The organism is Massilia sp. UBA6681 (assembly GCF_002454935.1).
Taxonomy (GTDB): Bacteria; Pseudomonadota; Gammaproteobacteria; order Burkholderiales; family Burkholderiaceae_D; genus Telluria; species Telluria varians.
The window spans coordinates 1-44,644 of the sequence record NZ_DKJX01000066.1 but is presented as its reverse complement, the minus strand read 5'-3'; the positions used below and the strand labels follow the sequence as shown (position 1 = coordinate 44,644).

Below are 44,644 nucleotides of genomic sequence, written 5' to 3'. Positions count from 1 at the left end.
CTGATTTGCGCAACAAAGCCATTTCGAGGCAGAAGCGGCGACTTCGAATACCGTTAGCGCGTGATCAATGAGGCGGCGCAGGCCTGCAGCAGCCTTACCAAACAAACAGTCGAGCACATCGTTTCTTATCGTTCGAACGGCCTTGTATTCGTTATTAAATCCATGCAGGACTCCGACCATGAGCCGCTCGCCGGTTCCAGCGACAGGCTCCCAATAGAGTGCCCGCCATGGCCAAGTGCGTATATCGGGCTTCGGAAGCACGTTAGACTCTATCATGGTTAGTTAGGAGATCTAATGGACGGGGAAACCTGGCAACTAAACGATTCCCGATGGCGTTCAACCTGGTTGCTATCAATGGAACAACACCAGTAGTCGGCACCGTAACTGAAGATAGTGCTGTCTCGGCCGAAGCCGGGGCACTTCTGTCCAATAGTAGGGCCTGTGCGATCGCGCTACGCTGAAGGCGCTCATCTTGTCCAATGAATAATGCCATATCGCACAGTTTGTTAGCGTCCTGAAGATGAGAGCCCTGACCTAGTGCGAGAGCATGATCTATCCAGGCCTCAGTATTTCCATCCCAAAGGATGTTACCAAGATTCCTATCGCGATTATCAATGGCTTCATCGCACGCCGCTGCGAGTGGTGTCGTCGGCAGGCTGCATGCCAGGGCAGCACAGACTTGTAACGCAGCTTCCCGTGCCGGCCCTTTGGGCAGACTATCCAAGTTGAGCGATTGTTTGAGGTTGGGGTAGCCAACATCGGCACTTGCAAAAGCCATTGCGCCAGCTTCATCGATCAAAAATGGCAGAGGGACCGGTAGATTCCATTTGCTCAGTAGCAAGGCAGAGAACGCCTCGGCCATAATTTGGCCGACCGGTCCTCTCTTCAATATAGCAGAGCGCTTCGTACCATCTTGCAGCCGAATTACGCAACGTAGTGCGCCCGAGATCCCATCCCCGGCAGGTGTTTCACTTCCGTTCACAATGGTCGCGATATGAATTTCCATTCTCACCACTCTAGCTAGGATGGACTATGTACGCCGCAGAAAAACTACTTATTGCCTGCCGTTGCTATGTAGACAATGACATAGTGTACGAGCGCTAACAGGGCTATGTCTAGGGAAAGAATACCTGGAAGGCGAAAGCTGGGGCGCAGCGACCTGAAATGGGCCGGGCACAAGGACTTTGTGAACGAGGAAAAAATAACGCCCACTTGCATGAGTGGGNNCCAACTGAGCTACCAGGCCAAGGGCTCGCATTCTAGCACAAGGCTGGGCGCTGCGGTAGTGCCTGATTGAAATCAGGCCGGAACCCTCATTCGCCCTGTTTGGTCGGCACCAGCCGGTTCATGTCCAGCCCCTGGGTGCGCAACCGGCCCAGCAGGGCGTCGTAGGCGGCCGGGTCGACCTTCGGCGTGCGCGACAGAATCCACAGGTATTCGCGTTTCGGTTCGCTGACCGCGGCCAGCTGGTAGTCCGGGTCGAGGTCGATCACCCAGTAGTCGCCCCATACCATCGGCAGCCAGGACACGATGGCGGGCGCGAAGCGCACTTCCAGCTTCGGCGAGGTGGCTTCGCCTACCTGGCGCGCCACGGCCTTGGCGTCGTCGGTGCTGCCGTCGGCGCGCCGGCAGCGGTTGAGCACGTCCACGCGGCCGTCTTCGCGCAGGCTGTAGGTGGCGGTGGTGAAGCCGACGCACTTCTTCTGGAAGTCGTTCGGAAACTTCGCGATCTCGTACCAGGTGCCCATGTAGCGCTTGACGTCGAGCGCGGGAATCGTGGCCAGCGGTTTGGCGCCATCGGCCGCCTGGCCCGCGGCCTGTGCAGCGGGCGCGGACAAGATCAGCAGGGACAGCATCGGAGCAAGCAGGGAGGTTTTCATCAGCGTTCCCGTGAATGGTCGAGCTCCGATGGTAGCCGAAGGAGGCGCAGCCCCGCCGTACGCCAACGCACGGAACCGGCTAGGCGCGCGCGGCGGCGCGCTCGGCGTGGCGGCGTTCGAGTTCCAGCCGCGCGGCCTTGCGCCCCTTGGCTTCCTCGAAGCGGCGGTGTTCGTCGTCGTTGGCGGGCTGCAAGGGCGGCACCGCCACCGGCTTGCGGTCGTCGCCCACCGCCACCATCGTGAAGAAGCAGCTGTTCACGTGGCGCACCACCTTCGAACGGATGTCCTCGGCGATCACCTTGATCCCGATCTCCATCGAGCTGCGGCCGGCATAGTTCACCGAGGCCAGGAAGGTCACCAGCTCGCCGACGTGGATCGGCTGGCGGAAGGTGACCTGGTCCACGCTCATCGTGACCACGTAGCGGCCGGCATAGCGGCTGGCGCAGGCGTAGGCCACCTGATCGAGCAGCTTGAGGATGGTGCCGCCGTGGACGTTACCGGAGAAATTGGCCGTATCAGGGGTCATCAGGACCGTCATCGACAGCTGGTGGGAAGGCAGGTTCATGCAGGACTCGACAGAAGGTAGGATGGCGCTATGGTGCGCCAGAATCGCCGGGCCGGCAATGCCGGCCGGCGGGGTTCAGAACTCTTCCCACTCCTCTTCGGCGGCCTTGCGCTCCGCACCCGGGGGCGGGGCAGGGCGGGCGGCAGGCTTGGCCCGCGCGGCCGGAAGCGCGGATGCGGCGGGTCTGGCGGGAGGAGTGGCCGCCCTGCCGATGCGCGGCGCCTCGTCCTTGCGCGGCGCGGCCTTGGCGGCCAGCTTGAAGACCGCGACCAGCTGCGCCAGGCGCGCGGCTTCTTCCTTCATCGATTCGGTCGCGGCCGCCGATTCCTCCACCAGCGTGGCGTTCTGCTGGGTGACGCTGTCCATGTCGGACACCGCGCGGTGCACCTGCTGGATGCCGCTCGCCTGTTCCTTGCTCGAGTCGACGATCTCGCCCATGATCGCGGTCACCCGGCCGATGCTGTCGACGATGCCGTTCATGGTGGCGCCGGCGCGGCCGGCCAGGTCCGCGCCCTGGGACACGCGCAGCGTCGAGTCGTCGATCAGTTCCTTGATCTCCTTCGCGGCCGCTGCCGAGCGCTGGGCCAGGTTGCGCACCTCGCCGGCCACCACCGCAAAGCCGCGTCCCTGTTCACCGGCGCGCGCCGCTTCCACCGCGGCGTTCAGGGCCAGGATATTGGTCTGGAAGGCGATGCCGTCGATGACGCCGATGATGTCGACGATGCGCGCCGACGAGGCGTTGATCGCACCCATGGTTTCCACCAGCTGGCCCACCATGGCGCCGCCCTGCTGCGCCACCGTCGAGGCGGCCACAGCGAGGCCGTTCGCTTCCTCGGCGCTGGCGGCGCTGTGCTGGACCGCGTGCGCCAGCTCGTTCATCGAAGAGGCGGTCTGCTCCAGCGCAGCCGCCTGGCTCTCGGTACGGCGCGACAGCTCCTGCGCCTCGCTTGCCATTGCCTCGCTCGATGCGCCGATGGTCGAGGTGCCGTCGCGCACCTGGCCGACGATCTGGGCCAGGCTGTCGCGCATGCGCAGCAAGGCATACAGCAGGCTGGACTGGTCGCCCGGCCGCAGCGCGACCCGCACGTCCAGCTTGCCGGCGGCGATCTCGCCCGCCACGCGCGCGGCCTCGGCCGGCTCGCCGCCCAGGCGCCGGAACAGCGCGCGCGCGAACAGCATGGATGCCGCGATGCTGCCGGCCAGCGTCAACAGGCACAGGGTCACCAGCATGGTGGTGCTGGCGGCGGCGCCCTCCAGCGCGTCCTGCGCCATGGTGTCGATGGCCTTGTGCTGCAGCGCCTGCAGCGCCGTCACCCGGTCCAGGTAGAGCTGGGTAGCCGGCAAGAATTCGCGTTCGTACTGGGCCATCGCCTCGCCAGTCTGGCCGTCGGCTTTCAGTTTCATCACCCGGTCGCGGGTCTCGATGTAGCGCCCGCGCGCCTCGGCGATGGCCTCGAACAGCGCCTTTTCCTCCGGCGTGTCGAGCAGTTCGCCGACCTTGTCCTGCAGGACGCTGGTGCGCTGGCTCGACTCGAGGCTTTCGGCCGCGAAAGCCTTGGCCAGTTCCGGATCGCTCGAACGGGCGACCGCGGCGGTGCGCTTGGCCGACACCGAGGTGTTGAGCAGCCATTGCGAAGCCAGTCGCTCCTTGACCAGCGGACGCCGGGTGAGCGCTTCGGTTTCCTCGGACATGAGCTGCAGGCGCCAGATGGCGACCGCGGTGGCAAGGGTCGAGATGATGATGACGAACGCAAACACGATGCGTAACTGGGCGCGGACACTGGACATGGCGTTGGACACTGCGTCTCCCGGTGGCTGGTGGGCTCCATGCCGGTGCGGCCTGTCCCGGTATGGGGCGGCCGGCGGCACGTCGATGAAGCGCGCCCCGGTGTCAGGACGCAATCCATTAACTTAAAGCAAAATATGGACCAGAAGTAATGAAGCGGATCAAAGTTTGCGTGACCAATGTTTCATAACAATTTCCGCATATCGAAGGCTGATTTAAATCGTTCTCCAAAGCCGGCAAAGCGGGTAGGCTCGGCATATGAACAGCGAATTCCCGACCCCATCCGGCTCCGTGCAGTGGCACCTGGGCCCCATCATCGACGCGCTGCGCACTTCGCGCGAATCCACCCACAACATCCGCCACCAGGGACGCGTGCGCGAGCTGCCCTCGCGCGAAGTCCTCACCCAGGTGGTGGGCGGCGTCTCGGCGGCGCTGTTTCCGACCCATTACGGGCGGCCCGACCTGAACGACGAGAGCATCGATTATTTCGTCGGCGATACGCTCAACGTCACGCTCGACCGGCTGGTGGGACAGGTGCGGCGCGCGCTGCGCTTTTCTCCGCAGTTCGAGGAGGCCGACGAGGCCACCCTGGCGGAGCACGCGCAGGCGATCACGCGCGAGTTCGCCGCCAGCCTGCCAGGCATCCGCGCGCTGCTGGTGTCGGACGTGCAGGCCGCGCTGGCCGGCGACCCGGCCGCCAGCTCGGTGGCCGAGATCATGCTGTGCTATCCCGGCACCATCGCCATCCTCTACCACCGGCTGGCGCACTGCCTGCACCGACTCGGCGTGCCCTTCCTGGCGCGCCTGATCGCCGACATCGGCCATTCGCTGACCGGCATCGACATCCACCCCGCGGCGCACATCGGCGGCAGCTTCTTCATCGACCACGGCACCGGCGTCGTCATCGGCGAGACCGCCATCATCGGCGAGCGGGTGCGCCTGTACCAGGCCGTGACCCTGGGCGCCAAGCGCTTCCCGGTGGACGCCAGCGGCGCACTGGTCAAGGGCGCACCGCGCCATCCGATCGTCGAGGACGACGTGGTCATCTACGCCGGGGCCACGGTACTGGGACGCATCACGGTGGGCGCCGGCTCGACCATCGGCGGCAATGTCTGGCTGACCCAGAGCGTCCCGCCGGGCAGCAACGTGTCGCAGGCGCAGTCACGTAATACCTGAGGCAGGCAGCCGGTGAGGGCGTCGCGCCTTTGCTATCATGGCGCGATGTCCATCCTGCTCGTACCCGGCTACATGGCCGACGAAACGCTCTGGGACGATGTGGCCGGGCCGCTCGAGAAGTTCGGGCCGCTCATGCACGCGGACCTGCGCCATGATTCCTCCATCGAAGCGATGGCCGCCCGCGCGCTCGCCAATGCCCCTTGCAGCTTCATCCTGGTCGGCTTCTCGATGGGCGGCTATGTCGCCCGCGAGATCGCGCGCCTGGCGCCCGACCGGGTGCGCGCACTGGTCCTGGTCGCCACCTCCACGCGTCCCGATACGCCTTCGCTGCGGCAGAGCCGCGGCACGGTCGGCAAGGCCGCGCCCTCGGTGGCCTTCTCGGGCCTGAGCAAGACCGCGATCGCCACTTCGCTGCACCCGAAACAGGCCGCCAATGAAGCCTTGATCGAACGGGTGCGCGCGATGGGCGTGCGCCTCGGCGGCGAGGTGTTCCGGCGCCAGTCGGCGATCGTGCGTACCAGCGACCGCGAGCGCCTGATCGACATCCGCTGCCCGACCCTGGTCATTGCGGCGGGACAGGACCGCTTGCGTTCGCGCGAGGAAGCCGAGGAGATGCATGCCGGGATCCCCGGCGCCGAGTTCGCCCTCATCGAGGACAGCGGCCACATGGTGCCGATCGAGGCGCCGCAGGCGCTGCTGGCGATCGTCGAGCCCTGGCTTCAGAAGGTGACGACTCAGGCCTGAGCCGTCGCGGAGGCGGACCAGGCGCGCAGGCCGCGGATCGCCTCTTCCTTGAGCTTGGCTTCGATCTCGATGTAGGGTGCGGCCAGGTAGGACGAGGGCATTACCTCGATCAGGTCGGCATGCTGGCGGTCGTTGAAGCCTTCGCGGCCGTTCGAGATGTGCACCAGCTGGTGCGCGGGATCGGCCCAGGTTTCCCGCGCCTTGAGCAGCATGGCGCCCACACTGGGGTCTTCGTAGCTGTCCAGCTTGTCGTGCACCACGTGGTGGTGGGCGTCGAACACCATCGGCACGCCGGCGCGCATGCAGATCTCATATATTTCCTGCGCCCCATACGCGTATTCGTCGTTCTCCAGTCCCAGGCGGCAGCGGATCGCATCCGGCAGCAGGGTGATGCGCTCGACCAGCGCGTCGGCACGATTGCCCTTGCCGCCGTGGATCTCGAGCAGGGCCCAGGGCGAGCGCGGCTGCGCCAGGAGGTCCATGATGTCGGCGTGCATCTGCAGGATCTTGACGCTGTTCGCCACCACGCCTTCCGAATCCGAATTCAGCACCACGAACTGGTCCGGATGCATCACCAGGCGGATGCCGCGCTCCAGCGCACGCCGGCCCGAGCGGCCCAGGGTGGGGGCGAAGGGCGCCAGCACCTCGCGCCCGATGTCTTCGTCGGCGAAGGGAAAAATCGAGGAGGGCAGGCGGTACAGGCGGATGCCTTCGGCCTCGCAGTAGCGCAGTGCCTTGTCCAGGGTCTGGATGTTGTCGCGGTACAGGTCTTCGAGCAGCTTGCGCTGAGCGTCCAGGCTGTGCTCGAGCAGGCGCTTGCGTGTGACCGTGCGGTAGCGGACGTCTTTCGAAGCCGTGATGCAGACGAGGCCGAGGTTCGGTTGCATGGTGTCCCGTGGTGTGGTGATGGCGCGCCCTAGTCTATCCAAATCAGCTTCCCCGGCGCGTTCGCTCAGGGTTTTCGGACCATGTTTCCGGGACAGCTCAGGGACAGGGGGGCGCTGTGGAAGCCCGCCAGGTTCAGCGCGGCTTGCCGAACACCTGGGTCCAGTAGACGATGCCACTGCGTTTTTCCGCTGCGACACCATAGGCCGCGCCCATCTCGGTAAAGCCCGGGTTCATGATGTTGGCGCAGTGTCCCGGACTGTCGAGCCAGCCGGCCACGGCTTCGTCGGGCGTGCTCTGGCCGAAGGCGATGTTCTCGCCCACCCGCTGCCAGGCATAGCCGGCCCGCGTCGCGCGGTCGGCCGGCATGCTGCCGTCCCTGGCCTTGTGGCCAAAGTAGCGCCGCGCCGCCATGTCGCGGCTATGGGACAGCGCGGCTTCGCCCAGCTGTGGGTTCCAGGTCACGGGCGGCGCTGCGGCAAACTGCCGGTTGCCGCAGCTGCGCGCGCTGGCCCGGGCCGCATTCACGCCGGCCAGGATGGCCTTGCCGGCCTCGTGCCAGTCCGGAAAGGACTCGGACGGCAGCGGCGGCGCCGGACGGGCCAGGATCACGGTCCATTCCTTACCCTCGCGGTAACTGCCGACGGCCGAGAAGCGGGTGTCGAGCAGGGTGCGGCAATATTTTTCCTGCAGCACCGTCATTGCTTCCGCCGGGGTTTCCGGACCGTTGACGCTGACCGATACGGCGCGCTCGGCGGCAAAGCCGGCCTGCTCGAGCACCAGCTCGATGAAGGTGCCGGGACCGATGCGCACCCGCGCGAGTGCTGGGTGCGCCACCAGCGCCGCGGCCGGCGCAGCCACGCGCCCCGCGCAGTTGCCCGGCGCGCTGCGGTAGGCATTCACCAGGGTGGTGAGCTGCTCGGCGCCATAGCTTGGTGCGGGCAATGCCCTTGCCATGCCGGGCCAGGCAGCCAGCCCGAGCAGCAGGGGCAGCGTGGCGCGTCCCGCAAGGCAGGCAGGCCGGCGCGAAAGAAATGGCAGAGTCAGGATGTTCGTTGGCAAGATCAACCCCAGCCGCGCACGCGGCCATGTATGGATAGGCAATTGACAGGAAACTAAGCCGGCCCCAAAGCAAAAACGCCGACCACAGGTCAGCGTTTTCGAAGCCGGAAAGACGGGGTGACGCTTCTGTCCGATGCACCCACTATAGCAGCGCCATCGGCGCCTGCAAAGCGCTGTAACAAGCCGCAACAAGCAGGCGCCGCTACAGGCGCGTCAACGGCGGGCCGCCCGGCTCGCCCAGCCAGGTGGTCTCGAAGCGCTTGCGCGCTGCCGCCAGCGCAGGCTTGTCGCCCCGTTTCTGGTAGACCTCGATCAGGCCGCGCAAGGCCCAGCCATTGCTCGGCGTGCGCGCCAGCGAATCGCGGAACACCTGTTCGGCGGCCTCCAGCTGGCCAGTGCGCAGCAGTACCGCGCCCAGCGACTGGCGCACCGGGTAATACCAGTAGGGCGGCTCCATGTAGGGCAGGCTGTCCTGCACCGCGATCGCCTCGCGATAGGCGCTGATGGCGTCAGGCGCATTGCCGCGCGCATCGGCCAGCCGTCCGCGTGCGACCGCGCGCGCCGTCTGCACGATCTCGCGCGCCGGGATGTTCCATTCCGCGATCGGCTTGAAGTCCGCGGTGCGCTCGAGGCGTTCGAGCGCCGCGATTTCGCGGGCGCCTTCGGCCTGCATGCCCTTGCGCGCGAAGCCGACCGCGCGGGCGTAGTGCCACATCGCCTTGACCAGCACGAAGTCGGGGCCGGGGTCGGGCAGCGCCACCAGCGTGTCCGGCGAGCTGAACTGCACATGCGAGAAATAGGGCGCGGACTTCACCGGCTGCAGGCTGGGAAAGCCCTTGAGCAGCTCGAAGCTGATCGATTTGTCGAGCTTGCCTGCCGCCTCGAGCGCCGTGCGGCCGTCGCCGCCCATCAGGGCCGACACCATCACGAAATGGATGTTGTGCGGATAGTAGGCGCCGCGGTACACCGGGTCGCTCGGCGAGCGCCGGAAGTATTGCTCGTCGACGGCAATCGCCTCGCGGTTCGACTCCAGCGCCTCGCGGTACATGCCGAGCCGGTAATAGATGTGCGAAGGCATGTGGACGACGTGTCCGGCCCCCGGGATCTGCCGGGCCAGCACCTTGGCGGCCGGCAGCGCCCGTTCCGGCCGGCTCGAGGCTTCGACCGCGTGGATGTAGTAGTGGGCGGCGCCCGGGTGGCTCGGATTGCGCTCCAGCACGCGCTCGAGGGCGGCCACCAGGTCGGCGCTACGGTTCTTGGGCTGGGTGCCGCCGGCCTGCCAGTAATCCCAGGGCGACAGGTCCATCAGCGCTTCGGCATACAGCACCTGGATGGTGTCGTCGTTCGGGAAGGCGCGCGCGGCCTCGCCCATGGCATCGGCATAGTCCTTGTCGAGCGGCGCGCGGTCGGCAGGCGGCTGGGCCTGGTAGCGGCGCGAGACGGCGCGGATCAGGGCCTGTTCCGGCGGCGTGGTCTTGCCTGCCAGCGACACCGCGCGCGCGGCCGCGGCGGCGGCAGGCCCGGCGGCTTCCGGGAACATGGGCGCGTTGATGTTCGGGCCCAATACCAGCGCCTCGCCCCAGTAGCACATGGCGCAGCCGGGATCGTGCTGCTGTGCCGCACGGAAGGCGCGTGCTGCCTCGGCATGGTTGAAGGCGAAGCTCAGGCGCATGCCCTGGTCGAAAAAGGCCTGGGCGCGCTGGCTGCCGGTGGTGACCGGCACGTGCAGGCTGCCGAGGTTGGCATACAGGGGCGGGGCGGCCTCGCTTGTCGCCTTGCCCTGGGTCGGCACTGTCTGGCCCGGCTTGAACGGCGTCGTCTCCGCCTGGGCGAGCACGAGGCGCTCGAGCAGCGGCGGACGGCCGGCACGCGCCGGGGTGCAGACGGCGCCGGGCGCGAACAGGGGATCGAAGGCCTGCTTTTCAGTGCCGCGCTCGTCCGGAGCGGGGCCGGCCGTGGCCAGGGACAGGGCTGCCAGGGCTGCAAGCGCGGCTGCCCCGCTTGCGCCCATGATGGTGAGGATGCGTGCGGGTCTCATCGTTTCCCCCGGTATGGCGACACTGGCGTTTTGTTTTGACGCAGCGCCTTGGCATCAAGTTCTGGAGGTCCGACGACCCCTGTGCCTTGTTTGCGCGGGATCAAAGTTCATACGCGCGTCATACAGGATTGTTAAGCTATTTCTTAATGGAAATTCTTCAGGCGCTTGTTGCACTTAGGGCTGAAGTGTTTGCCTTTTGGAGCCGACGGGAACACAATTAGATTCCTGTAATAAACACAATACGGGACCAGCCCGGCAGGCACCGCAAGGGGCAAACGCAGCGCATCCAGCAAGGAAGTCGAGGCACCATGACGCAAGCCATGTCGTTATACAGGAACCACGTCCTGCTCTTATCGCAGAGTTTCTTCATCAAGGACAACCGGGCCGAGCTGCTCCTGCACGCCCATAAATACGACTTCGACATCCTGTTCTTCGACGACGTGTCGCGCTTCGTCGAGGCGGTGGCCGGGGACGGCGGCGACAACCTGTACGTGATCGACCTCGATGCCCTGCACAACATGCAGGCCGACATGCCGGAAGGGCGCCGCACCCTGATGCTGGGCGAACTGCTGCAGCGCCTGCCCGCCGACCATCGTTATGTCTACCTGCAGAGCGCACGCCAGGGCAGCCGTTTCCTGCTGCAGCAGCGCCTGGTCGACAGCAACTGCCTGGCCTATGCCGAAAAGCCGATCCCCAACGACGTGTTCGTCGACAAGCTGTTCAACCTGTTCGTGCAGAAGAAGCGCGGCGACCCCGTGCGCATGGTCGTGCTGGGCGAGGTGCCGGGGCTGGACGAGGCACGGCTAGCGCAGCGCAGCGTCGAGGTGATCCGCCATCCGGACGCCTACACCCTGCACCTGCGGGTCAAGGAGCTGCAGCCCGACCTGGTGCTGGTGACCGATGGCGAATACCAGCGCACCGAAGCCATCGTGCGGGTGTTGCAAAGGAATATCGAAGCCGACCCAGTGCGCGAGATCGCCCTGCTGCAGTGCCGTCCGGATCCGGCGCTGGCCCGGCGCGCGCTGGCCGACGGCTTCGACGCCGTGCTGGCGAACGGCGAGCCCGGCTTGCTGGAAGCCCAGCTAGTGAACCGCAGCAACAAAATCCGCATCAACAAGGACCTGATCGGGAAGGACCGCGCCACCGGCCTGCTCAACAAGGTCGGCCTGCAGAAGAAGGCGCAGGCGCTGGTGCGGCGCGCCGCCCAGGAGGGCTGCGAACTGGCTTTCGGCGTCATCGACATCGACAAGTTCAAGACCATCAACGATACCTGGGGACACCACTTCGGCGACATCGTGATCAAGCGCCTGTCCCTGCTTCTCGCGCCGCAGCTGGGCGAATGGGACCTGCTCAGCCGCTTCGGCGGCGAGGAATTCGTCGTGGTGTTCTGGGATTGCAACCGGGAGGAGGGCAGGCGCCGCCTGGACGCCATGCGCCAGGCCTTCTGTGCCATCCCCTTCGAAGTCGGCCCCGGCGACCTGCGCCATTTTTCCTTCAGCGGCGGGGTGGCGGCCTATCCGGAGTGCCGCAGCGAGAACGAACTGTTCCTGCGCGCGGATGCCATGCTCTACGTGGCGAAGCAGGGCGGGCGCAACCGGATCTGTGCGGAGGAAGCCGGCCTGCAGTGCGCCTGAAGCGCGGCCAATGAAAAAACGCCAGCCGCAGCTGGCGTCGACACGCGCTGCAGGCCGGGCTTACTCGGCGGCCTTGGCCTGGTGGGCCTGCAACTGTTCGCGCAGCTGCTGCGGACCCGAGTGCGTGTAGTCCTTGTTGAACTCGGCCTTGACCAGCTTCTGGACCTGCGGATCGAGCTTGGTCCGTAGCACGCCCAGGAAGTCCGGCGAGGCGGAGATGAGCAGCTGCTGGTAGCGGCCCTCGTTCTGCGCTTTCAGCAGGTAGGTCGCGACGTCCTTTGCGAACAGGTCGGCCGCGTGCTGGTCGGGCGTCTGAGCCGGCTGATACAGCTTGTTCGGCGCCCCGGCCTTGGCATTGTGGGCCATACCCGCGCCTTCGTTTCCGCCGATGTTGTGGCGGCTGCCGGAAGCCGCGGTCGGGTCGAGCCGGTCGGTTTCGGTATCCACCGTGCGCAGCTGCGCTGCGGAGTTGACCATGTCTTCGATTTCCTGCAACGGTTGCGCCGGATCGGACTCGGCGAAGAACCTCGCGCGGCCATTGTTGGCCGAAAGAATCCAGGTTGTTGGCATGCTACCCCCTGTCAGTAGTGAATCGTTAGTATCGTTCTCAGGCGGCCAGAAGTGGCGCCCGGAAACAAGGTATGGCGCGGCAATCGGCATGCGACTCCCGTGCATGTCGATCAGGCTATGAACCCAGTATATCGCCGCTTCCGGAACCCCGGCGCACCGACGCGGCCCTGCTGTGCGCACGCATGCGCATCGGGAAAAACAGGGCTGGATTTCCGATGGCGCTGGCTTAAGCTGAAGGAACCCGGCGCCGAATCTTCCTGTCTCCCTCCCTGTCCAAGCATGCACCCGCTGCCGGGTATTTCTCAGGAGACTGCCATGACCCAACCCAGTACTTCCACCCCCTCGCCACGCCAGCCGCCCGATGCCACCATTCCCGACTATGCCGCCATCAAGCAGCGCCAGCAGGCCACGTGGGCGAGCGGCGACTTCGCCATCATCGGCGTCACGCTGCAGATCGTCGGCGAGTCGCTCGCCGAAGCCGCCGACGTCCGTGCCGGCGAGCGCGTGATCGACATCGCGGCCGGCAACGGCAATGCCACGCTCGCCGCCGCCCGCCGATTCGCGCGCGTGACCTCGACCGACTACGTGCCGGCCCTGCTCGACAAGGGCCGCGCACGCGCGGCGGCCGAAGGCCTGACGGTCGAGTTCCGCGAAGCCGATGCCGAGGCCTTGCCCTTCTACGACGGCAGCTTCGACGTCGCGCTGTCGACCTTCGGGGTGATGTTCACCCCCGACCATCCGCGCTGCGCCGGCGAAATGATGCGGGTGGTACGCGGCGGCGGGCGCATCGGCATCGCCAGCTGGACGCCGGAGGGCTTCATCGGCCAGCTGTTCAAGACGGTCGGGCGCCATGTGCCGCCGCCGGCCGGCCTGGTGTCGCCCGCCATGTGGGGCAAGGAAGACTACCTGCGCCAGCTGTTCGGCAAGGAGGCGGCCAGCATCCGCGCCCAGCCGAAAATGTTCAACTTCCGCTACGCGTCGGGAGCGCACATGATCCAGGTGTTCCGCGACTACTACGGACCGGTGCACAAGGCTTTCGCCGCGCTCGACCCGGCTGGCCAGCAGGCCTTGGAGCAGGACATGCTGGCCTTGCTCGACCGTCACAACACGGCAGGCGACAACTCGCTGGTGGTGCCGGCCGAGTACCTCGAAGCCGTCATCATCAAGCGCACGCCCGAGGTCCTTCACTAAGAACCTATCCCAGTAGGGAATGAGTCGCTTTCGGCGCGCCTGGCAAGCGGGGGCGACGTTGCTCGTCGTTGCATGGCTAGCCATGCGGCCTCCTCGCGCCTTGCCCGCGCTTGCCATGCATCGCCGCCAGCTTCCTCCTCCCTACTGGGATAGGTTCTAAGCTTGCGTTCCGCCGCCGCCGTGCGCACGCATGGCGGTTGGTGGCGGGCCGGCGCGGCAGTACAATCGAAGGCATCCAATCGAGAAAGGGTGCCATGCGTTCTGCCGCCGCCGTCTTGTCCTCCCTCCTGCTCGCCGCCCTGCCGGCCAGCGCCCAGACCGAAGTGCGGATCGGCACCGCTTCGCCGCTGTCGGGTCCCGGCGCCCACCAGGGCAAGGACATCGAGAACGGCGCCCGCATGGCGATCGACGAGCTGAACGCCAAGGGCATCGCGATCGGCGGCAAAAGGATCAAGTGGGTGCTGCAGGCGGAGGACGACGCCAGCGACCCCAAGACCGGCACGGCGGTGGCCCAGAAGCTGGTCGACGCGCGCGTGGCGGCCGTCGTCGGGCACCTGAACTCGGGGCCGACGGTGCCGGCCTCGAAGATCTATGCCAGCGCCGGCATCCCGCAGATCTCGCCGGCCGCCACCACGCCGGTGTACACGAACCAGGGCTACAAGACCGCCTTCCGGGTGGTGGCCAACGACAACCTGATCGGGCGCACGCTGGCGCGCCATGCGCTCGGCGCGCTCAAGGCCAGACGGATCGCTGTGATCGACGACCGCACCGCCTTCGGCCAGGGCCTGGCGGACCAGTTCGCGCGCGAAGTGCGCAGCAGCGGCGGCGCCGCCATCGTCAGCCGCCAGTTCACCCACGACAAGGCGACCGACTTCAGCGCCATCCTGACCCAGATCCGCGCCCAGCGCCCGGATGTCATCTTCTACGGCGGCATGGACGCGGTGGCCGGTCCCATGCTCAAGCAGATGAAGACGCTCGGGGTGCAGGCGACATTCGTGTCCGGCGACGGCGTCTGCTCGGAAAAGCTGCCGCTGCTGGCCGGCGACGCGCTGGGCGACGACAAGGTGTTCTGCGCGGTCGCGGGCGGCGTCACCGGCGCCCAGGAGGCGCGCTTCAACGCGTTCAACGAGCGCTTCCGCCAGCGCTACGGCACGCCGGTCGAAACCTATGCGCCCTATGCCTACGACGCGGTGATGGTGTTTGCCGGCGCGATGCAGAAGGCCCAGTCGACCGAACCCGCACGCTTCCTGCCGGCGCTGGCGGCCATCCGGCACGAAGGCGTCACCGGCAGCATCGCCTTCGATGCCAAGGGCGACCTGCGCGACGCCGCGATGACCCTGTACACCTACCGCCAGGGCAAGAAGGTGAAGCTGCAGGTGGTGCGCGGAAAATAATCCGGCAGGGCAGGAAGCCCGTATTGACAGGGCTTCTGAAACAACATGCATACAAAAATGGCCTTGGCATTGCTCCTCCAGTTCGATTAGGATCGTTCGGTTCCCAACACCAACAATCTGGAAATCTGGAGAGAGAGATGAAACCTAGCCTGTGCAGCACCTTGATCGCGGGCCTGTTCGCAGTGGCGTCCCAAGCCGGCGCGTACGAAGCGCCAGCGACGCCAAACACCGTGGCGCCATCGGCGGCGGCCGCCGCAGCCGCATCCGGCATCGACGTCGCCGCGATGGACACCGGCGTGCGCGCACAGGATGACTTCTTCCGCTATACCCAGGGCAAATGGCTGAAGGACGTCGACATTCCGTCGGACCGTTCCAGCTGGAGCGCCTTCAGCATCGCGCAGGAGCGCGTCGAGCAGCAGGTCAGCGCCATCATCGGCGAAGCAGCAAGCCAGAAGAACGCCAAGGCTGGCTCGGAAGCCCAGAAGATGGGCGACTTCTACACCAGCTACGTGGACGAGAAGCGCCGCAATGAACTCGGCCTGGCGCCGCTCAAGGCGGAACGCGCCCGCATCGATGCGCTGAAGGACAAGCGCGAGCTGGCAGCCCTGATGGCGCGCTTCGACCGCATCGACGTCGGCGGCCCGCTCGGCATGGGCGTCGGCCAGGACAACAAGGATTCGACCCGCTACATCATGGGAATTTCGCAGTCGGGCCTGGGCATGCCGAACCGCGACTACTACCTGCAGGACGAAGCGCGCCTGAAGGACATCCGCACCAAGTACCAGGCGCACATCGGCAAGATGCTGGCGCTGGCCGGCCACCAGGACGCCGACGCCAAGGCTGCCCGGATCGTGGCGCTGGAAACCGAGATCGCGCGCTCGCAGTGGAGCGCGGTGGAAAACCGCGACCCGGTCAAGCGCTACAACAAGCACACCCTGGCCCAACTGCGCACCCTGGCCCCCGGCATCGACTGGGACGCCTACCTGAAGGGCGTGGGCGCGGCCGGCAAGGTCGATGCCGTGATCGTCAGCCAGCCCAGCTATGTGGCCGCACTCGACAAGCTGATCGCCGCGACGCCGCTGGACACCTGGAAGTCCTACTTCGAATTCCGCCTGCTGAGCGCCTATGCGCCTTACCTGTCGCAGCCTTTCGTCGACGAGGGCTTCGCCTTCCGCGGCGGCGTGCTGGGCGGCGCCACCGTCAACCGCCCGGTCGAGAAGCGCGCGATCGCCGAGATCAACCGCAACCTGAGCGAAGTGGTGGGCAAGGCCTATGTGGCCCAGCATTTCCCGCCGGAGCGCAAGCAGCAGGTGCTGGACATGGCGAAGAACTTCATCACCGCCTTCGGCGAAGGCATCGACCAGCTGGAATGGATGTCGCCGGAAACCAAGAAGCAGGCCCACACCAAGCTCTCGAAGATCAACGTCAAGATCGGCTACCCGGACAAGTGGCGCGACTACTCGGGTCTGAAGATCGTGCGCGGCGACCTGGTCGGCAACGTAATGCGCTCGCGCGAGTTCGGTCATGACTACATGATGAACCGCCTCGGCAAGCCGGTCGACCGCAGCGTCTGGAGCATGTCGCCGCAGACCGTCAACGCCTATTACAGCCCGACCCTGAACGAGGTCGTGTTCCCGGCCGCGCGCCTGCAGTACCCGCTGTACGACGCCAACGCCGAACCGGCGGTGAACTACGGCTCGGTCGGCATCTCGATCGGCCACGAGATCAGCCACGCTTTCGACGACAAGGGTTCGCAGTACGACGGCGACGGCAACCTGCGCAACTGGTGGACCGAGGAAGACGCGAAGCAGTTCGCGGCGCGCGGCAAGGTGCTGGTGTCGCAGTATGCCGGCTACAGCCCGCTGCCGGGCTACCACCTGAACGGCGAACTGACCCTGGGCGAGAACATCGCCGACAACGCCGGCGCCATCATGGCCAGCCGCGCCTACAAGATTTACCTGAAGGGCAAGCCCGGTCCGGTGATCGACGGCTTCACCGCCGAGCAGCGCATCTTCATGGGTCTGTCGCAGGCACGCAAGGGCAAGGCGCGCGACGCGGCCCTGATCTCGCAGGTGAAATCGGACCCGCACTCGCCGTCGGAATTCCGCGTCAACGGCAGCCTGCGCAACCACCCGGGCTTTTACGAAGCCTTCGACGTCAAGCCGGGCGACAAGATGTACCTGGAGCCGAAGGACCGCGTGATCTTCTGGTAATGGGTGACAGGTGGAGGAACACCACGTTCCTGCACCTGTCCGTCAATGCGGCGCCGGACTTCCGGCCGCCGTTCCCGCCGCGAGCGGAGCGCATTCGAAGAATTCGATGCCGAGGTGGGAGCCGAGGTATTCGCGGAAGGCCGAAACCCGGCCGTCCCTGAGGGTGAACACATGCACCCAGTCGCTCTCGATGTCGTTCTGCGTTTCCTTGGTCGTCCACGCACTGTGCCCCAGGACGACCACCTTGTCGCCCTGGGCGATGAATTCCCTGGGCGTGAATTCCCGTATCGCGAGCTTTTCGTCGAACTGCTCGAAATACTCGGCGATCTGCTCGCATCCCTTCCGTTTGCCGGTGAACGAAACACCCGGCACCTCCGTCAGTTCCCAGTCGATGTCAGGCGTCATGCACGCGAAAAATTTGTCGAGATCCTTGCGTCCGTACGCGGCATAGCACTCCTGGACTGCCTTGACATTCTGCTGCTCGAGCATGATCGCCTCCTGTCGAAAAGGGTGGGATTTCCAGTATGTGCCAGATGCGATAATGTGCAAGACCCGGAAGCCGGAAGAGGCGCAAAAGCGACAACGCCACCCGAAGGTGGCGGCTTGAGCGTCGCTGCAAGTCGCGTTAGGCGCGCGCGGCCTCGATCAGTTCGACGCGGTTGCCGAACGGGTCTTCGATGCCGGCGCGGCGCCGGCCATTGACCTGGACTTCTTCGCGCACTTCCACCCCGCGCTCGCGCAGCAGGGCGCAGTAGTCCTCAAAGTCCTCGACGGCGAAGGCCGGGTGTGCCTTCTTGGCCGGCACGAAGCCGGCCTGGCCGCCGATGTGCAGCTGGCTGCCTCCGGCCAGGAACCACGCGCCGCCCGAGGCGTTCAGCGGCGCCGGCTTGGGAATCTCGGTCAGTCCCAGCACGCCGCCATAGAAGGCACGAGCGGCCTCGTCGGCGCCCGGAGGCGTGGCAACCTGGACGTGGTCGATTCCGGCGATATGGGGCATGGCGTTCTCCAGTGTGCTTGAGCGATGCCGCATTATCGCATCGGCCCATGTCGAGTGCTGCGCCCGAGCGTAAACACGGGGCAGGTCCATCGATTTTTTCCGGCCAAGCCGCCGGACTGCTGTGCTACTCTCACAGTTTGTCCAACAAGCAACAGGCCACCATGCGCTCTCTGCTTCCCGTTCTCGCCGCCGCCGTCGTGCTGGCCGGCTGCGCCACCGCTCCGCCACCCCTTGACGCCCGCGACGGCTTCATGGCCACGCTGCAAGGCATGTGCGGCCAGCGCTTCGAAGGCGCGCTCTCGTATGCGATCGACCCCAACAGCGAATTCGCCAACAAGACCATATCGACCGAAGTCGTCTGTACAGCGGATGCGGTACGGATGCCGGTGCAGGTCGGCGAAAACCGCTCGCGCACCTGGATCTTCACCCGTCCTCGGGCAGGGCTGGAGCTGCGCCACGACCACCGCCACCCGGACGGCACGCCGGATACGGTGACCATGTACGGCGGCATGGCGAAGGAAGGCGGCAGCGCGCGCTCCCAGGCCTTCCTGGCCGATGCCTATACTGCCAGACTCGTTCCCGGCGCCGAGACCAATGTCTGGACCGTCAGCCTCAGCCAGGATGGCAGCGTGCTGACCTATCGCCTGGACCGCCATGACAAGCCGCGCGCGGAGTTCGTCCTCAAGCGCGTAGCCGGCTTATTTTTTCTTCAACCACGACCTTCGTCGCCTGAACACTAGGGTAAGCAATGGCCGAACAAACGCTGAAGCAAACGCAAGCACCCGCCGGGAAAACCGGCGCACTGAACCGCATCCTGAACCTGATCGAAAGGGTCGGCAACAAGCTGCCCGATCCGGCGATCCTGTTTGCCCTCCTGCTGGCCGTGGTCTGGCTCACGTCCTGGGCCATGTCGGGCATGGTATTCACCGAGATCGATCCGCGCTCCGGCCAGGCCATCCAGGTCAAGAACCTGCTGGCGCCCACCGCCCTGACCGATTTCACGGCGCGCATGGTCAACACCTTCGTCACCTTCCCGCCGCTGGGCGTGGTGCTGGTGGCGATGCTGGGCCTGGGCGTGGCGGAATACACCGGCTTCATCAATGCCGGCCTGCGCAAGATCCTGTCCGTGACGCCACGGCGCCTGCTCACGCCGGTGCTGGTCGCCGTCGGCGTGCTGAGCCACGTCGCCGTCGACGCCGGCTACGTGCTGGTGATCCCGCTGGGCGCCGTCATCTTCTATGCTGCGGGGCGCCATCCGCTGGCCGGCATCTCGGCCGCCTTCTTCGGCGTGTCCGGCGGCTTCTCGGCCACCTTCTTCCTGCCCTCCAGCCTCGATCCGCTGCTGGCCGGCCTGACCCAGGTGGCCGCGCGGCTCTCGTCCGATCCGGCCGCCGCGTCGGTCGTCATCAATCCCCTGAATAATTACTACTTCACGACGGCATCGCTGTTCCTGGTCGTCATCATCGGCTGGTTCCTGACCGATAAAGTCATCGAGCCGCGCCTGAAAAAGACGGCGGCCATCGATGCCGACCCGGCCGACCTGCCGAAGATGGATGATTTGCAGCCCCGGGAACGCAAGGGCTTGCGTTGGGCCGGTCTGGCGATGGTCGCCAGCCTGGCGCTGCTGGTATGGTCGATCGTGCCGGAAAGCTCGGCATGGCGCGCGCCGGACACGCGCGAGATCACGCATGCGGGGGCGCCCCTGATGCAGTCGATCGTCCCGCTGATCTTCATCTTCTTCCTGATTCCGGGCGTGGTGTACGGCTACGTCGCCGGCACCGCGAAGAACCACCGCGACATCGTCAAGGGGATGAGCCATGCCATGAGCGGCATGGGCTACTACGTGGTCATGGCCTTCTTCTGCGCGCAGTTCATCTTCGCCTTCGGCCAATCGAACCTGGGCGCACTGCTGGCGATCAAGGGCGCCTTGTGGCTGAAGGAGATGGCCTTCCCGATGGGCGTCACCCTGGCCGGCATCGTGCTCCTGACGGCGTCGGTCAACCTGTTCATCGGCTCGGCCTCCGCCAAGTGGGCGCTGATCGGCTCGGTGATGGTGCCGATGCTGATGGAACTCGGCGTCTCGCCGGACTTCACCCAGGCCGCCTACCGCGTGGGAGACTCCTCGACCAACATCATCACGCCGCTGCTGCCTTACTTCCCCTTGATTATCGTGTTCTGCCGAAAATATGTGCAGTCGACCGGCATCGGCACGCTCATCGCCCTGATGCTGCCGTACTCGGTGGCGATGCTGGTATGCTGGACCGCGTTCCTGCTCGGCTTCTGGGCGCTGGACATCCCGCTGGGCGTCGGCTCGACCTACACCTACCCGGCGGCAAGCTGAAGGCATTACCGTTAATCGCTACGACATGGAGACTCGTTTGAAATACGCCACCCTAGTTCTGATGGGCCTTGCGGTTACCGCCGCGCAGGCCGCCGACGGCCCGCGCTTCGACCCCAAGCGCCTGGCCCAGGACGTCAAGACCTTGTCCTCGGACGAATTCGAAGGCCGCGGCCCCAACACCGCGGGTGAAACCAGGACGGTCGATTACCTCGTGCAGCAGTTCAAGGCGGCCGGCCTGCAGCCGGGCGGCGACCTGAAGGACGGCAAGCGCGCCTGGACCCAGGACGTGCCCCTGGGCCGTTTCGAGATCAAGGGGCCGGTCAAGCTGACCCTCACCCAGGGCGGCGCCAGCCGCGAGCTGAAGCAGGGTCCGGACATGGCCGTGCGCGCCTCGATGAGCGGCCTGAAGCAGGTGTCGTTCAAGGACGCGCCGCTGGTCTTCGTCGGCTACGGCGTCACCGCGCCGGAACGCAAGTGGGACGACTTCAAGGGCGTGGACCTGAAGGGCAAGCTAGCGGTGGTCCTGATCAACGATCCGGATTTCGAAACCGGGCAGGGCGAGTTCGGCGGCAAGGCGATGACCTATTACGGCCGCTGGACCTACAAGTACGAAGAGATGGCGCGCCGCGGCGCGCTCGGCACCATCATCGTGCACGAGACCGCGCCGGCCTCCTATGGCTGGCCGACGGTGCAGAACTCGAATACCAACGTCATGTACGACGTGGTGCGCAAGGAGCCGCGCAAGTCGCACGCGCCGATGGAAGCCTGGGTCCAGCGCGACCTGGCGGCCTCGATGTTCAAGGCGGCCGGCCTCGATTTCGACGCGGCCAAGAAGCAGGCCCAGACCCGCGACTTCAAGCCGGTCGAGCTGAAGGGCGTGAGCCTGTCGGCCGATTACAGCACCGATTCCCAGGTCGTCACCTCGAAGAACGTGGTCGCGATCCGCGAGGGCAGCAAGCAGCCGAAGCAGTATGTGATCTACAGCGGCCACTGGGACCACCTGGGCGTGGGGCAGCCGGACGCCAGGGGCGACAAGATCTATAACGGCGCCGTGGACAATGCCACCGGCATCGCCGCCATGCTGGAACTGGCGCGCGTCTACGCCAAGCAGCCGGCGCCGCAGCGCAGCGTCGTGTTCCTGGCGGTGACGGCGGAAGAGAAGGGCCTGCTCGGCTCGGAATACTACGCCTCGAATCCCCTGTATCCGCTGGCCTCGACCGTGGCCGTGATCAACATGGACGCCCTGAACCCGCAGGGGCCGGCACGCGATTTCACGATCTCGGGCAGCGCCAAGCTGGAACTGCTGGACCAGCTGACCGCCAAGGCAAAGAAGTGGAACATGAGCTATTCGCCGGATCCGAAACCGGAAGCGGGCTACTTCTTCCGTTCCGACCACTTCCCGTTCGCCAAGCGCGGGGTGCCGGCGATTTCCTTCGGCTCGGGCAAGAACTGGGTCGAGGGCGGCACCCAGGCCGGCATGGCGGACGAAGTGGCTTACACCGAGAAGCACTACCACCAGCCGTCGGACGAATTCAACCCGGCCTGGACCTTCACCGGCATGGCGCGTGACCTGGAGCTGCTGTATGCGCTGGGATCGGACCTGGCCAATTCCACCGGCTGGCCGAACTGGGCGCCGGAATCGGAGTTCCGCGCGGCGCGCGACAAGTCGGCGGCCGAGCGCAAGTAAGCGGCCCTGGACAGGATGAACGCCACCGTACGCGGTGGCGTTTTATTTTCTGGCGCGCCGGCGCCGCAGACGTGCCAGGTCGTCGAGTGCCGGAACGATGGCCAGCACGCACAGGACGACGGCAAGCGGCACCGTCGAGCGGTAGCCGATGTGCGCGAATCCCAGCGCGCCGATCACGCCGCCGAAGAAGAAGGACAGCACCAGCATGGTATGGATCCCGAGCCGGTCGCGGTTCGGCACGACCCTGCCGGCGCCGGGCGCCGCCCGGCGATACGCCATTTTTCCCAGTTCGATGCCGATGTCGGTGATGATGCCGGTCATGTGGGTCGTCCTGATCTCGGCCCTGGACAGCTTGGTGATCAAGGCATTCTGCAGGCCCATGATAAAACACAGCAGCATGACGGTCAGCGGGACGAACAGCCCGGCGATCGTGGCAAGGTGGCCGCCAAGCAGGCCAAAGCCGAGCAGGAGCACGGCCTCGAGCAGCAAGGGCAGGGCGTATTCGCTGTGCATGCGGCGCTGGCGCGCGTGGCTGACCATCAGGGCGGTGCAGGTGGCGCCCAGCAGGAAGGACAGGATCGCGCCGAATCCGGCCAGTACCAGCGCATAGTCCCCCAGCGCCAGGTGATCCGCCATGCCCGACACGATACCGGTCATGTGCGAGGTGTACTGCTGCACGGCGAGAAAACCGCCCGCGTTGATGGCGCCTGCAATGAATGCCAGCGCGAGACCGAGATGCCTGTTGGCATCGACGCTGCGCTTGTGCCCGGTGAGGCGTCTGGCAAAATGGATCGGCACGGCTTGCCTACCCCTTGGCTGTTCGACAGGATGGATGAACCTATCTTAAGTCATCTTGCCTGGTTGCACAAAAGTAGGGCTCAGCTCTTGCGTACGAACTCCGATTTCAGGCTCATCGCGCCGAAACCTTCGATCTTGCAGTCGATGTCGTGGTCGCCCTCGACCAGGCGGATATTCTTGACCTTGGTTCCCTGCTTGACCACGCCGCCCCCGCCTTTCAGCTTGAGGTCCTTGATGACGGTGACGCTGTCGCCGTCCTGCAGGATGTTGCCGGAGGCGTCGCGCCAGACCCGGGCGGCTTCGGGCGCTTCGCCCTCTACCAGCCATTCATGGGCGCATTCTGGGCAGACGTACTGGCCGCTGCCGTCTTCATAGGTGAGGGTGGACTGGCATTCGGGGCAGGAAGGCAGGGCATGCATGGAAGACCTTTGAAAGCAAAAACGCCACCCGAGGGTGGCGTTCTTTAATTCTTGGTGGCCCGGGGCGGAATCGAACCACCGACACAAGGATTTTCAATCCTCTGCTCTACCAACTGAGCTACCAGGCCAAGAGAGGCATGATTATAGCCAGCGATTCTCATCCGCGCAAGCCCCCTTGCGCATGCTGCGGCCGGGAAGCGCCTGTGGCGCGCATCAAGATGCCCGAGCGCGCTGTTGACATCTCGCTATAATGTGTTTCATGACTACCACCTCCGCCCAGTACCGCAGCGACGTCTGCATCGTCGGCAACGGCGCCATCGCCAAGACTGCCGCCCTCGGTTTTGCCCAGTCGGGATACAGCGTCACCCTCCTGGTGCCGCCGGCGCGCCCGGCGCCAGAGACGCCGAGCACCTCGGCGGCGGAAAAACCCTGGGACGTGCGCGTCTATGCCCTCAACCACACGGCCCACGACCTGCTGGCATCGCTCAAGGTCTGGGGCGCCCTCGACCTGGCGCGGGTGCAGCCGGTCGATGCGATGGACATCAAGGGCGACGGCCAGCAGGGCGGCAACCTGGGCTTCGACGCCTTCGGCGCCCACGTCGGCACGCTGGCCTGGATCGTCGAGGACAGCAACCTGAACGGCGCGCTGGACGCGGCGCTCAAGTTTGCCGCCAACGTCCAAGTGGTGTCCGGCTGCGCCTGCGACCTGACCTGCAGCGAGCTGGGGGCCGCCGTGCTGCTGGAAGACGGCACCAAAATCGCCTGCGAACTGGTGGTCGGCGCCGACGGGCGCGAATCCTGGGTGCGCGGCCAGTGCGACATCGGCGTCGATTACCGCATGTACCACCAGCGCGCCATCGTCACCAATTTTGCCTGCGACAAGCCGCACCACGGCGTGGCCTACCAGTGGTTCACCTGCGCCGACGGCATCATCGCGCTGCTGCCGCTGCCGGGCAACCGCGTCTCGCTGGTCTGGTCGGCCCCGGAAACCCTGGCCGACACCCTGATGGACGAGTCGCTCGGCGAGATGGCGATCCGCCTGGCCGAATACGCCGACGACAAGCTCGGCACCCTGCGCCCCTTGCTGCCGGAAGCCGTCAAGGCGGTGCCGCTGGCGCTGGTGCGCCCGCACTCGCTGGTGGCGCCGCGCGTGGCCCTGGTGGGCGACGCTGCCCACGCGGTACATCCGCTGGCCGGTCATGGCATGAACCTGGGCTTCGGCGACATCGTCGACCTGCTGCAGGTGCTGCGCGAACGCGAAGACCGGCGCGGCATCGCCGACGAACGGGTGCTGGCGCGCTACGCCCGCAAGCGCAAGGAAGACGTGCTGCTCATGCAATGGGCCACCGACGGGCTCGAACGTTTGTTCGGCGCCAACCTCGAACCGGTACGCGTCGTGCGTAATTTCGGATTAAACTTGCTCGATAAATTGCCTTCGGTAAAGCGTCGCCTGATGGCGCATGCGATGGGCAAGTAAATCTATTAAGGAATTTGTCATGTTGAAAACCAAGGTCGCCGTTTTGTTGGCGACGGGCCTGCTCGCATCCTGCGTGGAAGCGCAGAACACCACCGAAGCGACGATCAAGAAGGCGCTCGAGCCGCGCCTGGGCGGCGCCAAGATCGAATCGATCCGCGAGACGCCCTACAGCGGCCTGTACGAAGTGCGCGTGGCCGGCGACATCCTGTATACGGACAAGAAGGGCGACTACCTGTTCATCGGCCACGTCTACGACACCAAGACTTCGACCAACCTGACCCGCGCCCGCATCGAGGAAGTCAACAAGATCAAGTTCAGCGACCTGCCGCTGGAACTGGCGCTCAAACAGGTCAAGGGCAACGGCAAGCGCGTCATCGCCGTGTTCGAGGACCCGAACTGCGGCTACTGCAAGCGCCTGCGCCAGACCACGCTCAAGGAAATCGACAACGTCACGATCTACACCTTCATGTACAACATCCTGTCCGAGGATTCGTTCGTGAAGTCGAAGAATATCTGGTGCGCCGCGGACCGCGTCAAGGCCTGGGACGACTGGATGATCAACAACAAGCTGCCACCGGCGGCCCCTAGCGGCTGCGAATCGCCGAACGACCAGGTCGTGGCCCTCGGCCAGAAGCTGCGTATCCAGGGCACGCCGGCCATCTTCTTCACCGATGGTTCGCGCATTCCGGGTGCGATCGACCTGAAGGGGTTGGAAGCCAAGCTGCAGTCGTTGAAGTAAACCGTAAAACAAAAACAAGCACGTAGTCCAAACAGGGAGCAGTACATGGTGACCTTGAACATCAACGGGCGCGACCTCCAGGTCGACGCCGACCCCAGCACGCCCATCCTCTGGGCGCTGCGCGACAACCTCGACATGACGGGCACCAAGTTCGGCTGCGGCGCGGCGCTGTGCGGCGCCTGCACCGTGCACCTGGACGGCAACCCGATCCGCTCCTGCGTCACGCCGATATCAAGCGCGCAGGGCATGAAGATCACCACCATCGAAGCGATGGAAAACGACAAGGTCGGCAAGGCCGTGCAGGACGCCTGGGTCAAGCACGACGTGCCGCAGTGCGGCTACTGCCAGAGCGGCCAGGTGATGAGCGCCGTGGTCCTGCTGCGCACCAACAAGCGCCCGAGCGACGCCGACATCGACAACGCGATGAGCGGCAACATCTGCCGCTGCGGCACCTACCAACGGATCCGCGCGGCCATCAAGGATGCCGCCACGACCCTGGCCTGAGGAGAGCGCGATGAAATTCGACTGGATCGACCGCGCTGCCGCCGCGCGCGCCGCCGGCGCCGGCTTGTCGCGCCGCGGCTTCCTGAAGACCGCGGGCGCCGCCACCGGCGGGCTGGTGCTGGGCTTTACGCTGCCGGGCGCGCATCGTTTCGCACAGGCCGCCGAAGCCAAGGTCTACGCACCGAACGCCTTCCTGCGCGTGGCGCCCGACAACACCATCACCGTCATGGTCAACCGCCTCGAATTCGGCCAGGGCGTACACACCTCGCTGCCGATGCTGATCGCCGAGGAACTCGACGCCGACTGGTCGCAGATGCGCGGCGAGCTGGCCCCGGCCGGCGAGGTCTACAAGGATCCGGCTTTCGGCATGCAGATCACCGGCGGCTCGGGCAGCATCGCGCACGGCTTCACGCAATACCGCGAGATCGGCGCACGCGCCCGCGCCATGCTGGTCGCCGCCGCGGCCGAGCAGTGGAAGGTCGCGCCCGGGCAGTGCCGCACCTCGAAAGGCATGGTGCTCGGCCCGAACGGCCAGAAGGCGAGCTACGGTTCGCTGGCCGAGGCTGCGATGAAGCAGCCGGTGCCCGCCACCGTGGTGCTGAAGGAGCCGAAAGCCTACCGCTACATCGGCAAGCCGATGCGCCGCATCGATGCGCGCGCCAAGTCGAGCGGCCGCCAGCAGTTCGGCATCGACTTCACACCGGAGGATGCGCTGACCGTGCTGGTGGCGCGTCCGCCGGTATTCGGCGCGAAAGTAGCAAAGTTCGATGCCGCCGCCGCGCGCGCCGTGAAGGGCGTGGTCGAGGTGCTGGAAGTGGACCTGGATCGCGGCGCCCGTGGCGTCGCCGTGTTCGCGAAAGGCTACTGGCCGGCGAAGCAGGGCCGCGAGGCGCTGCAGGCCGAGTGGGACACGAGCGGGCTCGAGAAGGTCAGCAGCGCGCAGCAGCTGGAAGAATTCCGCAAGCTGGCCAAGGCCCCGGGCGGCGCGCTCGCGCGCAAGGCCGACGTGTCTCAGCTGGCCGGTGCTGCCCACAAGATCTCGGCGGTTTACGATTTCCCCTACCTGGCGCATGCGCCGATGGAGCCGCTCAACTGCGTGGTCGACCTGAAGCTTGACTCCTGCACGATCTGGGCCGGTACCCAGTCGCAGACGGTCGACCAGCAGGTGGCGGCAGGAATCCTCGGCTTCAAGCCGGAGCAGGTGACGATCAACACCATGATGGCCGGCGGCGGCTTCGGCCGCCGTGCGGTGCTGGCATCGGACTGGGTCGGCGACACGGTCCGCATCGCCAAGGCCTGGCGCGCACTTGGGAAGAGCGGCCCGGTCAAGCTGGTGTGGAGCCGCGAGGACGACATCCGCGGCGGCTACTACCGCCCGTCCTATGTGCACCGCGCCGACCTCGGCATCGACGGCAAGGGCCGGATCGTGGCCTGGGACCACAAGATCGTCGGCCAGTCGATCATGGCCGGCACCATGTTCGAGCAGGGCATGGTCAAGGACGGCGTGGACGGCAGCACGGTCGAGGGCATGGGGGCGCCCTACGACGTGCCGCTGAACCTGGCGGTCGAGGGCGTGAAGCAGAACGTGCCGGTGCTGTGGTGGCGCTCGGTCGGTTCGACCCATACCGCCTACGTGATGGAGACCCTGATCGACGAGGCCGCGCACGTGGCCAGGATGGACCCGGTCGCCTACCGCAAGAAGCTGATGGGCGAGAAGCACCTGCGCCACCGCGCGGCGCTCGACCTGGCGGTGGCCAGGTCCGGCTACGGCACGAAAAAGCTGCCGAAGGGGCGCGCCTGGGGCGTGGCCGTGCACGAGTCCTTCGGCTCGGTGGTCGCCTACGTGGTCGAGGCCTCGGTGGTCGACGGCGTGCCGAAGCTGCACCGCGCGGTCGCGGGCGTGCACTGCAACCAGCCGGTCAACCCGCTGTCGATCGAGGCGCAGGTGCAGGGCGCGGCCCTGATGGGCCTGGGAATGACCCTGCCGGGCGCCGCGATCACGCTCAAGGACGGCGTGGTCGAGCAGCAGAACTTCGGCGACTACGTCGTGGCCCGCCACCATGAGATGCCGCAGGTCGAGGTGCACATCGTGCCGTCGAACGATCCGCCCACCGGCGTCGGCGAACCGGGCCTGCCGCCGCTGGCGCCGGCCTTTGCCAACGCCGTGTTCCGGCTGACCGGCAAGCGCCTGCGCAAGCTGCCTTTCGACCTGGCGACGGCTTGACGCGATGTCGCCGACGCGCACGTCGCCGACGCGCATGTCCTTGACCGGCATCCTGCTTGCTGCCGGCCGGGGCCGCCGTTTCGACCCCGGGGGCAGCCGCAACAAGCTGCTCCAGTCGCTGCCCGGAGGCGAGCTGGTGGCCGCTGCCAGCGCACGTCGCCTGCTCGCCTGTGTGCCGCGCGTGGTCGCGGTGGTGCCGCCGGAGGACGGCGGCGTGGGCGACATCCTGCGCGCACTCGGCTGCGAGGTCACCGTGTGCCCGGATGCCGATACCGGCATGGGCGCCTCGCTGGCCCATGCGATCCGCCACTCGCTGCCGGCCGAAGGCTGGCTGGTGGCGCTGGGGGACATGCCTTTTGTGGCGGCATCCACCCTGGACGCGCTGGTTGAGGCGGTACAGGCGGGCGCCGGCATTGCGGCGCCGGTGGTCGGTGGAAGGCGCGGCAACCCGGTCGCCTTCGGCCCCGTTCACCGCGACGCGCTGCTGGCGATGGAGGGCGACCAGGGCGCGCGCCGGCTGCTGCAGGCGTATCCGGTACAAGACATCCCCGTGGCCGACCCCGGCGTCCTGCAGGATATCGATACGCCCGCCGACCTGCCGGCTTGATGTATGCATGTCATTGTTTTCCAGTCTTGATCGAATCCGATTACACTAGGGAGCATATTTGGCCGCATCACCTATCGATATGAAAAAACCTTCCCAGAAAAAGAAGCCCGAGCAGCCCGCCATCCTCTACACCATCGTTCCCAAGGACCTGGCCGGCCACCTGTTCAACGTCACGGTTACGGTTGCAAGCCCCGACCCTGAGGGACAAGTATTCACGCTGCCGGCCTGGATCCCCGGCAGCTACATGATCCGCGAATTCGCCCGCAACATCGTGCGCATCCGCGCCGAGAGCGGCGGCCAGGACGTCTCCTTGAGCAAACTGGACAAGCATTCCTGGCGCGCGGCGCGCACCAGCGGTCCCTTGACCCTGCACTACGAGGTGTACGCCTGGGACCTGTCGGTTCGTGCCGCCCACCTCGACCAGACCCACGGCTTCTTCAACGGCACCAGTGTATTCCTGCGCGTGGTCGGCCAGGAAGCCTTGGCCCACCAGGTCGACATCCAGCGCCCCGGCGACCCGGTCGCGAAGGGCTGGCGCGTCGCCACCGCGATGAAGGAACTCGGCGCCAAGCGCTACGGTTTCGGCACCTACACAGCAAGCGACTACGACGAGCTGATCGATCATCCGGTCGAGATGGGCGACTTCGAGCTGGCCAGCTTCAAGGCGCACGGCATCCCGCACGACATCGTCATTACCGGCCGCGTGCCCAACCTCGACATGGCGCGCCTGCAGGCCGACCTGAAAGCCATCTGCGAAACCCAGATCGCCTTTTTCGAACCGCACGCGAAGCGCGCGCCGATGGACCGCTACGTCTTCATGACGATGGCCGTCGGCGACGGCTACGGTGGCCTGGAGCACCGCGCGTCCACCGCCCTGATCTGCGCCCGCGCCGACCTGCCGAGCCTGGCCACCCCGAAGAGCGCCGAGCCGGGCGAAGGCTACCTGCGCTTCCTGGGCCTGTGCAGCCACGAGTACTTCCACACCTGGAACGTCAAGCGCATCAAGCCGGCGGTGTTCGCGCCCTACGACCTGCAGGTGGAGAACTACACCCCGCTGCTGTGGCTGTTCGAAGGTTTCACCAGCTACTACGACGACCTGATGCTGGTGCGCGCCGGGATCATCGGCGAAGCGACCTATTTCAAGCTGCTGTCCAAGACCGTCGGCGGCGTCCTGCGCGGCAGCGGACGCCTCAAGCAGAGCGTGGCCGATTCGAGCTTCGACGCCTGGAGCAAGTACTACCGCCAGGACGAGAACTCGCCGAATGCGATCATCAGCTACTACACCAAGGGTTCCCTGATCGGCCTGGCCTTCGACCTGACGATCCGCGCCAGGACCAACGGCGCGAAGTCGCTGGACGACGTGATGCTGGCACTGTGGGAGCGCTTCGGGCGTGACTTCTACAGCGGCGCGGGCCGCGGCGTGACGGAGGCCGAGGTCGAGGCGATCTTCGACGAAGTGGCCGGCACGCGCCTGCGCACCCAGTTCGAACGCTGGGTGCGCGGCACCGACGACCTGCCGCTGGCCAAGCTGTATGCGCCTTTCGGCGTCAAGCTGGTAGACGAGCGCAAGGGCGGCAAGCCCTCGCTGGACGCCGGCATCGGCCGCGACCCGCTGGGCGCCAAGCTGACCCAGGTGCACGAAGGCGGCGCCGCGCACCGCGCCGGCCTGTCGGCGCACGACGTCATCATCGCCATCGACGGCCTGCGCGCCAGCGGCAACCCGCCCAACGTGGACACGCTGCTCGGCCGCTACCGCGTCGGCGACAAGGTGACCGTGCACGCCTTCCGCCGCGACGAGCTGATGGCCTTCGACGTGACGCTGCAGGGCGACAAGCTGCCGACCATCACCCTGTCGCAGGCCGTCGCCGGCAAGAAGTCGGTTGCGCTCAAGCGTCCAAGCGCTGTTTAATACCAAATGCGTGGCGTCTCGTAATTCGGGCCACTGGCCCGAATTACCCCACGCGTTCAACTACAACCTGAAACGAGATTACGCTTGAAACCAGCCCTGATCGCCGCCGTCCTGTCCTTCTGCACCGCCTCCGCCTCCGCCCAACTCCCCGCCCCACTCAAAACCGACATCAGCACCCGCGTCAACGCCATGTACCCCTGGCTCGACACGGTCTACAAGGACCTGCACGCCAACCCGGAAATCGCCTTCCAGGAAGTGCGCACCGCCGGCAAGCTCGCCGCTGAAATGCGCAAGCTCGGCTTCGAGGTGACGGAAAAGGTCGGCAAGACCGGCATCGTGGCGGTCCTGAAGAACGGCGCCGGCCCGACGGTGCTGGTGCGTACCGAGATGGACGGCCTGCCGATGGAAGAGAAGACCGGCTTGCCCTACGCCAGCCGGGCCAAGGCGGTAAGCAACGGCGCCGAGAGCTTCGTTACGCACAGCTGCGGTCACGATGTCCACATGGCCGGCTGGCTCGGCACGGCCCGTACCCTGGCCGAGATGAAGTCGAAGTGGAAAGGCACGCTGGTCTTCATCGCCCAGCCCGCCGAAGAAATCGTTTCCGGCGCCAAGGCGATGCTGGACGACGGCTTGTTCAAGCGCTTCCCCAAACCCGACTATGCGTTCGCCCTGCATTCCTGGCCGCTGGCGCACGGCACCGTCGGCTTCAATGACGGTCCGGTGTCGTCCAACTCGGACGCGATCGAGATCGTGTTCAAGGGCCGCGGCGGCCACGGCTCGGCGCCGGACAAGTCGGTCGACCCGATCACCATCGCCGCCCGTTTCGTGGTGGACGTGCAGACCGTGGTCAGCCGCGAGAAGGATCCGAAGGAATTCGGTGTGGTGACCATCGGCGCGATCCAGGGCGGCACGGTGGGCAACATCATCCCGGACAATGTGCAGGTGCGCGGCACCATCCGCTCGTACAGCCCGGCCGTGCGCGCCAAACTGTTAGAGGGCGTGCGCCGCGTCGCCAACGCGTCCGCCGCCATGGCCGGCGCACCGGCGCCGGACGTCCAGTTGATCAGCGGCGGCGCGGCCATCGTCAACAGCGAAGCGCTGGTGGCCAGGACCGAAGCCGTGTTCAAGGACGCTTTCGGGGCCGCCAAGGCCCAGCGCATGCCGGCCATGACCGCCAGCGAAGACTTCTCGCTGTTCGTCAACGAGGGTGTGCCCTCGATGTTCTTCTTCACCGGCGTATACGACCCGAAGGCGGTGGCCGAGGCCGAACGCGAAGGCGGCAAGCCGATCGCCTTCAACCACTCGCCGTTCTACGCGCCGGTGCCGGAACCGTCGATCAAGACGGCGGCGCAGGCGATGAGTCTGGCGGTGCTGAACGTCCTCGGGCGCTAAGGACTACTGCGGACCGGCCAGCGTCCTGAGCTGGAAGCGGTAGTCCCGGTCGAACAGGAAGGTTTCCGAGAAGGTCATCGCGCGACTGTTCGCGGCAAGCAGGCCGTGAGGCCGGGGCAGCGGTCCGCTGCGCAGCATCGACGCCATGGCGATCCGCGCGGCGTTCGCGTCGCGCGCACGCTGCACTTGCACGTCGGTCAACTGGCCGTCCCCGTCCACCGTGATGTTCACCACCACGATCGCCGGCAGCATCGGCGGCAGGCGTCCGCTGAAGATACGGTCGGCATTGCGCTGGACGATGTGGCGCGCCACGTGCGCCTTGTAGGCGTCGAGCGTGAGGGATGGCGGTGGCGTTGGCGCGGCGGTCGGTTCGCGGTCGATGGCGATGCTGCTGCGCTCTTCGACGGGAACGGGAGGAGGGGAGCTGGCGCAGCCGCACAGGACTGCCAGAAGCGTCGCGAGAAGCGCTTGACTGCGAAAAGAAATGTTCATGGCGGATGAATGCAGCGTCGCAGGTTGGCGCCTCGAGGGCGCTTAACTTCGACGCCCCGCAGTCATCCTTAGTTCCGCGGAGCTTAGAGCGCCTAACAATTCCCCCGATGGCTGCGTTGCATCGCCTCGCCGTACTAGCGTACTGTCGTCAGCGATGCGCCTTGCCCTCGGGGTTTTGTTAGACGCTCTTTAGTCAGCCCCGGATATCAGCCAAACAGCCTCTGCAGTTCCACGCCCGGCTCCGGCGCCCGCATGAAGGCCTCGCCGACCAGGAAGGCATGCACGTTCGCCGCGCGCATCCGCTGCACGTCCGCCGGTCCCATGATGCCCGACTCGGTCACCACCAGGCGCTCCGCCGGAATCCGCGGCAGCAGGCCCAGCGTGGTATCGAGCGACACCTCGAAAGTGCGCAGGTTGCGGTTGTTGATGCCCACTAGCGGCGTCTTCAGCTTCAACGCCGCAGTCAGTTCCTCGCCGTCATGCACCTCGACCAGCACGTCCATGCCGAGGTCAAGCGCGCAGGCTTCCAGTTCTGCCATCAGGCCGTGGTCCAGTGCCGACACGATCAGGAGGATCGCATCCGCGCCCATCGCGCGCGCCTCGTACACCTGGTAATGGTCGACGATGAAGTCCTTGCGGATCACCGGCAGCGCACTGGCGGCGCGCGCCTGGCGCAGGTAATCCACCGAGCCCTGGAAGAACTGCACGTCGGTCAGCACCGACAGGCAGGCCGCGCCGTGTTCGGCGTAGCTTTGCGCGATCGCCGCCGGCTGGAAGTCCGGGCGCAGCACGCCTTTCGAAGGCGAGGCCTTCTTCACTTCCGCGATGATGCCGGCCTGGCCGGCAGCGATCTTGTTGCGCAGGCTGTTCTCGAAACCGCGGATGGCGCGGCGTGCGTCCAGGTCGCTCTCCACCTCGCGGCGCAGGCTGGCCAGGTCGCGCGCTTTCTTCGCCGCGGCCACTTCGTCGGCCTTGACGGCCAGGATCTTGTTCAGGATATCGGACATAAGACTCTCAATGCGTTGGCTGGCTGCTTGGCTCAGGCGTGACCGCCGAGCTGGCGCGTGACGGTGACGAACTGCTCGAGCTTGGCCAGGGCCGCGCCGGACGCGATCGTCGCCCGCGCCTTCGCCAGGCCCTCCTCGATCGAGGACACGACGCCGGCCGCGTACAGGGCGGTGCCGGCATTGAGCGCCACGATGTCGGTGGCGGGGCCCGGCTCGCCGCGCAGCGCTTCCATCACGCGTTCCTTCGATTCCGCCGTATTCGCCACTTTCAGGTTGCGGCTCGAGATCATCGACATGCCGAAGTCTTCCGGATGGATCTCGTACTCGCGGATTTCGCCGTCGACCAGCTCACCCACCAGGGTGCCGGCGCCGAGCGAGACCTCGTCCATGTTGTCGCGGCCCCAGACCACCATCGCATGCTGGGCGCCGAGGCGCTGCAGCACGCGCACCTGGATGCCGACCAGGTCGGGGTGGAACACGCCCATCAGGATGTTGGGTGCGCCGGCCGGGTTGGTCAGCGGTCCCAGGATGTTGAAGATGCTGCGCACGCCCAGCTCGCGGCGCACCGGCGCCACGTGCTTCATGGCGGCGTGGTGGTTGGGCGCGAACATGAAGCCGATGCCGGTCTGGGCGATCGACTGGGCGATCTGCTCGGGCTTCAGGTCGATCTGGGCGCCGAGCGACTCGATCAGGTCGGCGCTGCCGGAGGACGAGGACACGCTGCGCCCGCCATGCTTGGCCACGCGCGCGCCGCCGGCGGCGGCAACGAACATCGAGGCGCTCGAGATATTGAAGGTGTTGGCGCCGTCGCCGCCGGTGCCGACGATGTCGAGCAGGTTGGTGGTGTCGGCCATCGGCACCTTGATCGAGAACTCGCGCATGACCTGGGCGGCGGCGGTGATCTCGCCGATGGTTTCCTTCTTCACGCGCAGGCCCATGGTCAGGGCCGCGACCATGGTCGGCGACATCTCGCCCGACATGATCTGGCGGAACAGGTGCAGCATCTCGTCGTGGAAGATTTCGCGGTGTTCGATACAGCGCAGCAGGGCTTCTTGTGGGGTGATCGGCATGGCGGGTCCAGTTTTCTATGAGGTATTCACAAGACCGTCATTCCCGCGCAGGCGGGAATCCAAGTTGCTTGCGTATCGATTGCATTAGCGCTTGTGGCTAGTCACGCAAAATTGGGTTCCCGCCTTCGCGGGAACGACGACTCATCGGGTAACGGTATATCTCAGCGCGCAAGAAAATTCTTGAACAGCGCATGCCCATGCTCCGACAGGATCGACTCGGGATGGAACTGCACCCCCTCGATGTCGTACTCCTTGTGGCGCACGCCCATGATCTCGCCGTCGTCGGTCCATGCCGTCACTTCCAGGCAGTCCGGCAGCGAGGCGCGCTCGATCGCCAGCGAGTGGTAGCGGATCACGGTGAAGGGGCTCGGCAAGTCCTTGAACACGCCTTCGCCGGTGTGGGCGATGAGCGAGGTCTTGCCGTGCATGACCTGCTTGGCGCGGATGACGTTCCCGCCAAACGCTTCGCCGATTGCCTGGTGGCCGAGGCACACGCCCAGGATCGGCAGCTTGCCCTTGAATTCGCGCAGGATGTCGAGCGAGATGCCGGCATCCTTCGGCGCCTTCGGGCCCGGCGAGATGCAGATGCGGTCGGGCGCCATCGCTTCGATATCTTTCAACGTGATTTCGTCGTTGCGCACCGTGCGCACGTCCTCGCCCAGCTCGCCCAGGTACTGGACGATGTTGTAGGTGAACGAGTCGTAGTTGTCGATCATTAGCAGCATGTCAGAACTCCCCATCCAGGCCGTCTTGCACCTGTTCGGCCGCGCGCAGCACGGCGCGCGCCTTGTTTTCCGTTTCCTGCCATTCCATCTCGGGGATGGAATCGGCCACGATGCCGGCCGCGGCCTGCACGTAGAGGTTGCCGTCCTTGATCACGCCGGTGCGGATCGCGATCGCCACGTCCATCTCGCCACCAAAAGAAAGGTAGCCGCACGCGCCGCCGTAGATCCCGCGCTTGACCGGCTCCAGCTCGTCGATCACTTCCATTGCACGCACCTTCGGGGCGCCGGTGAGGGTGCCGGCCGGGAAGGTGGCGCGCAGCACGTCGAGGTTCGACATGCCGTCTTTCAGCTTGCCTTCGACGTTGGAGACGATGTGCTGCACGTGCGAGTACTTCTCGATCACCATCCGGTCGGTGACTTTCACGCTGCCGGTATCGGCGATGCGGCCGATGTCGTTGCGCGCCAGGTCGATCAGCATCACGTGCTCGGCGATCTCCTTCGGATCGGCCAGCAGTTCGGCCGCCAGTTCGGTGTCGCGTTCCGGGGTGGCGCCGCGCGGACGGGTGCCGGCGATCGGACGCAGGGTCACCTTCTTGCCGCCGTCGGGCAGGGACTCGTTGCGTACCAGGATTTCCGGCGAGGCGCCGACGATCTGCATGTCGCCGAAGTTGTAGTAGTACATGTAGGGCGACGGGTTCAGCGAGCGCAGCGAGCGGTACAGCGACAGCGGCGAATCCACGTAGGGCTTGCGGATGCGCTGGCCGATCTGCACCTGCATCAGGTCGCCCGCCATCACGTATTCGTGGGCCCGGGCCACCGCCTTCAGGTAGTCTTCCTTGCTGAAGTCGCGCACCGCCTCGGTACGCACCGAGCTGGAGGTCACCGGCGCATCGACGCTCCGGCGCAGCATCACGCGCAGGTCCTTCAGGCGCTGGCGCGCTTTCGCATAGGCTTCCGGCTGGGCCGGGTCGGCGTAGACGATCAGGTAGAGCTTGCCCGACAGGTTGTCGATCACCGCCAGTTCTTCGGTCAGCAGCAGCTGGATGTCCGGCAGGCCCAGTTCGTCGCGCGGGCAGCTGTTCTCCAGCTTGCGCTCGATGTGGCGCACGGTGTCATAGCCGAAGTAGCCGGCCAGGCCGCCGCAGAAGCGCGGCATGCCGGGGCGCAGGGCCACCTTGAAGCGCGACTGGTAAGCCTCGATGAATTCCAGCGGATTGCCTTCGTGCGTCTCGATCACTTCGCCGTGCCTGACGACTTCAGTATGCTTGCCGCTGTTGCGGATCAGGGTCGAAGCAGGCAGGCCGATGAAGGAATAGCGGCCGAAGCGCTCGCCGCCGACCACCGACTCCAGCAGGAAGGTGTTCTTGCCGGCCTGCTGGGACTGGGCCAGCTTGAGGTAGAGCGTCAGCGGGGTCTCGAGGTCGGCGAAGGCTTCCGCGACCAAAGGAATGCGGTTATAGCCCTGGTTGGCCAGCGATTTGAATTCGAGTTCGGTCATGCTTTTCTCCAGACCGCCCAAGGGAAGGGAAGGGCGGTGGTTCACTTCAAAAAACCTGTCGGACGAGCACGGCCGACAGCAATCGGGGACGGGTTAGTTAGCCCAGGATTGCCAGCGTCGCCACAGCCAGGCCTCGAGGGCGCCGGTCTGGTTGACAGTGTGTTTTTTGGTGAAAAACATGTATAGATAACTTATTTTGCGGTGTGGTTATGCGCAGATATCTGCTCTGCCGCTTCTAGCAGCGAACTCACTATACCATCAGAATTAATTTCTTGTATAGGCCGTCCGTGGTTATAACCATATGGGACTGTGAGCACGAAGCAACCGGCGGCGCGTGCGCTTTCGGCGTCGTTGGACGAGTCGCCGATCGCCACCACCATCGATGGCGGCAGGTCGAGCGCGGCGCAGGCGCCCAGCATCGGCATCGGGTCCGGCTTCTTCTTTTCGAAGGAATCGCCGCCGAACACGCGCTCGAAATACGGCGCCAGGCCCTTCTGGTCGAGCAGGGGAAGCGTGAAAGCGAGGGGCTTGTTGGTCACGCAGACCAGACGCAGGCCTTGTGCGCGCATGGCCTGCAGGCCCTCGATCACGCCCTCGAACAGGGTGCTGTGGTCGCCGTTGATGGCGAGGTAGTGGCGCTGGTAGCCGGCCAGGGCCTCCTCGAACACCGCGTCCACGCGCGCCGCATCCCAGTCGAGCAGCAGCGCGTCGCGCACCAGTTTTTCGGAGCCCTTGCCGACCAGCGGCTTGATGGTCGCCTGGGTGATCGGCGCCAGGCCCAGGTCGGCGCGCATGCCGTTCAGGGCCGCCTCGAAGTCGGGCACCGTGTCGAGCATGGTGCCGTCCAGGTCGATGATGGCGGCCCGGATGCCTGCTGCGCCGGCCCGCATTATTGTCCGACCTTGGCCAGTTCGCCGCGCATCGCGTCGATCACGGCCTTGTAGTCCGGCTTGCCGAAGATCGCGGAACCTGCGACGAAGGTGTCGGCGCCTGCGGCGGCCGCTTCGGCGATGTTGTCGGCCTTGATGCCGCCATCGACTTCCAGCATGATGTCGCGGCCCGACTCGTCGATCATGCGGCGCGCCATGGCGATCTTCTTCAGCGCCTGCGGGATGAAGGACTGGCCGCCGAAGCCCGGGTTCACCGACATGATCAGGATCATGTCGATCTTGTCCATCACGTGTTCGAGGTAGTGCAGCGGGGTGTGCGGGTTGAACACCAGGCCGGCCTTGCAGCCGTTATCGCGGATCAGCTGCAGGGTGCGGTCGATGTGCTCCGAGGCTTCCGGGTGGAAGGTGATGATGTCGGCGCCGGCCTTGGCGAAGTCCGGGATGATGCGGTCGACCGGCTTGACCATCAGGTGCACGTCGATCGGCACCTGCACGTGCGGGCGGATCGCCTGGCACACCAGCGGGCCGATGGTCAGGTTCGGGACGTAGTGGTTGTCCATCACGTCGAAGTGGATGATGTCGGCGCCGGCGGCGACGACATTGCGCACTTCCTCACCCAGACGGGCGAAATCGGCGGACAGGATGCTGGGAGCGATGCGGTAGGTAGTCATGAAAGGTCGTGCCGTTAAAAAGAATCCGATATTTTACGCTGATGAAGCGCATGCCCGCTGCGCCCGCGGCGACTTGGAAAGCCGCCGCGCGGTATGATTGTCGTTTGCGCCACACAGGGCGCTTCCACCAATATTGACGATCACGCAAGGAATCCCCATGCCCGCCTATGAATTCGCTGTCAAGGTCAGGACCCAGTACCTGTCCGAACAGTCCAACCCGGAACGGGACCAGTACGTGTTCAGCTACACCATCACGATTACCAATACGGGCAGCATCGCCGCCCAGTTGATCTCGCGCCATTGGGTCATCACCGACGCCAACAACGCGGTGCAGGAAGTGAGCGGCCTGGGCGTGGTCGGCCATCAGCCGCTGCTGCAGCCGGGCCAGCAGTTCGAGTACACCAGCGGCACCCAGTCGGCAACGCCGCAGGGCTCGATGAAGGGCGAATACTTTTGCGTGGCCGAGGATGGCCACCGCTTCGAAGTGCCGATTCCGGAATTCGTGCTGGCGCAGCCGGGCGCACTGCACTGATCAGCGCAGCACAGCTTATTGTTCGCCGGCGTCACGTTCCTTCTGTGCCGGCTCGTCGCGCGGCACGTCCTTGCGGCCGGCGAACATCGTCCACCAGACGATAAAGACGAGCAGGAAGAGTGCCACGCCGGCTTCCACCATCAAGATCCACATATCGGTCCTTCAGTCCTTTTGTTCTTATGCCATCGACACGCCGCAGTGTAACCGCTTCGCTTGCCCTCGTCGCCTTTTTGAGCGGCTGCTCGACCACGCCGCAGCAGCCGCCCAAGCCCGCCGAACCGGTGCGCATGCCGCCGCCGGTCGGCCCGGTCTATGTGCCGGCGGCGCCGACGCCGCTCATGACGCCGACCACCTTCAGTGCGCTGCCGGGATGGGAACAGGACGACCTGCGCCAGGCCTGGCCGGCCCTGCTGCAATCCTGCCGCGGCCTGGCCAGCAAGCCTGACTGGAAAGCGGTGTGCGTCGCGGCCCGCGCCATGGACGGGAGCGACGCCGCAGCGGTGCGCGGCTTCTTCGAGAGCCGGTTCGTGCCGAACCTGGTGCGCGCCGCCGATGGCGCCGACACCGGCCTGATCACCGGTTATTACGAAGCGATGCTGTACGGTTCGCGCAAGCGCGCCGGCGCCTACCAGACGCCGCTCTACCGCGTACCAAGCGACCTGCTCACGGTCGACCTGGGCAGCGTGTATCCGCAGCTGAAAGGCATGCGCCTGCGCGGCCGCCTGTCCGGCAAGACCGTGGTGCCGTACAGCAGCCGCGCCGAGATCGCGCGTGCGCCCTTCGCCGGCAAGGAGCTGTTGTGGGTGAACGATCCGGTCGAGGCCTTCTTCCTCGAAGTGCAGGGCTCGGGCCGGGTGCAGCTCGACAGCGGAGAAACGGTGCGCGTGGCCTACGCCGACCAGAACGGCCATCCCTACAAGGCGATCGGGCGCTGGCTGGTGGAGCAGGGCGAACTCGCTGCCGAGGAGGCCACGGCCCAGGGCATCCGCGCCTGGATCGCGGCCAATCCGGGACGCCGCCAGGAACTGTTCAACGTGAACCCCAGCTATATCTTCTTCCGCGAAGAGAAACTGCCCGATCCTTCGCTCGGCCCGAAGGGCGCGCTGGGCGTCCCGCTCACGCCGGGGCGTTCGGTGGCGATCGACCCGGCCTTCGTGCCGCTCGGCGCGCCGCTGTACCTGGCGACCACCGAAGCCGGCAGCGAGGTGCCCATGCAGCGCCTGATGATGGCGCAGGATACCGGCGGCGCCATCCGCGGCGCGGTGCGGGCCGACTTCTTCTACGGCTTCGGCCCCGACGCGATGGACCGGGCGGGCAAGATGAAGCAGCGCGGCACGGTCTGGGTGCTGCTGCCGCGCGCGGCGCAGTAATCCCGGACTTACTCCCTGGCCTGCCTGAGGCGGGTGCCGAACACGCCGCCGGCCGCCAGCAGGACGGCGCCGGCGGCGATGCAGCCCAGGCCGGCGCGCACGCCGAAGCCTTCGCCCAGCCCGCCCGCCAGCAGGGCGCCCAGCGGCGCCGCAGCTACGGTCAGGGCGCGCATCGTCGCCACCATCCGGCCCAGCACCGCATCGGGCGTCACGCGCTGGCGCAGGGCGATGTAAGGCACGAAGAACAGCGTCGCGCCGCAGTCGATCCAGAACACCACGATGGCGTAGGCCGCCACCGTCCAGGCTGCGCTGCCGAACAGCGCCGGCGGGATGACCGGCACCAGGGCGAAGCCGAAGGCCGACACGCACAGGCCGGCCAGGATGCCGCCGCCGGTGCCCAAGCGCCTCGAGAGCGGCTTGACCAGCAGCGAAGCCGCCAGCACGCCCAGGCCGCCCAGCATGTTGGCCATGCCCATGGTCCCCGGCGTCATGCCGAGCACGCGGGTGGCGAACAGCACGTGCAGGGCGGTGTAGCCATAAAACAGCAGGTGCCAGCAGGCCGAGACCCAGGCCAGGGTGCGCAGCAGCGGCTGGTTCCAGACGAAAGCCAGGCCCTCCTGGATGTCGCGCAGCGGATGGGAGGTCGAGGGCGGCGGCTGCGGTTCGCGTGCGCGGATGCGGCGCAGGTTGAGCAGCGAAATGATGAAACCCGCCACATTGCACGGGATGGCGATCGGCGCGCCCAGCAGTTGCACCAGGCCGCCCGCCATGCCGGGGCCGACCACGCGCGCGGTCGATTCCGTGGCCGCGAACTTGGCCTGGGCGTCGACCAGGCCGTCGCGCCCGACCAGGAAGGTGAGGAACACCTGTTCCGCGCTGCCTCCCACCACATGGCCGGCGCCGATCACGAAGCCGACCGCATACAGCCAGGGGATGGTCAGCAGGTCCAGCCACCAGGCCAGCGGCACGCTGGCCAGCGCGACCGCCACCATCAAATCGCTGCACCGGCAGGCGCCGGCTGCGGTCCAGCAGGACGCCGGAGGGAAGGCCGAACAACAGGAAGGGCAGGGATTCGAAGGCGGCCAGGGTGCCCATCTGCGCCGGCGTCGCATGCAGCATCAGCACCGCGCAGATCGGCAGGGCCAGCAGCGTGATCTGGGCGCCGAAATGGGCCAGGATGCTGCTGAACCAGAAGCGGCGGAAGTCGGGCTTGCGCATCACCGAGTCGGCAGGAACGCGCTTCTGCAGCCAGTTGTTACCAAACGAAAGAATGGTGATCTCGCACAGAATATTGCTGAACAAATAATCATACCGTGTTTGATCGGGCGCGAGACGTTACAATCCCGGCAATCCGTCCACCTCACAAGGGAAAGCCACATGGAATATGCAGATCTGCTGATCGAAAACCACGGCAAGGTCGTCGTGATCCGCCTGAACCGTCCGAAGGCGATGAACGCGCTGAACGACAACATGATGAACGAGCTGGGTGATGCCCTGCACAAGTTCGACGCCGACCCCGCGGTCAACGTCATCGTCCTGACCGGCAGCGACAAGGTCTTCGCGGCGGGCGCCGACATCGCGGCCATGGCGAACTACACCTATGCGGCGGACACCTACCCGGGCAACTACATCGGCCGCAACTGGGAGCACATCCTGAACATCCGCAAGCCGGTGATCGGCGTGGTGTCGGGCTACTGCCTGGGCGGCGGCTGCGAACTGGCCATGATGTGCGACTTCCTCATCGCGTCGGAGAGCGCCAAGTTCGGCCAGCCGGAAATCAAGGTGGGCGTGACCCCGGGCGCCGGCGGCACCCAGCGCCTGCCGCGCGCGATCTCGAAATCGAAGGCGATGGACATGCTGCTCACCACCCGCATGATCGACGCCGCCGAAGCCGAGCGCACCGGCCTGGTGTCGCGCGTGTACCCGGTCGAGAGCGTGATGGAAGAGGCGATCAAGGTGGCCCAGGTCATCGCCGAGATGCCGGTGTCGGTCGCCATGCAGATCAAGGATTGCGTGAACCAGGCCTACCAGATGCCGCTGAACGAAGGCGTGCGCTACGAGCGCCGTTACTTCCATGCCGGTTTCGGCACGCCTGCGCAGAAAGAAGGCATGTCGGCCTTCCTCGAAAAGCGCAAGCCGAACTTCGAAGGCATGTAAGCGATGCGGGCAGCGTCGTTCCCGGCATTGCGTCGAGGAGCGGCGGCGCTCGTCGTCGTCGCGGTCGCGGTGGCGGCCTACGGCTGCAGCGCGCTGCAGCCACTGGGCCAGCGCGCCGCCAGCTTCACGCTGGACGGCACCCACACGACACGGCTGGGGCAGGCCATCGCCCCGCTGGCGGCCGCGCATCCCGGCCGCTCCGGGATACAGCCCCTGATCGACGGGCGCGATGCCTTTGCGGCACGCGTCCTGCTCGCCCGCAGCGCCGAGCGCAGCCTCGATGTCCAGTACTATATATGGCGCGACGACCTGACCGGCACGCTGATGCTGGATGCCTTGCGCGAGGCCGCGGCGCGCGGCGTGCGGGTTCGCCTGCTGCTGGACGATAACAATACCGCCGGACTCGACCCAAGCCTGGCTGCCCTCGACCGTGAACCGAACGTCGAGGTGCGGCTCTTCAATCCCTTCGCGCTGCGCCGCTGGCGCAGCCTGGGCTACCTCACCGATTTCAGCCGGCTGAACCGGCGCATGCACAACAAGTCCTTCACGGTCGACGGACAGGCAACGATCGTCGGCGGCCGCAACGTGGGCGACGAATATTTCGGCGTCGCGGGGGACATGCTGTTCGTCGACCTCGACGTGCTGGCGGTCGGCCCGGTGGTGCGCGACGTGTCGCAGGATTTCGACCGCTACTGGAATAGTGCTTCCGCCTATCCCGTCGCGGTGCTGGTCGATGCGGACGACGCGCAGCGCCCCGGCGCACTGGCCGAGCGTGCGGCCGCCTTGCGCAAGCGGCCTGCCGCCCAGCGTTACCTGGAGGCGCTCCGGACCTCGCCCTTCGTCGAGCAGTTGGTGGAAGGTCAACTGCCGCTGGAGTGGAGCCCTGCGCGTCTGGTGAGCGACGATCCCGCCAAAGTGCTCGGCAAGGCCGATCCGGACGACCGCATGGCCGTGGGCCTGCGCAAGCTGTTGGGCGAGCCGAAGCGGCAGCTCGACCTGGTGTCGCCGTATTTCGTTCCCAGCAAGGATGCGGCGCACACCCTCGGCGATATCGCGCGCGGAGGCGTGCACGTACGCGTGCTGACCAACTCCCTCGAGGCGACCGATGTGGCGGCCGTGCACGCCGGCTATGCCAAATGGCGCCGCGGGCTGATCGAGGCCGGTGTCTCGGTGTTCGAGCTGCGTCGCAGATGGGGAGCCGAGCTGCCCGAGCGCGGCAAGGGGCGCTTCGGCAGCTCCGCCTCAAGCCTGCATGCCAAGACCTTCGGCGTGGATGGCCGCGCCGTCTACGTCGGCTCTTTCAATATGGACCGGCGCTCGATCGACCTGAATACCGAGATGGGCCTGGTGATCGACAGTGCGCAGCTGGCCGGGCAGCTGGACAAGACACTCGACGACGCCATTCCTGAAACCGCCTATGAGGTTCGCCTGGATGAGCAGGGGCGGCTCTATTGGCTCGAGCGTACCGGCGGAAAACTCAGGCGCCATGACCAGGAGCCGGGCACGACCATCTGGAAGCGCGCAGGCGTCCAGTTACTGTCATTTTTGCCCATCGACTGGCTCCTGTAAAAAATTTCGACGAAGGCCTTGCGGGACGGTGGGGCGGTTTGCTATAGTTCGCCTCCGCTTCGGTAGCGACCGAAAAAGTTCAACGAAATCAGTTGGTTAAGTTGACAAGGTTCGCAGATGAAAATCTGCAACGAAGCGAACGAGGGGTTGACGAGTTAAGCGAAACACTGCATAATCTCACTTCTCTGCTGCTGACGAACACAACGCTTCGTACGGTGCAGCAAGGTAGTGCAGAACAAAGGTTCTTTAACAATCAACAGTCGATAAGTGTGGGCGTTTGATGAAGGTGCCAGCTGGGTTCGCTCAGCTGCATACTTAAATTATCAAATGTTCACAAAAGTATTAAACGTTGTCTCAGCAATGAGATGACGGTCAGTATCTTGAGTGAGCGACTCCGTAGCAATACGGATGACACGCAAGTGTCAACAAAC

General features: G+C 65.9%; 42 protein-coding genes and 1 tRNA gene. 20 read left to right on the top strand and 23 right to left on the bottom strand.

Annotated elements, in window-relative coordinates; translation table 11 throughout:
- From B2R83_RS10715 to B2R83_RS10695, 5 genes are all read right to left on the bottom strand, one after another.
- The coding region (locus B2R83_RS10715) for a hypothetical protein (RefSeq protein ID WP_292040947.1) at positions 1-180 on the bottom strand (180 nt) is incomplete at its 3' end.
- Between the two features lie 82 nt (positions 181-262).
- Positions 263-1,006 (bottom strand): hypothetical protein, encoded by a 744-nt coding sequence (locus B2R83_RS10710; RefSeq protein ID WP_292040944.1) that lies wholly within the window; start codon positions 1,004-1,006, stop codon positions 263-265.
- A gap of 307 nt (positions 1,007-1,313) precedes the next feature.
- A complete protein-coding gene (locus B2R83_RS10705; protein WP_292040941.1) occupies positions 1,314-1,880 on the bottom strand; it encodes a lipocalin family protein in 567 nt (188 codons plus the stop codon).
- Between the two features lie 79 nt (positions 1,881-1,959).
- Positions 1,960-2,445, bottom strand: a complete 486-nt coding sequence (locus B2R83_RS10700; RefSeq protein WP_027865591.1) for an acyl-CoA thioesterase — start codon at positions 2,443-2,445, stop codon at positions 1,960-1,962.
- A 75-nt stretch (positions 2,446-2,520) separates the two neighbouring features.
- Positions 2,521-4,245 carry a methyl-accepting chemotaxis protein gene (locus B2R83_RS10695; RefSeq protein WP_292040937.1) on the bottom strand — a complete coding sequence of 575 codons (1,725 nt, stop codon included), beginning with the start codon at positions 4,243-4,245 and terminating at the stop codon, positions 2,521-2,523.
- A 244-nt stretch (positions 4,246-4,489) separates the two neighbouring features.
- Between B2R83_RS10695 and epsC the strand changes: the two genes are divergently transcribed.
- Both epsC and B2R83_RS10685 read left to right on the top strand, forming a co-directional pair.
- Positions 4,490-5,407 carry a serine O-acetyltransferase EpsC gene (gene epsC / locus B2R83_RS10690; RefSeq protein ID WP_292040934.1) on the top strand — a complete coding sequence of 306 codons (918 nt, stop codon included), beginning with the start codon at positions 4,490-4,492 and terminating at the stop codon, positions 5,405-5,407.
- A 45-nt stretch (positions 5,408-5,452) separates the two neighbouring features.
- A complete protein-coding gene (locus tag B2R83_RS10685; RefSeq protein ID WP_292040931.1) occupies positions 5,453-6,151 on the top strand; it encodes an alpha/beta fold hydrolase in 699 nt (232 codons plus the stop codon).
- On the opposite strand, the gene uvsE is transcribed toward B2R83_RS10685, so the two are convergent.
- The 3 genes from uvsE to B2R83_RS10670 all read right to left on the bottom strand — a co-directional run bounded on the left by uvsE (position 6,142) and on the right by B2R83_RS10670 (position 10,136).
- The gene (gene uvsE / locus B2R83_RS10680) at positions 6,142-7,038 is read right to left on the bottom strand and encodes a UV DNA damage repair endonuclease UvsE (protein WP_292040928.1); all 897 of its coding nucleotides are present in this window, start codon (positions 7,036-7,038) and stop codon (positions 6,142-6,144) included. The two genes, B2R83_RS10685 and uvsE, sit on opposite strands and share 10 nt — an antisense overlap.
- Positions 7,039-7,171: 133 nt before the next feature.
- Complete coding sequence (locus tag B2R83_RS10675; protein ID WP_292040925.1) at positions 7,172-8,098, bottom strand: CAP domain-containing protein; 927 nt, start codon at positions 8,096-8,098, stop codon at positions 7,172-7,174.
- A gap of 202 nt (positions 8,099-8,300) precedes the next feature.
- The gene (locus B2R83_RS10670; protein ID WP_292040922.1) at positions 8,301-10,136 is read right to left on the bottom strand and encodes a tetratricopeptide repeat protein; all 1,836 of its coding nucleotides are present in this window, start codon (positions 10,134-10,136) and stop codon (positions 8,301-8,303) included.
- A 308-nt stretch (positions 10,137-10,444) separates the two neighbouring features.
- Between B2R83_RS10670 and B2R83_RS10665 the strand changes: the two genes are divergently transcribed.
- Positions 10,445-11,770 (top strand): GGDEF domain-containing protein, encoded by a 1,326-nt coding sequence (locus B2R83_RS10665; protein ID WP_292040920.1) that lies wholly within the window; start codon positions 10,445-10,447, stop codon positions 11,768-11,770.
- 60 nt (positions 11,771-11,830) lie between these two features.
- On the opposite strand, the gene B2R83_RS10660 is transcribed toward B2R83_RS10665, so the two are convergent.
- Positions 11,831-12,340: a host attachment protein gene (locus tag B2R83_RS10660; RefSeq protein WP_036205649.1), complete on the bottom strand. Its 510-nt coding sequence runs from the start codon at positions 12,338-12,340 to the stop codon at positions 11,831-11,833.
- Positions 12,341-12,655: 315 nt separating this feature from the next.
- Between B2R83_RS10660 and B2R83_RS10655 the strand changes: the two genes are divergently transcribed.
- The 3 genes from B2R83_RS10655 (at position 12,656) to B2R83_RS10645 (ending at position 17,138) form a co-directional block, all read left to right on the top strand.
- The gene (locus B2R83_RS10655; protein ID WP_292040912.1) at positions 12,656-13,531 is read left to right on the top strand and encodes a class I SAM-dependent methyltransferase; all 876 of its coding nucleotides are present in this window, start codon (positions 12,656-12,658) and stop codon (positions 13,529-13,531) included.
- Between the two features lie 254 nt (positions 13,532-13,785).
- Positions 13,786-14,925, top strand: a complete 1,140-nt coding sequence (locus B2R83_RS10650) for a branched-chain amino acid ABC transporter substrate-binding protein (RefSeq protein WP_292040910.1) — start codon at positions 13,786-13,788, stop codon at positions 14,923-14,925.
- A gap of 137 nt (positions 14,926-15,062) precedes the next feature.
- Positions 15,063-17,138, top strand: a complete 2,076-nt coding sequence (locus tag B2R83_RS10645) for a M13 family metallopeptidase (RefSeq protein ID WP_292040908.1) — start codon at positions 15,063-15,065, stop codon at positions 17,136-17,138.
- 42 nt (positions 17,139-17,180) lie between these two features.
- On the opposite strand, the gene B2R83_RS10640 is transcribed toward B2R83_RS10645, so the two are convergent.
- Both B2R83_RS10640 and B2R83_RS10635 read right to left on the bottom strand, forming a co-directional pair.
- Positions 17,181-17,627 (bottom strand): nuclear transport factor 2 family protein, encoded by a 447-nt coding sequence (locus B2R83_RS10640; RefSeq protein WP_292040906.1) that lies wholly within the window; start codon positions 17,625-17,627, stop codon positions 17,181-17,183.
- A gap of 136 nt (positions 17,628-17,763) precedes the next feature.
- Positions 17,764-18,135, bottom strand: coding sequence for a VOC family protein (locus B2R83_RS10635; RefSeq protein ID WP_209589302.1), 372 nt, complete (start codon positions 18,133-18,135; stop codon positions 17,764-17,766).
- Between the two features lie 161 nt (positions 18,136-18,296).
- On the opposite strand from B2R83_RS10635, the gene B2R83_RS10630 reads away from it, so the two are divergent.
- The 3 genes from B2R83_RS10630 to B2R83_RS10620 are packed head-to-tail and all read left to right on the top strand — an operon-like array spanning position 18,297 to position 22,163.
- Entirely contained in the window at positions 18,297-18,875 is a 579-nt protein-coding gene (locus B2R83_RS10630; protein ID WP_292040903.1) for a hypothetical protein, read from the top strand.
- Between the two features lie 8 nt (positions 18,876-18,883).
- Entirely contained in the window at positions 18,884-20,476 is a 1,593-nt protein-coding gene (locus B2R83_RS10625) for an AbgT family transporter (protein ID WP_292040901.1), read from the top strand.
- Positions 20,477-20,513: 37 nt separating this feature from the next.
- Positions 20,514-22,163: a M28 family metallopeptidase gene (locus tag B2R83_RS10620; protein ID WP_307189234.1), complete on the top strand. Its 1,650-nt coding sequence runs from the start codon at positions 20,514-20,516 to the stop codon at positions 22,161-22,163.
- A gap of 42 nt (positions 22,164-22,205) precedes the next feature.
- On the opposite strand, the gene B2R83_RS10615 is transcribed toward B2R83_RS10620, so the two are convergent.
- The 3 genes from B2R83_RS10615 to B2R83_RS10605 all read right to left on the bottom strand — a co-directional run bounded on the left by B2R83_RS10615 (position 22,206) and on the right by B2R83_RS10605 (position 23,508).
- A complete protein-coding gene (locus B2R83_RS10615; RefSeq protein ID WP_292040897.1) occupies positions 22,206-22,961 on the bottom strand; it encodes a YoaK family protein in 756 nt (251 codons plus the stop codon).
- 80 nt (positions 22,962-23,041) lie between these two features.
- A complete protein-coding gene (locus B2R83_RS10610; RefSeq protein ID WP_292040895.1) occupies positions 23,042-23,380 on the bottom strand; it encodes a zinc ribbon domain-containing protein YjdM in 339 nt (112 codons plus the stop codon).
- Positions 23,381-23,432: 52 nt separating this feature from the next.
- Positions 23,433-23,508: transfer RNA gene (locus B2R83_RS10605), tRNA-Phe, on the bottom strand.
- A 131-nt stretch (positions 23,509-23,639) separates the two neighbouring features.
- Between B2R83_RS10605 and B2R83_RS10600 the strand changes: the two genes are divergently transcribed.
- From B2R83_RS10600 to B2R83_RS10570, 7 genes are all read left to right on the top strand, one after another.
- Positions 23,640-24,857, top strand: a complete 1,218-nt coding sequence (locus B2R83_RS10600) for an FAD-dependent monooxygenase (RefSeq protein ID WP_414674392.1) — start codon at positions 23,640-23,642, stop codon at positions 24,855-24,857.
- Positions 24,858-24,876: 19 nt separating this feature from the next.
- Positions 24,877-25,596, top strand: coding sequence for a DsbC family protein (locus tag B2R83_RS10595; protein ID WP_292040891.1), 720 nt, complete (start codon positions 24,877-24,879; stop codon positions 25,594-25,596).
- 45 nt (positions 25,597-25,641) lie between these two features.
- On the top strand, positions 25,642-26,100 hold the full coding sequence (locus B2R83_RS10590) for a (2Fe-2S)-binding protein (protein ID WP_209589314.1): 459 nt from the start codon (positions 25,642-25,644) through the stop codon (positions 26,098-26,100).
- A gap of 10 nt (positions 26,101-26,110) precedes the next feature.
- Positions 26,111-28,324 (top strand): xanthine dehydrogenase family protein molybdopterin-binding subunit, encoded by a 2,214-nt coding sequence (locus B2R83_RS10585; RefSeq protein WP_292040887.1) that lies wholly within the window; start codon positions 26,111-26,113, stop codon positions 28,322-28,324.
- 34 nt (positions 28,325-28,358) lie between these two features.
- A complete protein-coding gene (locus B2R83_RS10580) occupies positions 28,359-28,931 on the top strand; it encodes a nucleotidyltransferase family protein (protein ID WP_292040884.1) in 573 nt (190 codons plus the stop codon).
- 79 nt (positions 28,932-29,010) lie between these two features.
- Positions 29,011-30,840: a M61 family metallopeptidase gene (locus B2R83_RS10575; protein ID WP_292040882.1), complete on the top strand. Its 1,830-nt coding sequence runs from the start codon at positions 29,011-29,013 to the stop codon at positions 30,838-30,840.
- Positions 30,841-30,924: 84 nt separating this feature from the next.
- The gene (locus tag B2R83_RS10570) at positions 30,925-32,232 is read left to right on the top strand and encodes an amidohydrolase (RefSeq protein ID WP_292040881.1); all 1,308 of its coding nucleotides are present in this window, start codon (positions 30,925-30,927) and stop codon (positions 32,230-32,232) included.
- A 3-nt stretch (positions 32,233-32,235) separates the two neighbouring features.
- On the opposite strand, the gene B2R83_RS10565 is transcribed toward B2R83_RS10570, so the two are convergent.
- From B2R83_RS10565 to rpe, 7 genes are all read right to left on the bottom strand, one after another.
- The gene (locus tag B2R83_RS10565; protein ID WP_292040879.1) at positions 32,236-32,724 is read right to left on the bottom strand and encodes an energy transducer TonB; all 489 of its coding nucleotides are present in this window, start codon (positions 32,722-32,724) and stop codon (positions 32,236-32,238) included.
- Positions 32,725-32,930: 206 nt separating this feature from the next.
- Positions 32,931-33,731, bottom strand: coding sequence for an indole-3-glycerol phosphate synthase TrpC (gene trpC, locus B2R83_RS10560; protein WP_292040876.1), 801 nt, complete (start codon positions 33,729-33,731; stop codon positions 32,931-32,933).
- A 32-nt stretch (positions 33,732-33,763) separates the two neighbouring features.
- The gene (gene trpD / locus B2R83_RS10555; RefSeq protein WP_292040874.1) at positions 33,764-34,801 is read right to left on the bottom strand and encodes an anthranilate phosphoribosyltransferase; all 1,038 of its coding nucleotides are present in this window, start codon (positions 34,799-34,801) and stop codon (positions 33,764-33,766) included.
- 161 nt (positions 34,802-34,962) lie between these two features.
- On the bottom strand, positions 34,963-35,526 hold the full coding sequence (locus B2R83_RS10550; RefSeq protein WP_027864208.1) for an anthranilate synthase component II: 564 nt from the start codon (positions 35,524-35,526) through the stop codon (positions 34,963-34,965).
- Between the two features lies 1 nt (position 35,527).
- Positions 35,528-37,024 carry an anthranilate synthase component I gene (trpE, locus tag B2R83_RS10545; protein ID WP_292040870.1) on the bottom strand — a complete coding sequence of 499 codons (1,497 nt, stop codon included), beginning with the start codon at positions 37,022-37,024 and terminating at the stop codon, positions 35,528-35,530.
- Between the two features lie 191 nt (positions 37,025-37,215).
- A complete protein-coding gene (locus B2R83_RS10540) occupies positions 37,216-37,914 on the bottom strand; it encodes a phosphoglycolate phosphatase (RefSeq protein WP_292040868.1) in 699 nt (232 codons plus the stop codon).
- Positions 37,914-38,585: a ribulose-phosphate 3-epimerase gene (gene rpe, locus B2R83_RS10535; RefSeq protein WP_027864205.1), complete on the bottom strand. Its 672-nt coding sequence runs from the start codon at positions 38,583-38,585 to the stop codon at positions 37,914-37,916. Before rpe ends, B2R83_RS10540 begins: the two co-directional genes overlap by 1 nt.
- Before the next feature lie 157 nt (positions 38,586-38,742).
- Between rpe and apaG the strand changes: the two genes are divergently transcribed.
- Entirely contained in the window at positions 38,743-39,117 is a 375-nt protein-coding gene (gene apaG, locus B2R83_RS10530; RefSeq protein ID WP_027864204.1) for a Co2+/Mg2+ efflux protein ApaG, read from the top strand.
- Between the two features lie 15 nt (positions 39,118-39,132).
- Here apaG and B2R83_RS10525 read toward each other — a convergent pair whose 3' ends face one another.
- Positions 39,133-39,270: a hypothetical protein gene (locus B2R83_RS10525; protein WP_200879918.1), complete on the bottom strand. Its 138-nt coding sequence runs from the start codon at positions 39,268-39,270 to the stop codon at positions 39,133-39,135.
- Positions 39,271-39,296: 26 nt separating this feature from the next.
- Between B2R83_RS10525 and B2R83_RS10520 the strand changes: the two genes are divergently transcribed.
- Positions 39,297-40,487, top strand: coding sequence for a murein transglycosylase A (locus B2R83_RS10520; RefSeq protein WP_292040861.1), 1,191 nt, complete (start codon positions 39,297-39,299; stop codon positions 40,485-40,487).
- An 8-nt stretch (positions 40,488-40,495) separates the two neighbouring features.
- Here the strand turns inward: B2R83_RS10520 and B2R83_RS10515 are convergent, their stop codons facing one another.
- Complete coding sequence (locus B2R83_RS10515) at positions 40,496-41,479, bottom strand: MFS transporter (RefSeq protein WP_292040859.1); 984 nt, start codon at positions 41,477-41,479, stop codon at positions 40,496-40,498.
- Positions 41,480-41,864: 385 nt separating this feature from the next.
- On the opposite strand from B2R83_RS10515, the gene B2R83_RS10510 reads away from it, so the two are divergent.
- Positions 41,865-42,644: an enoyl-CoA hydratase gene (locus tag B2R83_RS10510; RefSeq protein WP_292040858.1), complete on the top strand. Its 780-nt coding sequence runs from the start codon at positions 41,865-41,867 to the stop codon at positions 42,642-42,644.
- 3 nt (positions 42,645-42,647) lie between these two features.
- Positions 42,648-44,213, top strand: a complete 1,566-nt coding sequence (locus B2R83_RS10505) for a phospholipase D family protein (RefSeq protein WP_292040855.1) — start codon at positions 42,648-42,650, stop codon at positions 44,211-44,213.
- The last annotated feature ends 431 nt before the right edge of the window (positions 44,214-44,644 follow it).

Bases quoted from the DNA above. Each gene is read 5' to 3' on its own strand.
- B2R83_RS10585 (WP_292040887.1), top strand. From the start codon at position 26,111: ATGAAATTCGACTGGATCGACCGCGCTGCCGCCGCGCGCGCCGCCGGC.
- B2R83_RS10655 (WP_292040912.1), top strand. From the start codon at position 12,656: ATGACCCAACCCAGTACTTCCACCCCCTCGCCACGCCAGCCGCCCGAT.
- B2R83_RS10705 (WP_292040941.1), bottom strand. From the start codon at position 1,880: ATGAAAACCTCCCTGCTTGCTCCGATGCTGTCCCTGCTGATCTTGTCC.
- B2R83_RS10635 (WP_209589302.1), bottom strand. From the start codon at position 18,135: ATGCCCCATATCGCCGGAATCGACCACGTCCAGGTTGCCACGCCTCCG.
- B2R83_RS10505 (WP_292040855.1), top strand. From the start codon at position 42,648: ATGCGGGCAGCGTCGTTCCCGGCATTGCGTCGAGGAGCGGCGGCGCTC.
- B2R83_RS10710 (WP_292040944.1), bottom strand. From the start codon at position 1,006: ATGGAAATTCATATCGCGACCATTGTGAACGGAAGTGAAACACCTGCC.
- B2R83_RS10660 (WP_036205649.1), bottom strand. From the start codon at position 12,340: ATGCCAACAACCTGGATTCTTTCGGCCAACAATGGCCGCGCGAGGTTC.
- trpD (WP_292040874.1), bottom strand. From the start codon at position 34,801: ATGCCGATCACCCCACAAGAAGCCCTGCTGCGCTGTATCGAACACCGC.
- B2R83_RS10520 (WP_292040861.1), top strand. From the start codon at position 39,297: ATGCCATCGACACGCCGCAGTGTAACCGCTTCGCTTGCCCTCGTCGCC.
- B2R83_RS10640 (WP_292040906.1), bottom strand. From the start codon at position 17,627: ATGCTCGAGCAGCAGAATGTCAAGGCAGTCCAGGAGTGCTATGCCGCG.
- trpC (WP_292040876.1), bottom strand. From the start codon at position 33,731: ATGTCCGATATCCTGAACAAGATCCTGGCCGTCAAGGCCGACGAAGTG.
- B2R83_RS10630 (WP_292040903.1), top strand. From the start codon at position 18,297: ATGCGCTCTCTGCTTCCCGTTCTCGCCGCCGCCGTCGTGCTGGCCGGC.
- B2R83_RS10700 (WP_027865591.1), bottom strand. From the start codon at position 2,445: ATGAACCTGCCTTCCCACCAGCTGTCGATGACGGTCCTGATGACCCCT.
- B2R83_RS10540 (WP_292040868.1), bottom strand. From the start codon at position 37,914: ATGCGGGCCGGCGCAGCAGGCATCCGGGCCGCCATCATCGACCTGGAC.
- B2R83_RS10525 (WP_200879918.1), bottom strand. From the start codon at position 39,270: ATGTGGATCTTGATGGTGGAAGCCGGCGTGGCACTCTTCCTGCTCGTC.
- B2R83_RS10575 (WP_292040882.1), top strand. From the start codon at position 29,011: ATGAAAAAACCTTCCCAGAAAAAGAAGCCCGAGCAGCCCGCCATCCTC.
- B2R83_RS10645 (WP_292040908.1), top strand. From the start codon at position 15,063: ATGAAACCTAGCCTGTGCAGCACCTTGATCGCGGGCCTGTTCGCAGTG.
- apaG (WP_027864204.1), top strand. From the start codon at position 38,743: ATGCCCGCCTATGAATTCGCTGTCAAGGTCAGGACCCAGTACCTGTCC.
- trpE (WP_292040870.1), bottom strand. From the start codon at position 37,024: ATGACCGAACTCGAATTCAAATCGCTGGCCAACCAGGGCTATAACCGC.
- rpe (WP_027864205.1), bottom strand. From the start codon at position 38,585: ATGACTACCTACCGCATCGCTCCCAGCATCCTGTCCGCCGATTTCGCC.
- B2R83_RS10685 (WP_292040931.1), top strand. From the start codon at position 5,453: ATGTCCATCCTGCTCGTACCCGGCTACATGGCCGACGAAACGCTCTGG.
- B2R83_RS10580 (WP_292040884.1), top strand. From the start codon at position 28,359: ATGTCCTTGACCGGCATCCTGCTTGCTGCCGGCCGGGGCCGCCGTTTC.
- B2R83_RS10610 (WP_292040895.1), bottom strand. From the start codon at position 23,380: ATGCATGCCCTGCCTTCCTGCCCCGAATGCCAGTCCACCCTCACCTAT.
- B2R83_RS10600 (WP_414674392.1), top strand. From the start codon at position 23,640: ATGACTACCACCTCCGCCCAGTACCGCAGCGACGTCTGCATCGTCGGC.
- epsC (WP_292040934.1), top strand. From the start codon at position 4,490: ATGAACAGCGAATTCCCGACCCCATCCGGCTCCGTGCAGTGGCACCTG.
- B2R83_RS10565 (WP_292040879.1), bottom strand. From the start codon at position 32,724: ATGAACATTTCTTTTCGCAGTCAAGCGCTTCTCGCGACGCTTCTGGCA.
- B2R83_RS10665 (WP_292040920.1), top strand. From the start codon at position 10,445: ATGACGCAAGCCATGTCGTTATACAGGAACCACGTCCTGCTCTTATCG.
- B2R83_RS10590 (WP_209589314.1), top strand. From the start codon at position 25,642: ATGGTGACCTTGAACATCAACGGGCGCGACCTCCAGGTCGACGCCGAC.
- B2R83_RS10670 (WP_292040922.1), bottom strand. From the start codon at position 10,136: ATGAGACCCGCACGCATCCTCACCATCATGGGCGCAAGCGGGGCAGCC.
- uvsE (WP_292040928.1), bottom strand. From the start codon at position 7,038: ATGCAACCGAACCTCGGCCTCGTCTGCATCACGGCTTCGAAAGACGTC.
- B2R83_RS10625 (WP_292040901.1), top strand. From the start codon at position 18,884: ATGGCCGAACAAACGCTGAAGCAAACGCAAGCACCCGCCGGGAAAACC.
- B2R83_RS10650 (WP_292040910.1), top strand. From the start codon at position 13,786: ATGCGTTCTGCCGCCGCCGTCTTGTCCTCCCTCCTGCTCGCCGCCCTG.
- B2R83_RS10550 (WP_027864208.1), bottom strand. From the start codon at position 35,526: ATGCTGCTAATGATCGACAACTACGACTCGTTCACCTACAACATCGTC.
- B2R83_RS10515 (WP_292040859.1), bottom strand. From the start codon at position 41,479: ATGGTGGCGGTCGCGCTGGCCAGCGTGCCGCTGGCCTGGTGGCTGGAC.
- B2R83_RS10595 (WP_292040891.1), top strand. From the start codon at position 24,877: ATGTTGAAAACCAAGGTCGCCGTTTTGTTGGCGACGGGCCTGCTCGCA.
- B2R83_RS10510 (WP_292040858.1), top strand. From the start codon at position 41,865: ATGGAATATGCAGATCTGCTGATCGAAAACCACGGCAAGGTCGTCGTG.